This window comes from Bowmanella pacifica, assembly GCF_014645355.1.
Lineage (GTDB): Bacteria > Pseudomonadota > Gammaproteobacteria > Enterobacterales > Alteromonadaceae > Bowmanella > Bowmanella pacifica.
Genome location: NZ_BMLS01000006.1, coordinates 171,140 through 228,810, shown reverse-complemented (window position 1 = coordinate 228,810; position 57,671 = coordinate 171,140). Strand labels below are relative to the sequence as shown.

The following is a 57,671-nucleotide window of genomic DNA, read 5'->3' as shown; positions in this document are numbered from 1 at the left end:
AGGAGGGACACAGGGTATTAATAGTGATGTTCTGTTCGCCCAGCTCCAGCGCCATGGTTTTGGCAAAACCCAGCAAGCCGTGCTTAGCGGCCACATAGGCTGACTTATAAGGTGAAGCGACCAGCGAGTGAATGGAACCGACATTGATAATACGACCAAAGTTACGCTCTCGCATACCGGGTAAAAACGTTTGGGTAAGCAGTGCCGGGCCCACCAGCATCACGTTGATAAGCTGCTGCCATTTGGCTGGCGGGAAGTCTTCCAGGCGTGATACATGCTGAATACCGGCATTGTTAATCAGCACATCGACCTTAAGCGGTGCTAAGCGCTCGGGTAAGGTAGCTATTTGCTCTGCATCAGCCACATCCAGCGCAATCGCCCTGGCATTGATACCTTCTGCGTTTAGCTGCTGGCAGGCACGCTCAGCCGCTTCCAACTGAATGTCTGCGATAATTAATTGGTTTCCAAGTGCGCCGAGGTGGTGGGCAATACCCAGACCTATCCCACTGGCACCGCCGGTAATAAAAATTGTACGCTGCATTAGTTTACTCCTGCCAATGCGTTAATCATCTGTGCTACGGCCTGAATCTGCGGGCCTTGCTTAGTGGCATATTTTTCGTTGGTGTAGCCCCACCAATCCCAGCAAGCCTGAGGGTTGAGCGGCATTAAGGTGGACTGTTTGGTTTGCGGATAAAGCACGACGGTATTGTGCGTGTCAGCCCACTGGTTAATGCCGGTCAGGCGGGCATAATCGTTACCCACGGCTTCGATATTCTGGTTACAGCCATGAAAGCTCACATGCACCTGGCAGGACTGGCCGGCGGCACAACTAGCTGGTACATACAAAAACGCCTGGTCAGCCATACCTGAAGCCTGTTCGCCCCCCAGCTTTTGCTGATCGACGCTCAGTAGTTCACCGGCTTTATCCGCTGGCTGTGGGCTGGACTTAGGGCTGATAAAGCTCAGCATATCGCTGGCTGCATCAAAGCCACAGTTGCCGATAAAAGGAGGCGTTGAGGTACTGCATTCGCTGCCCTGGGATTCGGTGGGGAACAAATGTGAAAACGGCTGATCGCTAATATAGCGAACTTGCTCATCTCCCACCCAGCTTTGGTACTGTGCCGCTAGTGCGTCAGCCACCGGCTGAATAATTTTTTCATCTAAGGTGCCGCGTAGCAGCCACACTTTGTCGCCTTGTAGTCCCTCGGCCGGATCAACTAAGCCTTCTGTGCGCCAGCCATCCAGGGTGGCCTGAATTTCCTTAAGCGGAATGTCACCTTCCTGTTTATTCACGCATTGATTCAGCGCAGTCAGAATACTGTTGCGGGCACAGTAGTAGGGCCCCGCCGCAATGACCCCAATACCGCTTACCCAGTTGCTGTGGGCAAGATGGAATTGGCTGGCCATATAGCCGCCGCTAGATAAACCGGATAAGGTAATTTGCTCAATATCCAGATTGAGTTTGGGTACCTCGGCATAAACCATTGAGCTGGTCAGTGCGGATAACGCCAGCGCGTGGATCAGTGATTTCTTCATGGTTAATCCTGCATAAGAAAACGTTGGATTTGCTCGGCAACCTGATTGATGTTGGCGACACCATCCAAATGGCCCATAGGGCCGACAATGGGCACAAGCGTGGAATTTTTACCTGCCGCAAGCAGTGCTTTATGGGGCTGCTCGGCTAAGTAGGGCATCAGTAGCAAGTCATGACTGGCCGGAATAAACAGGGTTTTTGCTTTGACCTGTTGCATGGCCTCAGCCAGCGGCTTGTCCTGGCCGGCCAGGAATAGCTGGCTGGCGCGGATTAAGTACAACATATGATTGGCGTCGGTAACCTTGGCTCTGGCCTGTGCCATACCGCGTAGCCAGTTGACCACCTGATGGGATTGGTGAATGTCAGCCAGCGGCCCTTCTTCCAGGCTTTGGTGCTGTGGGTTGCTGCTGTTAATAAAATCCGGATATAAGGCCTGTTGGGTTAGTAGCATCAGCCCTGTGGTTAAGCCTGCAAGCGGTGGCTCGCTACTGTAGTAATCACCATTATTCCAATTGGGATCCAGCTTAATGGGCAATCCCCATTGCTCCAGTGCGGCCACGGTCCAGGCATCGGACTGCCCGGCACCAATCACAGAGATCATCCGTGGCACCCAGTCAGGGTAGGTGGTTGCCCATTCCAGTGCTTGCATGGAGCCCATAGACGGGCCCGCTACCGCATATAACTTAGTGATGCCTAAAGACTCCAGCAGGGCTTTTTGCACATTAACAAAGTCGCGAATGGTGACCACCGGAAAGGCCAGTCCCCAGGGTTTGCCCGTATCAGGATTAATGGTAGCGGGCCCTGTGGTGATCACATTAGGATCGTGGGCGTTAAAGTTCACCAGTGAGTCAACGCTCAGCACAAAGAACTTGTTAGTATCTATGGCCTTTCCGGGGCCGATAATGGCATCCCAATAGCCTGGGGCTTCATCCTCTGGCTGATATTTTCCTGCCGCGTGGGAGCTGCCGGAAAAGAAATGGGTGATCAGCACCACATTGGATTTGTCAGCATTGAGTGTGCCGTAGCTTTCGTAGCCCACTTGCAGCTGTTTGATGGTTTTGCCACCAAAGGTGGTAAATTCAGGTATGTCAAAGCGCTGTTTTTGGGTTAGCAGCTCTGAGGCAAAACACTGGGTATGAAGCAACAGCATAAGGGCAATCCACCATTTTCCTTGGGTTAAACGCATCGTTATTTTCACTCCTAGAACCAGTTGAACAGGGCAACCGCCATGGCTAATCCAATCAGCGGTACCACAACCGTTAGCGCGCCTACCGACCAGTATGCCCGTTGGTGGGTTTCATGACAGATAGCACGGATGGTGGTGACCACATAGCCGTTGTGTGGCAGGGAATCCAGCGCACCGGATGAAATAGACACAATGCGGTGTAATTGTTCAGGATCCACACCCTGATCGATATAGTGCGGGCCGATTAAGGGCAGGGCAATAGCTTGCCCGCCAGAGGCTGAACCGGTTAATCCGGCCACTACACTGACAGCCACCGCCGCACCGATCAACTCATTCCCAGGTAGGCTGGTCATCACTTCGACTGCCGATTGAAAGGCGACCGTTGATTTGGCAATAGTGCCAAAGCCAACCACAGCTGCGGTATTACCAATGGCCACCAAGGCACCTGTGGTGCCGACACCAATGGCGGCGTTAAGATTGTGGAAGTGCTTAAAGTTAATCACCATCAGGGTTAGTACCCCGCCGCCGAGTGCCACAATCAGTGCCATCTGTTGCAGACTTTCGTGCAAGGTAAAGGACAGGACCAGTACCACTAAAAGGGGGAACAGGCCCGTCAGTGGATGAGGGTAATCACGCTCGGCAATGACCGGGTCTTCGGGTTTGGCATCAAAGGCTTCGCCGTTAGCGACGGCCTTACCAATCATGCGTTTTAGCCACCAATAGCCAAAGCTCGCCATAAAAATGGCCACCACCAGGCTGACTTCCCAGGCCGCAAAAGGGGAGGTGCCCAAGTATTTAATTGGGATCCAGTTTTGAATTTCGGGGGAGCCGGCTGAGGTCATGGTAAAAGTGACCGAGCCGAACGCCAGGGCCGCGGGAATAAAGCGCCGGGGCAGGTTGGCGTCTTTAAACAGGCTCAGTGCCATGGGATAGACCGAAAAGGCCACCACAAACACACTGACACCGCCGTAGGTCAAAATAGCACAGGCCAATACCACGGCGGCAACGGCGTGTTGCATACCCAGTTTATCGACAATCCAGCGCGCCACAGCATCGGCCGCGCCGGTGTCTTCCATAAATTTGCCGAACAAAGAGCCAAGCAAAAACATGAAAAACCACGCCGCAATAAAGCCGGAGAAGCCATTCATGTAGGTAACCACAAAGTTACCCTCACCGATAAACACCGGTAAACCACTGGTTAGTGCCACAATCAGGGCACAAAGAGGGGCGGCAATAAACAGGTTCATTCCGCGAATGGTCAGAATAATCAGCAGTACCAGACCGCCGACAAGACCTATCAAACTCAACATAAGCTGTCCTTTATCCGTATACCTGTTTTCTGTCAGGTTCGTTAACTTTGGAGCAGCGGGAACACAATCCTTACTCCGGTGACCTTTGTTAACTAAATACAGGACATTACGGATTGTGAGCCAGGAGGCGGGCAGCGCCCATAGTACTATGGTACAGAATACCTTTTCGCCACTTTGTTCTAGAGTACCCCTGACCTTGTTAACAAATGCAACAAAAAACAAACAACCAGATTGCAAAGCATGGGAAGATGAAGCATATGAAACTCTCGAATAGAACATCCTGCGCCCTGGCCGTAGCGGCCTCATTAGCCTCTGTACCTGCTGTAGCCCAAGAGCCGGAAAAGGCGGCCAAAGGGTTGGAGCGTATCGAAGTCACCGCTCGTAAGACGGTGGAAAGCCTTCAGGAAGTACCGGTTGCCGTTACGTCAATTGGCGCGATGGAGTTAGCTGAAAAAGGTATTTCTGTGCTGACAGAGGTTCAGCAGTTTTCGCCTAACACCACGCTTCAGACCAGTCGGGGAACAAACTCGACACTGACGGCATTTATTCGTGGTGTTGGGCAACAAGACCCGCTTTGGGGTTATGAGCCTGGTGTGGGCATTTACATTGACGATGTCTATATGGCACGTCCTCAAGGGGCGGTGTTGGACTTGCTTGATGTACAGCGCATTGAAGTATTGCGCGGTCCTCAGGGGACCTTGTACGGCAAAAATACCGTCGGTGGTGCGGTTAAATACGTCACGAAGGAGATGTCAGGCGGAACCGAGTTTAATGCCGAAGCAACGGTGGGCAGTTTCAGTCAGCGTGATATTAAGCTGACCGGGCAGATCCCGTTGATTGAGGATAAATTGTTTCTCGGTTTTGGCTATGGTGACTTAAACCGTGACGGTTTTGGTACTTTCCTGGTTGCCCCCAATGGCGAAGATAAGGAAAACTACAACAAAGATATCAAAGCCGCCCGGGTTACCTTGGAGTTCCATCCCAGTGATGATTGGTTTATGCGCTTAAACTGGGATAAAACCACCGATGACTCCAATGCCAAAGGCGGTTATCGCTTAGTGCCCAGTTTGCTCACTGACGCGCCTATTCCAGATAACAAGTACGACTCCTACACCAGCCTGCCAACATGGAATAAGGTGGAGTTGGAGGGCATTAGCCTGATGGTGAATTGGGATGTCAATGATGACTTATCTCTTAAGTACATTGGCGCCTCTAGAAAGAGCGATTCACCCACCAATATCGACTTTGATAATACCGGCATTAATCTATTTGATGTACCGGCCGTGTATGACGATGAAAACACCAGCCATGAATTACAGGCCAATTATCAGGGCGAAGGCTTCAGTTTAGTCGGTGGCTTGTATGCCTATGATAGCGAGTCCTGTGGTGTATTTGATGCCATTTTAGGGGGGCTTGGTGTCACACTGGAAACAGCGGGTTGTAACAACAGTGAGGCCTATGCCGCTTATGCGCAAAGCAGCATTGATATATCAGAAAAACTCTCGCTGACGGTCGGGGCGCGTTACACCAAAGAAGAGAAAGAGGCCAGCGTATACTACGGTTTCCTGCCTGGAGTAGCTTATCCCAATAGCGACTGGGTTGAGGGGTATACAAGAGCGCCTGGAACTGGGGTGCCAATGAGTCTGGGTGTGGATAGCGATGGTGACGGCGTGCTGGATGCACCTAAAACGGCCAGTTGGAATCGCTTTACCCCCCGCATCGGTGTTGAGTATCAGATGGATCGTGACACCATGTTCTACGCCAGCTATTCGCAAGGCTTTAAATCCGGCACCTTCAACCCAAGAGCCAGTGCGAATGAGGAAGCTGCTGATCCTGAGGTGGCTGACTCTGTTGAGTTCGGTATGAAGAAAGATTGGAATCAACAGTGGCGTACCAATGTCACGTTGTTCTGGCTGAATCACAAAGACAGGCAATATATTGTGGTGGAACCGGATCCTAATGATCCCACCATATTGGGTCAGAACCTGGGTAATGCCGCCAAGTCAAAAGTGAAGGGGCTTGAAGCTGAAATGACTTATGTGGCGACCGATAACCTCAGCTTTGATTTGGCGCTGGGTTATATGGACGCCGAGCTGGAGCAGGATGAAAGCATAGGCACGCCGCTTGTGGGCCTGTCAAATACGCCTGACTACACAATATCTTTGGCAGCTAAATATGCCCTGGACACCGACTTTGGCCCTGTTGTGTTTAACGGTGGCTACTATTATCGCGATGATTACCTGTTGTTTGAAGATAACGCAATTCTCAAACAGGATGGCTATGGCATGGTGAATTTAAGCGTTAGTTGGGAGAGTGTGGAAGGCAACTGGTATGCCGGACTGCATGCTAAAAACCTGACCGATGAGGAGTATATGGTAGGTGGATATTCCTTCGTGGGTGGCATCAATCCAGATGGCAGTTACCTGCCAGGATTTGGTGGCGATACTACCCTGGCTGCTTACTACGGTGATCCAAGGACTATTAGCCTGACAGTAGGTTATCGTTTCTAACCGATAGGAAATGAACAGGGGCGGTTTTTCCGCCCCTTCTTGATCTGATTGCCAACCTGAAAGATAGTTAAGGTCCCGGAGCCAAGTATTACCATTATGACCAGTCAAGCCAGAGCCATTATTGCCGACGACCATCCTTTGTTTCGCAGTGCCATGAAGCAAGCCATTCAGGCCGCGTTGGGCGGTGAGATTCTGGAGGCGGCGAACCTGGAAGAAACCTTATCCACCCTGGCTGAACATGCCTCGGTAGAGCTGGTTTTTCTGGATTTGAATATGCCCGGAAATCAGGGCTTAACCGGCCTGACCAGCCTACGAAATGCCTATCCAGGCGTGCAGGTTCTGATTGTCTCGGCAGAGGAAGACCCGGATATTATCCGCCGCGCGCTGGACTTTGGTGCCAGTGGTTATTTGCCTAAATCCGCGCCGCTGGAGTGTATTGCCCAGGCGGTGGAAGCAGTGCTGGACGGTGAACAGTGGTTGCCAGACGGCATGCAGTTTGAACAAGGCTCTGGCCCGGCTACCGCCGAACGTGATTTTGCAGACAAGCTCAGTCAATTAACCCCACATCAATTTAAGGTGTTGAAGATGGTGGCAGATGGCTTGTTGAACAAACAAATTGCCTGGGAGTTGCAGGTTCAGGAAACCACCATTAAACAGCATGTGTCGGCTATTCTGCGTAAGCTCGAAGTGATTAACCGTACGCAGGCAGGCGTGTTGTTTAAGCAATTTATGCAGCCCGATGGGCGTTAAAGTATCTGTTTAATCAGACGTTTCAATGCCCCGGCTTTAACCGGTTTATGCAAAAAGCTGAAACCCGCCTCAATGGCTTGAGAACGGATTATTTCATCGTGGTTAGCGGAGTTTAAAATAGTGGCTACCTTACCTCGCCACTGATGGTAAAGCTGCTGGGCTAAGTCTGTGCCTATAGCACCATGATCCAGATGATAGTCCATCAGCAACAGATCGGGGGCATTCGGCATCAGCTGCAAGGCCTGCGTACCGTTGGACGCTGCGGTTACTTGTGCCCCCCATTGTTCAAATAACTGGCTCATGGCGGTGAGCACTTGTTTTTCATTATCCACCAGTAATACCGATTTGCCGCTTAGCCAGCGCAGGTCGGTGTTCATCTCGGGTGCTGGCGTTGGCTGATGATTGTGTGTCGCCGTGGCAAGCTCAATCTCTACCGCAAAACAGCTGCCTTTACCCGGCTCAGAATTGAGGGTTAAGCGGTGGCCCAGCAATTTACTGATCCGCTCCACTATGGTTAGGCCCAGACCTAAGCCCTGCTTATTGCTTTTTTGTAGCTGGTGGAACTCATTAAAAATTTCTTGTTGCTGCGCTTTGGCAATACCAGGCCCGGTATCCCATACCTGCAGCAGCACCTTGCCTTTACAACGTTTTACCCCAACCAGCACCTTGCCCTGCTCGGTATAGCGAACCGCATTGGATACCAGGTTCTGAATAATTCGTCGCAGCAGTTTTTTGTCAGAGCGCACTGATAAGCAGGTCTGCTGATAATGCAGGCTGAGTTGTTTCTGTCCGGCGATCAGGCTGAACTCAGCCATAAGCGGATCAAGAATTTCACTCAGGGCAAAGGACTGGCGGTTTACTTTTAAGATGCCGGAGTCCAGCCTGGTCATATCCAGCAACATCGACAATAGTTCTTCGGCATTATTTAACGACTGCTGTAATCCTCGGGCCAGTTCTTCCAGCGGCGTGGCGCGACTTTGCTGCGCGATCATGCCGGCAAACAGGGTGGCGGCATTAAAAGGCTGCATCAGATCGTGGCCGGCAGCGGCCAAAAATTTAGTTTTGCTGTCATTGGCACGGTCAGCGGCCAGCTTGGCTTGTTGTAACTGTTCGGTGCGCTCTGCCACCCGCAGTTCCAGACTTTGTTTGGCGTCTTCCAAAGCGCGCTGGGTTTGCACGTGTTCGGTAATATCTGCATAGGTGGTGACAAAGCCGCCGCCCGGCATGGGATTGCCCTGTAACTCAATCACCCGGCAATCAGGTTGGCTGCGCAGGTACTTATAACTGCTGCCCTGGCGAATATGGTTTAAGCGCTTGGCCACTTCGCTGTCGATATCCGACACGTCCCCGAGCATGCCGCGCCTGGCGTTAAAGCGTAGCAAATCTTCCAATGGCAGGCCCGCACGGATAAACCCTTCCGGGTAAGTAAACATGCTCACATAGCGACTGTTCCAGGCCAGTAGCTTCAGGTGGCGGTCTACTACGCTGATGCCTTGTTCAATATGTTCTACCGACGATTGCAGCAACTCGTGGTTGAATTGGTAGTTTTGGCTAGCCTCTTCCACCAGACCGACTAATTCATCCAATGGCACACTATGCTGCTCGGTTAACGCCGAGAGCAGAATACGGGCACCGGCATTCCCCACCTGGGCGGCCAGCTCCCGCTCCACACGGCGAATCAACTGGCCGCTGGCGTAGGCTTGCTGGTCACTGTCCAATATGCTGTTTTGCAGCCGGGTTTGTTGTTTGTCTGATAGGATCTTCTGGCTGACCGCCAGCAGGGTGCTGATGCGGATAGTGGGCACAGATTGCTGTGTGGTGCGCTCTGTACTCGATTTCGTAAAGCGTCCCCGTAACAGGTTTACCGCGACAAACGCCAACAGGTTAATACTCAGACTGTATATCACGCCCAAGCTCATGGCCTGATCACTGGGTACCGATTCAAAATAATAGCTGGCCTTGATACTGGGCCACAGCAGCCATACTACCCAACCGCTGCAGCCCGCCAGAATACCGGCCACTGCCGCCAGTCGACTGCTGCGCTGCCAATACAAGGCAAATAACATGGCAGGAGCCAGTTGTGCCAGCAGGGCCATGGCAATAATACCGCTGTTAACCAGAGGAGCGGCCTGGCTTAAATACTGGGAATACAGGTATGACAGGCCAATCACCAGAATCACGGTCAGGCGGCGAATACCCAGCAACAGGGAAGGGCGCAAAACCTGCTGTTGGTCGGCGCGAAAATGTAGCTTAAGCCATAGGGGAGTAATGATATTGTTGGCCATCATTACGCCCATCGCCAGCGTGGCGACAATGATCATGCTGGAGGCAGCGGACAGGCCACCAATAAATGCCACTAAGGCTGACCAACTACTGTCTGCCAGCATGGGTAACGCCAGGACATAGGTATCGGCATTGGTCGCAGGCAGTAATAGCTTACCGGCCAGGGCTATGGGCAACACAAACAGATTGATGGCCAGCAGGTACAACGGGAATAACCAGCGCGAGCGCTTGAGTTCCAGCTCGCCGTTATTTTCAATATAGTTGACATGGAATTGCCGAGGTAGGCAAAACATCGACAAAAAGCCCAGCAACATATGACACAGGTAAACCAGTGGTGCACCGTCCGAACCGGTCAGGATTTGGCGGGTGTCTGGGTTAAGCTGCACCTGGCCCAGCAAATCCAGTACTCCGTCAAACATCTGATAACAAACAAACAAGCCAACCAGCACCAGGGTCAGCATTTTAACCAGCGATTCAAAGGCAATGGTCAGCATTAACCCCGGGTGTTTCTCAGTCAGACTCAAGCTACGGGTACCAAACAAAATGGCAAAAATCGCCATTAACAAGGCCACATAAAAGCTGATGCCGCCGGGCCATTGGGTTTGATCGGTGGCCAGCAGGCTGACGCTGGTAGTCACCGCATCGAGCTGCAAGGCAGTGTAGGGCACCACACCAATAAAGCAGATAAGGGTGACAAAGGCGGCGACGAAGTGCGAATGCTTGTATTGGCTACCAATAAAATCTGCCAGCGAGCTGATATTGTGCTGCTGACACCAGCGAATAATGCGCACCAGCAAGGGATAGCCCAAGGCAAAGGCCACCACGCTACCGACATAGGTTGGGGTAAAGGCCCAGCCATAGGTAGCTGACTGTGCCGTAGTGCCAAAGAAGGCCCAGGATGTGCAGTGCACCCCCAGCGCCAAGCTGTAGATAATAGGTCGTTGCTTATGACTGGCGGCGCCGTGAAAGCGGTCACCCCAAAACCCTACGGCAAACAGCAAGGACAAATAGACAATCGCCAACAGGGTTAAAAGCCAGATGCTAAACATAGTGCAACAATATGAAAACTAAGGGCTTTGTTACTATACGTTGGGCCGTGTGTGATTGCTACCGGCGATTCAAGGCCGGTTGGCCTCCTAGACTGCAAGGCCGGTCACCAAGGTCATATAAAGGCGATATACCTTATTGGCGTAAAAATTGCGTAGTAAAGGCCATGGAGATTTGAGCCTGGGGCCGTGGCGAATATGAAGATAAAATTAAATACCCTGCTTGGCTGTGTGCTGATAAGCCTGTCTGGGCTGGTGGGCTGTGCTTCGCAGCCCATCACCGCTTCCGTGCAGGCGGCTAATCAAGTGGATAGCTTACATGCGCAGGTTGAGCGTTTAGCCAGACAATTATTTGACACTTCGGGCCGTATTAACCCTGATGCGCCCCTGGCGGTCGGCACAATACTGCCTTCGCACCTGCAAAGTGGCAAAAGTTTGCCAGAGCACCAGGCGCTGGGATTGCAAATGCAGGAAAGCCTGGTGACCTTTGCCGCTCAGGCTGGGTTGACGGTTGTTGAGTTTAAGACTTTGCCTGCGGTTCATATCAATGCAGGGCAGGATATTATGCTGTCGCGAGATGTGGAAGCGCTAAGCGGAGAAGTTGATCTACAGTATCTGCTTACCGGCACTTACTCAGTGCAGGAGCAAAGCCTGTTGGTTAACTTGCGCTTGATTGAACTGCCTTCCAAACGCTTGGTGGCGGCCGCGACAGATTACCTGCCAAAAGACGTTGCCTGGTCGCAGGGTAAGGTTATGAGCCGAAATCAGATGCTCTACCGAGGCGAGTATTAGTGGGGGATATTATGAAAAAGACAGCGCTATGCGGGCTCTTGGCGTTATTGGTCGCCGGGTGTTCCGTAAGTCCCGAACAATCACAGTCTGATGCCGCGACGTCGGCAGCCTACCAGGCCAGTCTCGGCTTTGGCGAACAATATAAACAGCAGTTTTCTACGCAGCAGGTGGGAGAGAAACCTCAGCACACTTCACCGCAGCAACAGAACATTAACCACTATGTGCGCGGCATTATGCAGGAGTTGGTAAATAACCTGCAGTATGTGACTTCCAGCACCCCGATGGCGGTAAGCAGCTTCGTGTTTGTAGATGGCTCCTTCGATCAGGCGAGTTTGTTGGGAAACCAGATTGCCGAGAGCTTTATGTATGAGATCCACCAGTTTGGTATTCCGGTCATTGATATTAAAACCAGTGATTTTATTCGTATTACCGAACAAGGGGACTTTGTACTTACCCGTGATTACCTGGAAGTGTCTGCCACGCAGCCTATTGAGTATGTGGTCACGGGTACCCTGGCTAAGCATCAGGGCGGTTACTTGGTGAATGCCCGCGTGGTGGGGATGAAGTCAAAAGCCGTGGTGGGCTCTGCGCAGGGCTTCTTACCTGCAGAAATTGCCAACGGCTTACTCAGCAGCGGTAAACCGGCTGAGGGCGTGAAGCTGATAAAAGGCTAGCTTCAAGTAATGTAAAATTTTTGACCGGGAGCATCAGGATGCAAATTCAGTCTGGTTTAAGTTTGATGGATTATCTTAATGATCCGGCTAAGTCTCAACAGGCGCTGGACAGAGCCGTGCAAGCGCAAAAACAGAATCTGGCGGGTGAGTTGACAGAGTTGGATACCGGCCTTGGTGGTATGAGTGACAATGAGATAGACGACACCCTGAAAAAAATGGAACAAGGGCAGTCTTCGGTCAGCCTGCAAAGCCTGGATAATATGATTGCCTTTCATTCTAAGCCGGTGGCTACACAGTTGCAGGATCTGGCTAAGCGATTTGGCATTGAAACTCCCACAGAGATAAAACTTGTGGAGGGAAAGTGGCAGGTTGCGGGCGCAGACGCTGAAGATGCTAGGCCTGAACTGCAGCGTTTACAGCAGTATCTGGATGCCGATCAGGGATTACAAAAACGCATGGATCAGCTTAATCGCTTGTCTGAGTTTTTTGAGTGGGGAAGCACCCGGGATTTTGCCGCGCAGCTAAAGGAAGCCAAAGTATCTGAAACCGATGTGGTGAGTTACCTTAAGCAAAGTCGCAGCCATTTGATGAGCATGGACAGTTTTACTCTGTCATCCTCAGAGGTGAAATTAAACAGCAGAGGCGAAGCGCAACATTTATTTGATGCGGCGAAAAAGCTGTTTGGTGTCAGCGAACCTAAGTCATAAGCCATGCAATAGCATGGCGTCAGCGTAATTCTTGACCTGAGAATTCACCCACTTCACACAGATACTGACGGGGTTTTAGCTGTTCGCATAAAGACTCTGCGTCAGGTGCACTGGAAAATGGCCCTACATTTAGGCTGTATAAGGTCTGGCGAGGGTGTTGTGTTTTCTGCAATCTGGCTGATAACCCTGTCAATATTTTGCCGTCCCGTTGCTGGATAAGATACCAGCCAAACTTTGCGCTTTGTGGTTTCAAAAATGCGGCAATACGTAAGCCATATACGGCTTCTGCTGTGTTTTGCCCATTATCGATGTCACCGGTTGGGGGCATATCATCTGCTGGCGCTGATGTTGGTGGCAGCCAGTTGTTTTCTTCACTCTTCGCGTTAATCAAAGGAGCCGCCGTTAAAAGCTCATCCTCTGAGGTGTCTCGGTAGGGTTGTGGCGTCTCTTCTAGCGCTGACGCCCGGTTGACTTCGGCGATCAAAAGAGCCAAGTCCGCTTCCAATTCGTTCAGGCGCTGAATGCCGGCTTTGGCGTCACGCCATTCTTGCACGTACTGGCGCACTTCATCACTGGTGATTGTCTCTTGAGGGAGGTCTGAGGACTCGTTGCTGCCATAGAAGCCATTTGTTGTACTGCAAGCAGAGAGCGTCAGAGCCATCATTGGCAGCAAAGGCACGGCCAGTGAAGAGATGAGTCTGGCAGTTTTATGGTGGCGCTGACACATGGTCGTGTTCTCGTCAGGATAGGTACTTACCTAAAAAGTTTGCATGTTTTATGCCAGTTGATAAAGCTTTACTTGATGTGCTTATGGGCTGGCGCGTAAATTGCATTTTATTCACTAGGACATTTTGCTGGTTTCACTGGGGCGCTGCTTTCCAAACCCTGAGTGAAATAGCTTGCTGTTGGTATCAGGCAGATCTTTGCCGCAAGCGAGAGCCAAGAGGCAATAACATGACATATCAAAATTCATTCTTGTCAGTGAAGGGGGCGATGGTGAAAGCTTATCTACTAAGTGGTGTGGTGCTGCTGGCAGGTTGTCAGATGACAGCCATGCAACAATCAGACACGGAGTCAACACCGGCTTTTCAACCAGGACGTTTTTCATCTGACAATTATCAGACTCATGCTGCGACAATTCAGGATCATATACGCCTGTTGATGAATCAGATGGCGCTGAATATGCAAGGGGTCGGAGAAGACAGTGCGGTGATGGTGGCGGACTTTGTTTATGTCGATGGTGCTTATGACAAGGCCGGTTTACTCGGACAGCAAGTGGCTCAGAGCTTTATGAATGAGTTACATCAGTTTGGCGTTAAAGTGCTTGACCATAAAACGACCGATTACATCAGGGTGACCGAACAGGGGGATCTGGTGTTAAGCCGAGACTACACCGAATTACGCCCCGATATGCAGGCCAATTTGGTTTTGACCGGCACCTTAACCAAACATCGACGCGGTGTGTTGGTGCAGGCCAGAATGGTCGACCTGGTATCAAAAGAACTGAAAGCGTCGGCACAAACCTTACTGCCGTCTGCGCAGGTAAGTGCCTTAATTGCCAGTGAGTCTCGCCTGGATATGCCGGCATCTGGGATCCAATAGGGGATAAACATGAAATTAATAGGTTTAATGGCCTCCACTTTGCTGCTTGCGCCCTACGCCTTTTCAGATACCACACAAGCGGTTTCTTCCGATGATTGGGGCGCCCAGGGGCAGCGTTTTGTACCCTTGCACCACCATAAACGTCTGGCTGATTACGTCGAACAGATGGTAATGGGGTTAAAGATCAACCAACAAGCTGTGGCTGATAAGAGTATCGCGGTGGCGTCTTTTGTGGAGTTTGATTCGACCCTGACTCAGACCAATATGCTGGGGAATCAGTTAGCTGAAAACTTTATGCAGCAACTGCGAAAGCAAGGGTTCAGTGTCACCGAAAGCAAAGCAACGGGAGAGGTAAAGATCACCCAAAACGGTGATTTTGCTTTTTCCCGAGAAGCGCATCAATTGCCTAAAGGGCAATCATGCTGCGTGCTAACAGGCACCATGATTTACAGCCCTTCAGGGGTAGAGGTTAACGCTCGTTTGTTTGAACTGGACAGTAATAAGGTATTAGCCAGTGCACAGGGGGTTATACCTTATTTTGTCGTCCGTCACCTGGGACAGGTAAACTGAGTCAGGGATTCAGTTGTTGCAATGGGGCTGCATGATAGTCACTGACAATGCAGCCAACACCGGCAGACTTCAGTGCATTGCAACGCTCTGTTGCCTGCGCTTCGGTGACGAAAGCACCGGCTTTCAAACGAAAGTAATCGGTGCTTTTAACCGTTATTTTTTGATAGTTTGCCGGTAAATCGGCCAGCAGAGCGGGGTGTTTGTTGCTTAACTCTCGCCACAGACTATGCAAACGTGCTGGTGAGGTAACGGCCGTTAGCTGCAATGCGTATCTAGGTGGCATCTCACTTTCATGCTGAAACTTGTCAGAGGGTGATTGTGTCTGCTTTATATGGTCAGTCGTACTGTCTTGCACGGGTTGACTGGTGGTTGTCTGGGCGCTCTGTTGTGTAGATTGTGACGGTGGTATGTCATTGGACATTTGATCCAACTGGCCAATCAACAAGCCCAATTCTTCTTCTACTATCAACAAACGTTGCAGCCCTTCACGCATAGATTGCCATTCTTCCACAACAGCGTCATATTTCTGTTGTTTTTCCTTGAGAATAGCCACCTGTGCGGCTAAGTTTGCCTGTTCCGCTTGGGTTATTTCGGTATCTGGGGCTGACTGACAGGCGAACAAGCCTGATAGGCCAGCCAGAATGATCAATGCTTGATAGTGTTGCCCGGTTTTCATCTTCCTGCTCCGGTTATTTAGTAGGCAAAGTGATGGTATTCCACTTTACATGGAATATTCAGTTGCTTTAGCTGTGTACAGAAGGCTTCGGTTTCATCTGCCGCCTTACGGTCCCCTTCAAAATAGGCCAAGCCCAGCACATACTGCTTGCTGTCTTTGGATTTAATATAGAAAGGCTGTCGCTCGTTTGTGTTGTATGCAAGACGTTTTTTCAACAACTGATAGTAAACTTTGAGCAGCGCAGGGGAGTGAAACTGCCCGGCACTGGCTACATAGCCACTGGCTGACTCCAATGGAGCCAATACAAAGTCAGCACCGCTAATCAGGTCGCCCCGGTTGGACAGATTCACCCGTTTGGCTTTACTGACCCGCATTTGTTGTCGCTGAGCGATATCAGCATCAATTTCTAAACGATATTTCCCAGGCAGCAGATCAGTGAACAGGTAATAGCCGTCATATTCACTGCGAGCTCTGGCGACAATATTATTGTTCAGATCCCGAAGATTCAAAAGTATTCTGGGGGCTGTTTCCTGACTACCGTCGGCTTTAGTGAAGTACACCGTGCCATCTAACTCTCCGGATTTGGCAACCGGAATATCCACTTGCTGAATGTAACCGGGCCGGGCTGGTATCGAGACGCCCTCTGTGCTGGTAATGTAGAAATCTTTAAAGGAACTTCCATCTACCACAATGTCGGTCTGACGGTTATTGGGTAAGGCGGTTAGCATGGCTACGCCTTGCTCATTGGTTCTCGCCGAACGAAAAGATTGCGCTGCTTTGACTTTCACCCCTTCGATGAGAGGCTCGGACTCATCATACTGATTGTCCATATCCAGATCCTCAAACACCCTGACAGACACCCCTGCCGTGCCGCCTAATGCTCTGTTGCTGGCAAATATACTTTCAGAGCTTGGGTCATAGCCAACGCTGAATCTGGCCGTCATGCCTAGCGACCAATTGTCATCGCTGTTGTAACTGGCATTGGCACTTAGCGTAAACTTGTCGTGTCGCCAGTTGAGACGAGCATAGAGCTGCTCTAAATCGTTGCTGATGTCGCGGGAGTATTGGAGTTCAGCATTCAGGTCATAGGTCCATCTATACAGCAAATTGGCACCATACGCGGTCAGTTCGGTGTGGGGCTGAACATGGTAGTTGGCATACATACGGGTGTAAAAACGCCCAAAATTATTGCGGTAAAACAGTGAGCCCCCAGCCGTTTTGTTCGGCAGGTCGCTGTCTGTCAGTAGCGCTGCATCCGAATGTTGCCAGAAGAAACTATGAGATACCGAGCCATACGCGCTGTTTATGCCCAATGCATTTTGAAACAGGCGGGTTTGGTGCCCCTGCTGATCTTCAGTGAACGTCAGGTTGTTCTGATAGCTAAGTGGCATGAAGGAACGGCTGAATAAGGTACCGGATTGTGTAAGGTTGTATCTGTGATCGATATGCTCGGTTTCATCGCCTGTGAGCGGATCTGTCACTAAGGCCTCATTTCTTATATAGCTCAGATCAAGGTTCGTGTTTTGCCAGCCAGTTCTGAAAAAGGCGGAAAGCCGTTTCGAGCCGTCATCATTTTGATGAACCAATGTATTTAACAACCCCAATTCCCAGAGCTGCAAGTTGGTTCTCAAGGTAAGGTCGGTTTGGTTGTCACCGGCCTTAGGGGAGAAATGACTGGTTCCAAGCCCTACTGACAGCCAGTCGGAGATACCGTAGTCAAAAACCGCACTGCTGAGTAAGCCTAACTGACTGTCTTCCAGCTCCGGATCATTGACGCCGAATAATGTCCGGTTCGCATCGACAACCGACACCTGGTAGCGCCCTTGGCCTGCAGCAACGCTGTTTGAGTCAACAACAATGGATTCGCTTTTGCGTTCAATCTGCCCTTGTGGACCGTAGAACACCAACTCAAAATTGTTGTTGCCGAAACTGAGTTCTACGTCATTAAAGGCATATCGACCATTTTCTATATTGAGCAGTGTATCCAGTAACACCCCATTTCGGTATAACTCCACATCCCAACCGGCTTGTACATCACCAGTTAGGTTAACACGCCGGTTATCGCCCAATTGGCCTTCATTCAAGTTATTCAAGGTAAAACCGCGACTTTGCGCTTGGGTGACCTGGCTTCCTGGGTTGACGGGGGTCACGTCACCAAATGCGAAATAAGAGGCCTGCAGCGGGCCGAGCAATGTTTGCTCGGAGGACGTCTTTGAAAGTGTCAGCCTGGCTTGTTGCAACAACTCACCTCGCAGTCCACTTAGATATAGCTGGCTGTTAAGATAAGCAAAATCCTGGCTGGAGAGGATTGAGTAACTGCCAGAGCTGTTGTGTTCGGTAGCGGTTGCGGATACTTGAGCATCCAGTAATGGGCTGGAGAAGAGTTGATAGCCCGAATCGCTCAGAGGTAGCACAGATTCGGTATCCGCTGCTAAGTTATTGTAGTTACGGGCTGATCTGGCGAGTCGCTGTTCTACCGGAAAGGGGGTACTGGAATGAATCACCAGTTTGAGCTGGCCTTCAAGCATTTCGTAGTCAAAGTTAAGTATCTGGGCAAGGGTGGCTAACTCGACATAAATGTCATCAGACTCGATGGAAAACAGCTCGCTATCCAGAATGAATGGGTGTTGTCCAACCACTATCTGCAGAGAATCAGATTGTGTTTGTTGCAGTGAAAAGGGGATGTCTTGTCGATATACCCAACCGCTGGCTTGCACATTGGCCAGATCGAACTCAACCGCGAAGTCAGCAAGTTTGAAAAAATCCGCAAGCCCCACCTTCACCCCTTGCTCAGAGACAAACGAAAAAATATCGGTAACAGGGGTATCTTCTAACCACAATGAGAGGATCAACTCCTCTCCTGGTTGAAACCGTCTGACAGGTTGAGCAGAGGCTTCGCTTTGATTGACAGAACGCTGCCCTTGAGGGGAAGCGCGCCGATACTTTTGCGCTATACGTTGCAGAATGTCCTGCACGGACGGATTTGTGCCTGTTGCAGCATAGCTCTGTATAGAAAAACTCGACGAGCTTATCAGCAACGCCGTGCCACATAAAAATCCCGACAACTTGTAGTATTTATCCAACCACACGATGCGTTTTTACCCTGATTCTATTGTTAATTATGGGGTAAGGGCTTGATAGCCGTCTTATTGATGCTAACACGCTTGTCGATAAAGACGTGACCGTCAAATTCCCGGACACCTTTATACTCGACCCTCAATTGTCCATTTGCCGGCATAAAACCTTCTGCCATCCATGTTGGCTGGATAACGAATTTATCGTTGTCTGGCCAGGCGTTGGCGTCATTGGACTTAGCAATGGGGATCTCGCTGCCACCATCAGGTTTCCAGAATACCGTCCAATTGCCTAATACAGAATTACGTCCGCTGCGGGCAATGTGTAAAACCACCGCGCCAGTCTGGCGCGAAGGGTCATAGTAAAGCTCGGTATTCTCCAGGTTAAGCTGGTAGTCCAGGGAACCCTGTCGCACAGTAATTGGAATAGCAAAGCTGACCAACATGTTGATCTGCATGCTGGTGGCATTATTCTGGCTGCTATCTTTGGGGGGAGGCAGTGCCTTAAAATTCAAATGCGAGCGATACTCCCCTTCAGCCAATTGGGCCGGCCGTCTCAGCATGAGTTTGATGATCTGACGTTCGCCCGGCTTTAAGGTTACCTGGCGGGGAGAAAATCTCAGCATGCTACTGGCGATAGGCAAGTCGGCTACATCATCATCCGCTACGTTAAAATAACCACCTTGAGGGTTGGCGATTTTCTCAGCCCATTCAAGCCGGTAGGTATTAACTGAATTACTGGTATTACTCAGGGTAATCTGTGCAGATCTGGCCGACTCATCAAAGCTCACCCGGGTTGGATAAATCAGTAGATTGGCTAACAGCGTTGATGACCAGCAGTAAGTTAATATCAGCGCCCCGAGTGTAAGGCCGTTAAATCTAGTCATTGTCATCCTCAAGAACATTGTTAGTAGGATATATCGATGTTCAACATAATTTGGTAGTCAGCGGGGCCTAAGTAGGGTTGACCGTTTCCCGATGTTGATAACGTACCACCAAGGGTGAATTGGGCATCACCGTTAATGTCTGCTTTTACCGTTGATGGATAATCTAACGCGGTAATCACAAACTGTGCAGAACCAGGAATAGTCAGGGCAGAGTATGCTGGCAGCGAAGGTGTTAGCGACAGGGTGGTAAAAGCTGGCAGTCCGGTCAGTGTATAAGCACCAGGCGTTCCTTTTTCTATCACTAGTATACGGCCCGTATAAGACTGATTACCGTTTCTGGTTAAGGTTGTGCTGCTCACCTGATTGTTATCTGAAATCGCCATCCGCCCAAAGGTTAGGGGGGTATCTATTAAAAGATCGGCGTTAACCCATGTGCATATTAAACAACTTGCCAGTCCTATCCATCTCATCACAAAAAACCGGCCCGTCACCATGGTTGATAACCCAATATGGTAGTCAGGCCGGTATGATGGATCAATAGGTTACAGCTACATCGAAGCTGCCGTTATAAGCGGCATTTTCATAGGTGGCTGTGGTCAGCGCGTAAGCGGTTGGATCCGTAATCAGGGTGGCACCTACGGTGAACGAGGCGTTCCCGGTACCGTCTACTGAAATGGTACCTGCACCTGCTGTTAATGGTATCGCTGCAGCAGTACCGGTAGTTTTATAAGCTGTAAAGTCAATCAGCTGAAAACCTGGAGAGCCGGCTGGCGCCGTGGTGGTCAGGTTAACGGCTGTGTTAGGTACAGTAACGTTAAGTGTTGCAAACGCCGCTACGCCACTGATATCAAATTGTGGACGAGTTGGCGTACCACCAACAGATTGTACTTCTGAAACTCCAGCACCGGTAACACAAGGAGCACCAGCGCCAGGGGCATAAGCAGAAAGTGCGGAGGCTGGATTAGCTGGCATCACGATACCTGAGCATTCATCGACGGTCTCATCAGGCGTGGCACGCACTGTGCCAAAATCCAGGGTGCCGGTCAGGGCGAGGCCGATGGTGTTATCAACAGTGACAGATGCCGGCACATTAACAGTCTCTGCTTGCACTGCACCAACGGCTGACAGCAGCATTGCCGCGCTGAGTCCTTTTGCAATTTTAGAAAGTTTACTCATATTACGATTCCTAAAGGTTATTGTTTGTTTTCTGCACTTTGCAAGAATGAAATCCTTTTGAGTGCATTGTTTCTATCGGCTCTAATTAGTTTTTTCTTAACAATTTTGTATAGAAAAACATAATGTTGAATAACGTTTTATGATCTCAATCACTATGTGTGCAAAATCAGCCACTATTAACCAGAATCATCCCTTTCCTTGAAAAAAAGTAAACGCAATCTCATTTTAAGGCAAGTGTTTTTCAGCAAGGGTTTTTATATTTATACCTAACATTCTTAATCTTGATAAAATCATTAAAAAACAAATAATTACAAAAGTTTCCTGGGTGTTTGGTATGTTTTTTTATAAGGGTTTTGAGGCGGGGTATTGGTTAGGAAATAGTGCTCAGGCGGTTATTTTTAGTAGCCTGAGATGTAAATGTGAGTTTGTATTGTTGTTATGCTGTACTTTTTGTTACAGGGCTGGAATCGCTAATTATGGTATGGTCTGCAATAAGTTTCAGGCGGTAAATTTACCCGCCCTGAGCTTGAGATAAAGAAAGCCCTCTGTGGTTGTTTTTTGGTCTTAAATTACTTAACTGAGGATAGCGACTACGCTATCAGACTAAGTGATTTTTATAGCTATTGGAGCGTATGTTCATGAGATTGATAATGGCAGGGGTATTATTGAGCGTGGGTTTGTTGGGTTGCGCGCAGACACCCGAACAAGCCGGTGAGGGGGATAAAGCACCCCAGAATACCTTATCTGGGCAGTGGCAACTGGTTGAACTGATGGGACATCCTATTAAAGCAGAGAAAGGCCCTAACCTGGAATTCAATGAAGAAGGCAGGGTAAGTGGTTTTGCCGGTTGTAACCGGTTTTTTGGTGATGTCGAGGTTAAGGGACTGAGCATCCACTTTGGACAACTTGGCGCAACCATGATGGCGTGCCCTGATATGCAAATTGAAAGCAAGTTTATGCAAGTGCTGGAAAAGGCTGACAATTACAGTCTGGGTAATGACAGCCTTAGCCTGAACAAAGCCAGAATGGCGCCTTTGGCCCGTTTTGAGCGGGTAAAAGCGGATTAACTACGCTTGGCCAGCATAGCCCGGGCGACTTTAGACTGATTTTCCCGTCCAAGTGCCTGTGTAATGGCAAAACCGGCATCAACCAATGCATCCAGGTTGATGCCGGTTTCAATACCCATTCCCTGTAGCATATACACCACATCCTCACTGGCTACATTGCCCGATGCGCCTTTAGCATAAGGGCAACCGCCAAGACCTGCGACCGAACTATCTACCACTGCAATCCCCTGTTGCAGGGCAGCTAGAATATTGGCCAGCGCCTGGCCATAGGTGTCGTGAAAGTGAACGGCTAGTTTTTCAGCCGGCAGGTGGCTTAGCAACAAAGCGAGCAAGGCTGAGGTTTTAGCCGGTGTTCCCACGCCAATGGTATCGCCTAAGGACACTTCGTAGCAGCCCATATTCAGCAGCTTTTGTGATACCGCCAGTACACTTTGTGGTGATATGTCACCTTCATAGGGACAGCCCAGTACACAGGATACATAGCCACGAACTCTGATCCCCTGTGACTTCGCTGCTGCCATTATAGGCGCAAAGCGGGTCAGGCTTTCTTCTATGCTGCAGTTGATATTCTTCTGGCTAAAGCTCTCGGACGCGGCGGCAAAGATAGCCACTTCATCGGCGCCAGCTGTAATCGCGGCTTCAAAGCCTTGCATATTGGGCGTCAGTGCTGAGTAGATAACACCAGGTTTACGGGAAATACCGCTGAAAACCGCAGCGCTGTCGGCCATCTGCGGCACCCATTTAGGGGAGACGAAACTGCCGGTCTCAACCATACTGACGCCGGCATTGGCGAGGTTTTCTACTAGGGCAATTTTATCTTTCAGGGCAATGTTGGCTGACTCGTTTTGCAGGCCGTCCCGTGGCCCGACATCGACAATTTTTACCTTGCTTGGATAGTTTATATTGTTCACTTGCTTTCTCATTTAAGGCGTCAGTCTTCCAATGTGAAGCTGACGCCTGACAGGCTTAACTCTCAGCCGCTTCAAAACTCAGTAGTTCAGCGCCACCGTCCACCAGTTCGCCACTTTGGTAGAAAAACTCCACGACTTTTCCTGCTGATGGCGCTTTGAGGCTGTGCTCCATTTTCATGGCTTCCATAATGACCAGTACTTGGCCTTTTTCTACGCTATCGCCGGGATTAACCATCAGGTTAACTATGGTACCGTTCATCGGTGCCGTCAGGCCGCCACCGTGCGCATCGGCATCCAATAAACCCAGATCGGGTAGTTTTTGCTTGAAGTGCAGGGCGCTGTGCTGAGTATATAGCGAACAACCTTGCTCACCGTCGGCTGGATGGCTGATGGTGATTTTTTGTCTGTGTCCGTCAATCACGGCGGTGAGCACATCACCTTTGACTTGCCCCTGGCACTGCACGTTAAAGCCTTGGCCGGTGATCTGGTAACTCGCTTGCGGGCCGCTGTTCAGGCGCGACACCTGCACGGCGTGTACCTGATCATGAATTTGAATCTCCAATCCTTGAATATGGGTGGCGTTGGCACGCCAGGCGGTTAGATTCTGCCACGGGCTGTAGAGATCCTGGCTATTTAACGACTGAGGTCCTTGTTCTTGATTGAGCACAATATACAGCGCTGCTAACGGCAGCAAGCTGGCAAGGTCGTCTTCATTTTGTAAGAAGATCTCGCTTTGATGCTTGTCAATAAAAGCGGTGTCTAGCTGCGCTTGCTTAAAGGCTTTGGTATTGGCCAGGTTATATAGAAAATCAATATTGGTGGTCACGCCTTTGACCCGATACTCGGACAAGGCCTTGACCAGACGTCGCAGTGCTTTGGGCCTGTCTTCGTCCCAGACAATAAGCTTGGCTATCATGGGGTCGTAGTAGACCGAGACTTTGTCACCCTGACGTACACCGGTATCTACCCGCACGTACTCTGATTCTTCCGGCGGTTGCAGGAAGTTCAATACGCCGGTAGCGGGCAGAAACTCATTATTAGGATCTTCGGCATAAATACGTGCTTCAAAAGCGTGGCCATTAATCTGCAGCTCGTCCTGGCTTAATGGCAACTCTTCGCCGCTGGCGACTCTTAACTGCCATTCCACCAGATCCTGGCCGCTGATCATCTCGGTGACCGGATGTTCTACCTGCAAACGGGTATTCATTTCCATAAAGTAGAAACTGCCGTCGGTATCCAGCAAAAACTCTACCGTGCCGGCGCCTACATAGCCGATGGCGGCCGCGGCTTTTAGTGCGGCTTCACCCATCTGGCTGCGCAGGGCTTCGGTCATGCCCGGGGCAGGGGCTTCTTCAATGACCTTTTGATGACGGCGCTGCACCGAGCAGTCACGTTCAAATAAGTACACGCCGTTACCATGCATATCGCAGAAAACCTGAATTTCTACGTGACGCGGCTGAGTCAGGTATTTTTCAACCAGCATAATATCGTCATTAAAGCTGGCCATCGCCTCGCGTTTGGCTGCCGCCAACGCGTGCTCAAACTCGCTGCTGCTGTGCACTTGACGCATGCCTTTACCGCCACCGCCAGCGGCGGCTTTAAGTAATACCGGATAGCCCATCTCATCGGCATGTTGTTTAAGTAGGGCAGCTGACTGATCTTCTCCGTGATATCCCGGCACTAACGGCACTCCGGCCGCTTCCATAATCTTTTTCGCTGCCGATTTTGAGCCCATGGCGTCAATGGCAGGCACGGGCGGGCCAACAAATACAATTTGGTTGTCTTCACATAGGCGCGCGAAGTGGGCGTTTTCTGATAAAAAACCATAGCCGGGGTGAATCATATCCGCGCCGACTTTTCGCGCTACCTCAATAATACGTTCGGCCTGCAGATAGCTGTCTTTTGACGGCGGCGGACCGATATGCACGGCTTCGTCGGCCATTTGTACATGCAGGGCATCAGCATCGGCATCGGAGTATAGCGCCACCGTGTGGATCCCCATGCGTTTGGCGGTTTTGATGATGCGACAGCTGATTTCGCCCCGGTTGGCAATGAGCAGTTTGATAAGCATAAATTACTCCTGGTACCAGTTGGGGCGACGTTTTTGCAAGAATGCCTGCAAGCCCTCCTGACCGTGTTCAGAAACACGCACGGTGGCAATACGAAGGCTGGTTTTTTCCATCAGTTCTTCATCATCACTGGGCTCGGTGACATCAAAGATCAGTTGCTTGGCGGCTGCTACGGCATCCGGACTGTTGTGCAGAATATGAGTAATAAGATTTTCCACCGTCTCGTCCAGTTCTTCTTCTGTCACCGCTTCACTCAGCAAGCCCAGGCGTCTGGCGCGGCGGGCAGAAAACACTTCAGCGGTGGTAAAGTAACGTCTGGCAATACGCTTACCCATAGCTTCAATCACGTAAGGGCTGATGGTGGCGGGGATCAGGCCGAGTTTGACTTCGCTCAGACAAAATTTACTCAGGCGACTGCCAATGGCCATATCACAACAGGCTATCAGGCCCACCGCACCACCAAACGCTGCCCCTTGCACTTTGGCGATACTGGGCTTTGGCATAAAATTTAAGGTGTGCAGCATCATGGCCAGCGCCTTGGCATCGGCAACGTTTTCTTCAAAGCTGTAGGACGCCATACGTTGCATCCAGTTAGCATCGGCGCCAGCACAAAAACTCTTTCCTTCGGCGGCTAATACCACCACCCTTACGTTTGGATCATCGCCGGCCTGTTTAAACAGATCTGTGAGTTGGCGAATGAGTTGGTCGTCAAAGGCATTGTGTTTTTCCGGACGATTCAGGGTGATGGTAGCCACACCTCTTGCATCCAAGTTGTAGAGTACATCAGACATACCAAGCCTCCTTACATACGGAACACCCCAAAACGGGTGTCCTCCAATGGTTTATTAAGTGCCGCTGACAGGCTCAGTCCCAGCACCTGTCGGGTGTCGGCAGGATCGATCACGCCGTCGTCCCACAATCTGGCCGAGGCATAATAAGGGTGACCCTGATGCTCATAGTCATCAATGATGGGCTGCTTGAAGGCTTTCTCGTCTTCCTGGCTCCAGGTTTCACCGGTACGCGCTTTCTGATCACGTTTAACCTGGGCTAGCACCCCGGCTGCTTGTTCACCACCCATTACCGAGATACGCGCGTTGGGCCACATAAACAAAAAGCGCGGGTCGTAGGCGCGGCCACACATACCGTAGTTGCCGGCACCGAAACTGCCGCCAATCAGTACAGTAAATTTAGGTACCTTAGCGCAGGCCACGGCGGTAACCATTTTTGCACCGTGTTTGGCAATGCCACCGGCTTCGTATTGCTTGCCCACCATAAAGCCTGTGATGTTTTGTAAAAATACCAGAGGGATCTTGCGCTGCGCGCAAAGCTCAATAAAGTGCGCGCCTTTTTGTGCAGATTCGCTGAAAAGAATCCCATTATTGGCCACAATCCCTACCGGATAGCCGAAGATGCGTGCAAAGCCGCACACCAATGTGCTGCCATACAATGCCTTGAACTCGTCAAACTCAGAGCCATCCACAATACGGGCAATAATTTCCCGTACGTCATATTGCTGACGACTGTCTTTGGGAATAATGCCGTAAACTTCGCTGGCCTCATAAAGGGGATCTTGAGGCTGAGTGAGGTTTAGACTTACCGTTTTAGTGCGATTCAGTCTAGCCACGGCGTCACGGGCCAGTTTCAGGGCGTGATGATCATTATTGGCCAAGTAGTCTGCTACCCCAGAGGTGCGACAATGCACATCACCGCCGCCTAATTCCTCGGCTGTTACCACTTCACCTGTGGCAGCGCGCACCAGGGGGGGGCCACCAAGGAAAATAGTGCCCTGTTCCTTCACTATAATGGACTCATCCGCCATGGCCGGTACATAGGCACCCCCAGCGGTACAGGAACCCATCACCACCGCGATTTGCGGGATATTGGCCGCCGACATATTGGCCTGGTTATAAAAGATACGGCCGAAGTGTTCACGGTCAGGAAATACGTCGTCCTGGCGGGGCAGGTTAGCGCCGCCACTGTCTACCAGATAGATACAGGGTAAATTGTTCTGCTCGGCAATAGTTTGCGCGCGCAGGTGCTTTTTAACGGTTAGCGGATAATAAGTGCCGCCTTTGACTGTGGCATCGTTGGCCACAATCATGCATTCCACGCCACTGACCCGGCCAATACCGGCAATCAACCCGGCTGCAGGAACATAGTCTTCATACACCTGCCAGGCGGCTAACTGCGAAAGCTCCAGAAAGGGCGCGCCTGGATCAAGCAAGGCATTTATCCTTTCTCTGGGCAGCAACTTGCCGCGATCCGTATGGCGTTTATTGGCGTGTTCGCCGCCACCCTGGCGGATTTGGGCAACCTTCTCGCGCAGATCATTAACCTGAGCCTGCATATGCTCGACGTTAGCGGCAAATTCCTGGCTCTTTGTGTTTATCTTCGATTCAATCCGGGGCATCTAGCCTCTCCTGCTAAATAGTGGGCAGTCATGCGTTGCTTGTTGGCAGCCTTGAGTCTGCCAACAGAATAGGGCATACAGATGACTGCTTAGGCGGATTCCTTAAAGAGTTCGCGACCAATCAGCATACGGCGAATTTCTGAGGTGCCGGCACCAATTTCATACAGCTTGGCGTCGCGCAACAAACGGCCAGCCGGGAACTCATTGATGTAGCCATTACCACCCAGTAACTGAATAGCATCCAGCGCCATTTTCGTGGCCAGCTCCGCCGCATAAAGAATAGCGCCGGCGGCGTCCTTACGCGTGGTTTCGCCACGGTCACAAGCCTTAGCCACGGTATAAACGTATGCGCGCGCGGCATTCATCTGGGTGTACATATCGGCTACTTTGCCTTGTACCAGTTGGAATTCACCAATACTCTGGCCAAATTGCTTGCGGTCGTGAATATAAGGCACTACCAGGTCCATACAGGCCTGCATAATGCCTAGTGGGCCGCCGGAGAGGACTAAGCGCTCGTAATCCAGGCCGCTCATCAGCACTTTGACGCCGCCGCCTTCCACACCCAGAATGTTCTGCTCCGGTACTTCGCAATCTTCAAACACCAGCTCACAGGTGTTTGATGAGCGCATGCCCAGTTTGTCGAGTTTTTGCGCCTGGCTGAAACCCGGTGTACCACGTTCTACGATAAAGGCCGTGATGCCTTTGGGCCCGGCACTGACATCGGTTTTAGCGTAAATCACATAGGTATTGGCATCCGGACCGTTGGTGATCCACATCTTATTGCCGTTTAAAATATAGCGGTCGCCTTTTTTCTCGGCGCGCAGCTTCATGCTCACTACATCTGAGCCCGCATTGGGTTCGCTCATGGCCAGCGCACCGATATGTTCACCACTGACCAGCTTAGGCAGATACTTTTCGCGCTGGGCGTCAGTACCGTTCTTATAGATTTGATTCACGCATAGATTGGAATGGGCACCGTAGCTCAGGGCAATACCGGCACTGGCGCGACTGATTTCTTCCATGGCTACCACGTGGGCCAGATAGCCCATATCCGCACCGCCATACTGTTCAGAGACCGTCACACCGAGTAACCCCATCTCGCCAAACTTGGGCCACAACTCATTGGGGAAGGCATTGTCTTCATCAGCTTTGGTGGCCAGTGGCGCAATTTCACCTTGGGCAAAGGCATATACATGCTCTCTGAGCATGTCGATGTCTTCACCGAGATCGAAATTCAATGTAGGGTAAGGGGCATTCATGCGAGTTTTCCTCTTAATTGTTGTTCCAGCTCGGCGCGGCAACGTTCTTCTAAATCATCTAACTCGTTCATCAGCATATGAATATCTTCTAATTGCTGAGTGAGCACCGCACGCTTGTCGGTAATCATTTCCAGTACCAGCTGATTCTGGGATTTAGAGTTTTGGTCGCTGTCGTAAAGGTTAAACAGAGTTTTGGTTTCTGCCAGGGAGAAGCCCAGGCGTTTACCGCGCAGAATAAGTTTTAGTCGCACCCGGTCTTTATTGTGATAGATGCGCACCTGGCCGTTACGTTCAGGCTCCAGCAGTCCTTGCTCCTCGTAAAAGCGGATAGAGCGGGGCGTAATGTCAAATTCTTTTGCCAGTTCGCCAATGCTGTATGTGGTGGTTGTTGTCATGCTACTTTACGTTTACGTAAGCTGTAAGTTAACCTAAAGGTAAAGTAACACTAACAAGGCGTCAACAACCCTGTGTTGAAGAAGCCGATTTGCTAACGCCAGATCTGAACAGATCTGTTCAATATGCTGTACGTTAGGTCTATGGTCGCCATGCCTTGGTCTGCAGTAAACTGAACAGCAAATGGTCTGTGCGGACCTTGTACCCTATATAAGAGGAACTGTTATGAGTCAGGATTCAATTGTTATTGTCGCGGCCCGGCGCACCCCGATGGGAGGCTTTGTGGGCAGCCTGTCGTCATTAAGTGCCACTGAGCTTGGTGCCAACGCCATTAGCGCTGCGGTGGGCGACGTGGGCAGTGAGCACATTGAAGAAGTGATTATGGGCTGTGTCTTACCGGCTGGGCTTGGGCAGTCGCCTGCGCGTCAGGCGGCCATTAAAGCCGGGTTACCTCTGTCTGCTGGCGTGACTACCATCAATAAAGTCTGCGGCTCAGGGATGAAAGCCGTGATGCTGGCCCATGACTTGATTAAAGCCGGTTCCATTAATGTCGCTGTAGCCGGTGGCATGGAAAGCATGAGCAATGCGCCTTACCTGCTGCCTAAAGCCAGAAGTGGCTACCGTATGGGGCATGGCCAGGTATTGGACCATATGATGTTAGATGGCCTGGAAAATGCCTACGATGGCAAGGCCATGGGATGTTTTGCTCAGGACACGGCAGATAAAGAAGATCTGACCCGCGAAAACATGGATGCTTTTGCGCTGTCATCCTTGTCCAAGGCCAAGCTGGCCATCGAGTCTGGTGCCTTTGCTAATGAAATTTGCGCCGTTACTATCAGTACCCGCAAAGGAGAGGTTGAGGTGAAGCAGGATGAAGGGCCAGGTAACGCCATGCCTGAAAAGATCCCCAACCTCAGGCCGGCCTTTAAAAAAGACGGTACCATCACGGCCGCTAATTCCAGTTCCATTTCTGATGGTGCGGCGGCGCTGGTAGTGATGCGTGAGTCAGATGCACTGGCGAAAGGCTTAACACCGCTGGCCCGAATCGTTGGCCATAGTACCCATTCAATCGAGCCTGAAAATTTTACTGTGGCCCCGGTTGGCGCCATGCAGAAGCTTTTGGATAAGTTGGGTTGGCAGGCAAGTGAGGTGGACTTGTTCGAGATTAACGAAGCCTTTGCCATGGTGACCATGTTGGCTATTCGCCAGCTTAATCTGGATGAAGCCAAGGTTAACGTGAATGGCGGTGCCTGTGCGCTGGGTCACCCCATTGGGGCATCCGGAGCCCGTATTTTGGTCACGCTTATCCATGCCCTGAAAAACCGTGGTCTTAAACGTGGAATGGCCTCTTTGTGCATTGGTGGCGGCGAAGCCACGGCCATGGCAGTGGAAATCTGCTAGATTTTTATATTCAGGCGGAGCCCAGTGCTCCGCTTTTTTATGCAAATATATTAAATACTTACCCAAGAGCTATCTGTAAAAATCACAGACAAGGCTATACTGGGCACCATCATTTATTGTCCTTGGGTGCCTCGATGAAGTTTCGTTTTCCTATTGTCATCATTGATGAAGACTTTCGTTCTGAAAATATCTCCGGCTCCGCTATTCGCGACCTGGCCACGGCTATTGATAAAGAAGGTATGGAGGTGGTGGGGTTTACCAGCTACGGTGATTTAACCTCCTTTGCTCAGCAATCCAGCCGGGCGTCCTGCTTTATTGTGTCTATTGATGATGAAGAATTTGAAGATGGCACCGATGAAACTGTGGCCAAGGCACTGATGGCAATTAAGCGCTTTATTCGCGAAGTTCGCCGCCATAATGCCCATATTCCCATCTTTTTATATGGCGAAACCAAAACCGCACGGCATTTCTCTAATGATATTTTGCGCGAGTTACACGGCTTTATTCATATGTTTGAAGATACGCCGGAGTTTGTTGCCAGGCATATTATTCGAGAGGCGAGAAAATACCTGAACGCCCTGGCACCACCGTTTTTCAATGCGCTGATGGAATACGCCAGTGACAGCTCCTATTCCTGGCACTGCCCAGGCCACTCAGGTGGGGTAGCCTTTTTGAAAAGCCCGGTTGGGCAGATGTTCCATCAGTTTTTTGGTGAGAATATGCTCCGCGCCGACGTTTGTAACTCGGTGGACGAACTAGGCCAACTGCTTGACCATACCGGCCCGGTCGCGGACAGTGAACAAAACGCCGCCAGAATCTTTGGCTGTGACCATTTGTTCTTTGTGACTAACGGTACCTCCACCTCCAACAAGATTGTTTGGCACAGCACCGTCGCGCCCGGGGATATCGTGGTGGTGGACAGAAACTGCCATAAGTCCATTTTGCACTCCATTATTATGACGGGTGCCATTCCAGTGTTTTTAATGCCGACACGCAACCATTACGGCATTATCGGGCCTATCCCCAAGTCAGAGTTTTTGCCTGAAACCATCGCTAAAAAGATTGCTGCCAATCCTTTTGCCCGTAATGCGGCTAATAAAAAGCCCAGAATTCTGACCATCACCCAAAGTACCTACGATGGCATTGTTTATAACGTGGAAGAGATAAAAGGCGTGCTGGGGGATAGTATTGATACGCTGCATTTTGACGAGGCCTGGCTGCCTCACGCGGCTTTCCATGAGCTGTATCATAATATGCATGCCATTGCCCAGGACCGTCCTCGTTCAAGCGATCCCTTAGTTTTCGCCACACAGTCTACCCATAAGTTGCTGGCTGGCCTTTCTCAGGCCTCACAAATTCTGGTGCAGGACAGTGATACCCGTAAGCTGGATAAACACCGCTTTAATGAATCCTATCTGATGCATTCCTCCACCAGTCCGCAATACGCCATTATCGCCTCTTGCGATGTGGCAGCGGCCATGATGGAGCCGCCCGGTGGCCGTACCCTGGTACAGGAGTCACTGACCGAAGCCATAGATTTTCGCCATGCCATGCGTCAGGTGGATGACGAGTTTGGTGAAGACTGGTGGTTTAAGGTGTGGGGGCCGGATGAATTGCCTGGCGACGGCGAGCCTAAGCAGGATGATTGGGTAATCAAAGAGTCGGATGAATGGCACGGCTTTGGCAATATTGCCACCGGCTTTAATATGCTTGACCCCATTAAAGCAACGATTATCACTCCCGGGCTGGATATGGACGGGCGCTTTGATGACCTTGGTATTCCGGCCGCTATTGTCACCCGCTACCTGGCCGAACATAACATTATTATCGAAAAGACCGGCCTGTATTCGTTCTTTATTATGTTTACCATCGGCATTACTAAGGGCCGTTGGAATTCCATGGTCACTGAATTACAGCAGTTTAAAGACGATCATGACCAAAACCTGCCACTTTGGCGCGTTATGCCGGAGTTTGCCGCTAAGCATCCTCGCTACGAGCGGGTAGGGCTGAAGGATCTATGCCAGCAAATCCATCAGGTTTACAAAGAGTTTGATGTGGCTCGCATCACCAAAGATATGTATTTATCTGACTTTATTCCGGCCATGACGCCGGCCGATGCCTGGTCACATATGGCCCATCGTAATGTGGAGCGGGTGTCTATTGACGAACTGGAAGGGCGGATTACTGCAATGCTGGTCACCCCTTATCCACCGGGGATCCCACTGCTTATCCCTGGCGAGCGGTACAACAAAACCATAGTGAACTATCTGAAGTTTGTGCGTGAATTTAATCGCCGCTTCCCCGGCTTTGAAACCGACGTGCATGGTTTAGTGCGCGAAACGGTGAATGGCGTTGAAGAATACTTTGTCGATGTGGTGAAAAACGCGTAAGGGGGCAGCGCCCCCGGTATTAGTCGTAGTGAATGGCAGGCAATCCGGCCCCGATAACAATGTTCCAGGGCCGCACCTGCCAGGATGTAACTAGCCCGGCCTGTACATAAGGATCCTGGCGGGCAAAGTCTTCAACCACGTCGATGTTGTCGGCCTTAAACAGCAGCATGGCCTAGTCGGTGGGGTCACTCAGAGCTCCTCCGGCCAGCAACGCACCTTGCATGGTCGCGGCATTGGCTTGCTGGATATGGGCATCTCGATACATAGGGCGGCGCGCAAGATAATCTTCTGACAGATGGTAGATCAGCACATAGTGCATATTGCTCTCCCTAATAAAAATGGCAGGCTGGCTAGTATTACAGCGCAACCTGCTGTTTTTGCACCCGCTGAATATAGGCAAGCCGCCAGCCCAGCAAAATGGCTGCAGCGGTCAGACCCACAATAAAGCCAATCCAGAATCCGGTGGCTGCCATTCTCGGTACTATCCAGTCGGTGAGCCCCAGAATACAGCCTGTGCTAAGGCCAATCACCCAGTAGGAAACAAAGCTGATATAGAACATGGCCTTGGCATCTTTATAGCCGCGCAGGGCGCAGCCTGAGATCACCTGAATCGCATCAGAGAATTGGAACAGGGCAGCCAGAAACATCAAATCCGCTGCCATCTGCACCACTTGCTGGTCGCCACTGTAGAGCCCGGCAATTTGATAGCGCAGTAAAAAGGATACCGAGGCAGTAAAGGTAGCTGAGCAAATGCCTACCAGCCAGGCACCTTGTACCGCGAGTTTGGCGTTATCCGGTTGATCTTCGCCGAGCAAGTGCCCCACGCGGATGGCCAGTGCCAGGCCGATGCTTAATGGCGCCATAAACATCAGCGAGGAGAAGTTAAGGGCGACCTGATGAGAAGCAACCACGGTTGCACCGTAAGGGGCCAGCAGCAAGGCCACCACAGCAAATAAAGACACCTCAAAGAGGATGGTCATGGCAATAGGCACGCCCAGCTTTAAAATATCTTTTATTTCGTCAAAGCGCGGTGCATACCACTGCTGGAACATATGGAAACGGCGCATTGAGGGCGCAAAATGATGGTACAGCCAAGTACTGAACATCATGGCAGCAAATACCAAGGACGTGGCAATACCACAGCCGGCACCGCCAAAGGCGGGTACGCCAAACTCGCCATAAATAAAAATATAGTTGGCGGGAATATTCACCAGCAGGCCAATACCCATAATCACCATGCTGGGGCGGGTAACCGACAAGCCTTCGCAATATTGGCGAAATACCTGATACACGGCAAAAAACGGTGCGCCGAACAACAGATACTGAATATATTCCAGCGTAATGCGCTGCAGTTCAGGCTCCATGCTGAGCTTGCCTTGCAGGCTGGGAATAAAGAATGCTGCAATGGCCAAAGGCAGGGATAGCATTAACGCCAGCCACAAGGTTTGCTGGCCTTTTTCCGGGATTTCGTCAAACTTTTTCGAGCCATTGAGTCGCGACACAATAGGCGGCAACGCCAGAATAATCCCTTGCAGGAAAAACAGCAGCGGCATCACCACACTGGCGGCTATGGCTACGGCAGCCATATCGGTGGCAGATACGCGCCCAGCCATAATAGTGTCTGAAACCCCCATCAGGGTTTGGGTAACCTGGGCTATCAGTAATGGCCAGGCCAGTTTGGTAAGTTGACGAATTTCGTGGCTAAGGTTCATCGCTTGGGAATACAAAACGTCGGGGCGCTTTTATACCACAGCCAGCGGGGCCTGAGGATGAAATTTCGTTTAAGCTGCCAAACCCTGCTTCAGGTGACGGAAGCGAAGGAATTCCTCACCGGCGAAAGCCATTAGGCGGTTTGGTTTAGCGGGTTGCACAAGCATGGGGCAAGCTTGCACCGTTGCGAGTAGCATAGATATTCATTTATCCGGCCCAAATTCTACAAGTTATTGATTTATAGTTAAAAGTAAAGTTGGCATTAAGTCTGCTAACTTCTAGGCGCAACAAGTGGAACGGTACGACGCTATCGCTGGATGCGAAGAACTGACCTGCCAGGAATAGGCCGGCTCGAAACAACAACACCGGCTCGAAACAACAACAATAATGGCAAGGCCAAGGTTAAAATAAGATACCGCCACTTTTCCTACGGCATTTGCCGACGGGGAATATAAAGCAGGCAATGCGCCAATGCTCTTGCAACAAGGCCCGGGGTTTGTGTGAACCCCCGGGCTTTTTTCTACCTCGCCGTTATATCACGCAAATACTTCCTCTCGGCTGTAAGGGTTTTATAGGTAATGTAAACCCCTTTGCGCTATGCTGAGCGAAAGAAGACCTCTAGAATGCAGGTCTGAAATACTACCGAGCCTCTGAGTCTACACCTTTTGGCATGATTCTTTGGCCGCAGGTCTAGTACCTGCCAGGGTTGTGCGAGAAATCAAGCAGCCTCCCATGTTTGGAAAGGTAACATGCAGAACGAAAATAAGCTCATCGACAAGTACGGGCGCAGGTTTCGTTACTTGCGGCTGTCTATTACGGATGTCTGTAACTTCAGGTGCAACTATTGCCTGCCTGAGGGGTATCAGTGTGACAGCGACCGGGATTTTCTGGCGGTAAATGAGATACAAACCCTGGTACGAGCTTTTGCAGGCTTAGGTACCCGCAAAATCCGCGTTACCGGCGGCGAACCCTCGCTGCGTAAAGATCTTACCGACATTATTGCTTTATGTGCCAATACACAGGGCATTGATGAAGTGGCGCTGACCACCAATGGTTTTAAGCTACAATCCAAAGTGCAAAGCTGGCAGCAAGCCGGGTTAACCTCACTAAATGTTAGTATTGATAGCCTGGATCCACGACAGTTCGCTGCCATTACCGGCCATGATAAATTGCGTGAGATTTTAGCCGGGCTGGAACAGGCTACGGCTTTAGGCTTGAAGGTGAAAGTAAACGCCGTTTTACTTAAACCTTATGGCGAAGGTCAGTTACATGGCTTTTTGCAGTGGCTGAAAACCACGCCGCTCACCCTGCGATTTATCGAATTGATGCAAACCGGCGACAATCAAACCTTTTTTAATGATAACCATGTATCCGGTCAGCCCATTAAACAGCAACTGCTGGCGCAAGGCTGGCAATCTGTGGTCAGGCCCAACACCGCAGGGCCGGCGGAAGAATTCTGGCACCCTGATTATGCAGGTCGGATTGGTCTTATTATGCCTTACAGTAAAGACTTTTGCGCCAGTTGTAACCGTTTACGGGTGTCCGCGTTAGGTAAGCTGCATTTATGTTTATTTGCCGAGCAAGGGCTGGATATTCGCCCCTTGATGCAAGCCGGTGATGTGGCGGCCCTGCAACAACGCCTGCGTGATTTATTAGGGCAAAAAGATGCCAGCCATTGGTTAGATAAAGGCTATACCGGGGCGACCCGCCATTTGGCTATGTTAGGTGGCTGATAGGTTGTGTGGGATGGTTAAACCCCAGTGCCTGTGGAATACGCCAGAAATGAAATTGGAAAGACGTTATCAATGAGTAAGCTAAGTCATATTAACAGTCGTGGTGAAGCCAGTATGGTGGATGTTACCGACAAAGCGGTTAGTCAACGCACCGCCTGGGCCGAAGGCTATATTCGCATGTCAGCGCATACCTTGCAGATGATAAGTGCCGGTGAACATGCCAAAGGCGATGTATTTGCCGTGGCCCGTATCGCCGGTATTCAGGCCGCCAAGCAAACTGCCAGTTTGATCCCCTTGTGCCACCCCTTGATGCTTTCCAAAGTGCAACTGGACTTTGAGTTAGAGCCCAAGCACAGCCGGGTTAGAGTCATTGCTATGTGTAAGCTTGCCGGTCAAACCGGGGTAGAAATGGAAGCCCTGACCGCCGTGAGTGTGGCGGCGTTGACCTTATTTGATATGTGCAAAGCGGTGGATCCAGCCATGGTCATTGAAGGAATACGGGTTTTAGAAAAACACGGCGGTAAAACCGGTCACTGGCAGGCAGGGGAGCTGGCATGATTAAGGTATTGTTTTTCGCTCAACTTCGCGAAGTATTAGGCTGCGCCAACCTGGAGTTGGAAGCAAATGTTCGCAATATTGCTGAACTTCGTGCGCAACTGGCGCAAAAAGGTCAGTCCTGGCAGGAATTTTTAGCCTCGGATAAAGCCCTGGTAGCGGTTAATCAAACCCTGGTCAATGAAGACTGCGCCCTGAACAGCGGCGACGAAGTGGCCTTTTTCCCGCCAGTGACCGGTGGCTGAGCTTGGGTTAATCAGTAAGTTGATATGAGCAAAAGACCAATGACTAACGCGCCACAGCAAAACCATATTTCGGTGCAACAGCAGGACTTTGATCTGGCCGCTGAATATCAGGCGCTAACTGCCAATAACCAAAGTGATGGGGCGGTGGTGCATTTTGTCGGTTTAGTGCGGGATAACAATCTGGGCCGACAGGTACAAGCCCTGGAACTTGAGCATTATCCGGCCATGACCAGCAAAGCCCTTAGTGAACTGGTGGATGAGGCGCGACAGCGCTGGGACTTGGGCCGAGTCCGGCTGATTCACCGGGTAGGTAAACTTGGCTTAGGCGAGCAAATTGTATTTGTGGGTGTCACCAGCAAACACCGTGGCAGCGCCTTTGCCGCCTGCGAATTCTTAATGGACCAACTGAAAACCCGCGCTCCATTTTGGAAAAAGGAACATACCCAGCAAGGCGAACACTGGATTGAAGCGAGGGAGTCTGATCGGGTTAAAGCAGGGGATTGGTAGTTATCGATTTCTAGCAGTTAGGCTAAAAGCGTATTTACCACGAAGGGCACAAAGAACACGAAGAGGGATAAGAAGAAATGGTCTTTGCGGCCTTATTTGTGGAACATAACCTCTCTTTTTTATAACGCTTTTTCTACTCAATTTGTTCCCAGCAAATTACTCAGCTTTTTGCAGTGCCCTGAACTGAATGGCAATTTTTAGCGGGGGTCAAAGCGGCTTGGGCCGCTTAAGGGCTGCATCAGTCTGTTTGATAAGCGTCAGGTCTTCCAGCAACCAGCCACATTTTGACTGGCTACATACTGTTGAATTTTATGACATTTATATCCAAAGGTTTGGACATACAGAGACCTATATAAATCCCAATTCTCGCTTTCCCCAATGTGGGGGGCGCTAAAAGAGCTAGCAAGCTTTGCTAAGCTGTTGTTAGTATGGGAAAAATCAATGGAAACTGTGACTTCTTGGCGTCTTTCACTGTGCAGTATAACGCGAATTCACAGTAATACACTGTTACGCCGAATTCAGATTGGGGAGTTCTATGAGTAATAAGCTTCAAAAAAGGTTTGATGAACTAGAGGCTGAGCATGTAGCAGTTATATCTACTAAGTATTCCACTTACTCCGAGATGTTCGGAAGTTCCGAGCAGGTAGATAACGAGAAATTTTTGCAATGGTGTATCAAAGCTAAGAATTTAATAAATAAGTCTTGTGGAACTGACTCAGAGCACTACAAGGCTTTTGAAAAGGCTGAAGGCGGTAGTGGATGGTCTGGGAGCTTTTCAAGATGCAAGGAAATGGGCGCTGTGTTCCTTGCAACAAAGAATGACTTTGAAGGTGGATACCTAAACTCATACAAGAATTTAATTCAGGCGGAAGTATTCGATAGCGAGTTAGAGCAGGCATCTGAGCTTCTAGGATCTGGATACTATGTGGCTTCTGCGGTTATTGCAGGCACAGTATTGGAGACAGCTTTAAGGGATTTGTGTGATAAAGAGAGTATTCCTCACGGAAAACTCGACAAAATGAATTCTGATTTGGCAAAAGCTGGAGTTTTCAACAAAATCGTTCAGAAGCAAATAACGTCCTATGCTGGGATTAGAAATAGTGCAGCACATGGAAAAAGCAGTGAATTCACCGCAGACGATGTAAAGCTTATGATTTCTGGTATCACGCAGTTTCTTGTCACATATTTAGCGTAATAGGGCTTAACAAGTTGGAGCAGTGGAACCAGTTACGCTCCGCAAATTTTATGGTATCGCTTCGCTCTTTTTACCATAAAATTCGCTCCACTACACTGGTCCACTGACCAAGGCGTTACATGGCATGAAAGCATCTATTCTGATTTTTGGAATTTTGGCGTTTGCCGCTGTCGAGTCCCGGGCTGAACAGTATGCATGTGAAGTTGCCCTCCATATGGCTGAAGAGCGTTCTTTTACTGCTAGGATTAACGTTCATAGTGAGACTGTTACTATTTCGGGCTTAACGCTTTCCCAAGATTGGCCCCTACCAGCAAAATGCGACTCACCTTTGGGATTGGAGAGGCTAGAACTGAAGCGGAACAAAAGTGTTAAAGAGATCAGTTTTGGCCCATATAGCGGAAAAGAATGTACATATTTTTTCATTTTAAACAATGAAGGTTCAGATATAGCTTTGTTGTTTCCGGTCAGAACCGGCAACTTTTATGGTGAGCGACCTTATGTGGCGAAGTGCAATGCTATATAACAAAGCAACTCAAATCGGACTGGACTTCCCCCGCGTTAACGGACACGCATCGATAACTCAATACAAGGAAAACGAAGTCAGTATTTAAAGCGGGCAGGACGCACAATCTACTCGCCCTGATTAACCGATTTTCCAGTTACTACCCAGCCATCATATTCCTCTGTATTAAACCTTCGTGGCGCTTGGCGTTCTTGGTGGTAAACCCCTGCGCCGTGTTAAAAAACTGGCCGCATTTACCCGTAAGCTGGCCGTGTCTGGCTAGGCGTCTAAGATGTTTGTGTGGCACAACAGTGCTTTGGCTATGACCTGCCAGCAAGGTCTGGCATGATGGATTTACAACAACATAAAAAGATAACGACAAGAGGCACTATGACAACAGGAAAACTTACCCCTATCGCTTTGGCCCTGATAATGGGACTGGGCAGCCCCGCTCTGATGGCTGAACAAGCCGATGGCAAAGACAAAGAGCCCAAGTGGGATGTGTTAAATCCGCCGCTGGAGATGACCAGCGTCAGCATCAGTACTAATCAAACCACCTGGTCGAGTTTGGATATCAGCCCCGATGGTAAGCAGTTTGTGTTTGATATGCTGGGCGACCTGTATATCAGCGATATCAAAGGCGGTAGCGCTAAGGCGCTGACTAATGATCTGGCCTTTAACGTGCATCCGGCCATTAGCCCGGATGGCCAGCGTATTGCCTTTATTTCCGACCGCGATGGCAATACCAATGTATGGACCATGAAGCTGGACGGCAGCGATCTTAAGCAAGTCACTAAAGTACAAAAAGATGTGGTGCATTCCCCTAAATGGAGCCCGGATGGCCAGTATATTGCGGCGACCATAGGTAAGGTTTCTACCCGCAGTATCCCGGCCGGAGAGATTTGGCTATTCCATCATAGCGGTGGCAGCGGCCTGCCCATTAAAGAGCGGGACAATGGCAAAACCGAGCAGCAAAACCAGGCTGACCCGGTCTTTTCCCCGGATGGCCGTTATATCTACTACACCAAGGATATGAGCGCAGGTGGCCTGTTTGAATATAACCGCGACCCGCTGAAAAGCATTTTCGCTATTCGCCGTTATGACCGACAAACCGGGGAGGAGATTACCCTGGTGAGCGGGGTTGGCGGTGCGGTAGTACCTACGCCATCACCGGATGGCAAACACCTGGCTTTTGTGCGCCGGGTAAGAGAAAACACCGGCTTGTTTGTAATGGACCTAACCTCTGGGCGTGAAACCCTGCTGACCGATAAGCTTGAGCGGGACATGCAGGAAGGCTTTGGTTCGGAAGGCTATTTTGCGTATTTTGACTGGACGCCAGATAGCCAAGAGATCCTGTACTGGACTGGCGGCACCTTTCATAAAATCAATATGAGCGGTAAGGAAGTGGCCCAAGTGCCGGTAGACGTTAAGGTTGAAAAGCAGATTGCCAAGGCGCTGCGCTTCCCGGTAGATGTGGCACCGGATGAATTTGATGTGAAAATGATCCGCTGGGCGCAAACCTCGCCTGACGGCAAAACCGCCTTGTTCCAGGCCCTGGGCAAGCTGTATATCAAAGACCTTAAAAGCGGCAAGCTCAAACGTTTGACCCGTCAGGACGAGCATGACGAGTTTTATCCACGCTTTAGTAATGACGGTAAATCCATTGTGTATACCACCTGGAATGACCAGGAACTGGGTGAGGTCAGGGTGATTTCTGCCAAAGGCGGGCGCAGCAAAGTGGTGAGCGCGCAGCCCGGCCATTATGCCGAGCCAAGCTTTAACCTAGACGCCAGCCAAGTGGTGTATCGTAAGTTCACGGGCGGTTATCTGCTAAGCCCTGAGTGGTCGCTGGAGCCTGGAATTTATCTGGCGAATATCAAAAGTGGTGAAAACCGCAAGCTGGTGAATAGTGGCTCTGCACCGCATTTTGCCGGTGATAACAGCCGGGTATATTTTACCGAGCCTTCCTCCACAAATACCAAGTTGGTAAGCGTTAATCTGGACGGTAAAGACAAGCGTGAACACCTCGATGGTGGCGACCAGGCGGTGGAGTTCCGTTTATCTCACGACCGTAAGTGGCTGGCCTTTACCTATCAGTACAATGCCTATATTGCACCCTATGCCGAGACCGGCAAGCTGTTAACGGTGGGACCAACCATGAGCTCACTGCCGGTTAAGCAGGTATCCAGCCGCGCCGGTGAGTTTCTGACCTGGCGGGCCGACAATCAGGCTTTAAGTTGGCACCATGGGCCGCTGTTGTTTGAACGTGAACTAAAAGAGGCCTTTAGTTTTGTCGACGGTGCTCCTGAGACCTTACCTGAGCCGGTTAGTGAAGGGATTGATCTGTCGTTTAAACATAAAGCGGATAAGCCGGGTGGCCTAAAAGCCCTGGTGGGCGGGCGTTTGGTAACCATGCGCGATGCCAACAACAGTCAGGAAGTGATTGAAAACGGTGTGGTGCTGATTGAGAACAACCGCATTAAGGCCATTGGTAAGCAGGGTGAAGTGGAGATCCCGCGTAGCGCCCAGGTACTGGATATCAGTGGCAAGACAGTGATCCCGGGGCTGATTGATGCCCATGCGCATGGCTCGCAAGGCAGTGATGAAATTATCCCGCGTCAGAACTGGCGTAACTTTGCCGATGTGGCCTTTGGGGTAACCACTATTCACGACCCATCTAACGACACCACCGAAATATTCTCGGCGTCCGAAATGCAAAAGGCTGGCGAGATCATCGCCCCGCGTATTTATTCCACCGGCACCATTTTATATGGCGCCAACTGGCCCTCCATCAAAGCCATTTTTGATGATGCCGGTGATGCCAAATTCCATTTGCAGCGCCTAAAAGACGTCGGTGCGATTTCGGTGAAAAGCTATAACCAGCCGCGCCGGGATGTGCGTCAGCAGATTATTGCCGCCGGTAAGGATCTGGGCATGATGGTGGTGCCGGAAGGGGCAGGGCGCTTCCTGTTGGATATGACCATGCTGGTGGACGGCCATACCGGTCTTGAACACTCCATCCCGTTGTCTAATGCCTATTCTGATGTAACTCAGCTTTGGGCTGCATCGGGCTATGGCTACACCCCCACCTTTGTGGTGACCATGGGCACTATTATGGGTGAAGAGTATTGGTACGATAAAACCGAGGTGTGGAAGAACGAGCGCCTGCTGCGTTATACCCCGCATTATATGCTGGATAGCCGCGCCATTCGCCGCCCCACCGCGCCGGATGAGCAATACCACCACTTTGATGTAGCCGCTTACGCGAAAAAGCTGCGTGACAACGGGGTCAGCGTGCATATCGGTGCCCATGGTCAGCGCCCGGGGCTGGGCGCCCATTGGGAGCTGTGGCATATGCAGCAGGGCGGCTTTACCCCTTGGGAGGCCATACGTGGCGGTACTATAGACGGTGCTAAACACCTGGGCATGGATAAAGACATAGGTAGCCTGGAGGTTGGTAAACTGGCCGATATGGTGGTGATAGACGGCAATGTGCTAAGCGACCTTAAACGCTCTGAATATGTGGATTACACCGTGCTTAACGGCCGCATTTATGATGTGAAAACCATGAACGAGGTGGGCAGTAAAGCCAAGCGCAAGGCGTTTTTCTTTGAAAACCGTAATCTTCAGAGTATGCCGGTGCAAACCCAGCAAAATCTGGAAGCCAAGGCCCGCTCACTGCACTGGGTGCATGAGCACTAAACACAGAGACTAATTGAGGCGGCCATCGGGCCGCCTTTTTTATGGCCGTTGGGCCGCTCTTAATACCAAAAAGGTCACCATGGCAGCGTGTGCAGACCATAGCTCTATTATCAATAGTGCATATAACACAATAACTTATTGTTTTGTTTGGATAGACCCTGTTAGGGTAAAAGAGGTTGCGGCACCGGTGAGTGCTTGGATAGGAGGAAAAATGGCAACAATTTACCAGGGAGGGTGTTTGTGCGGGAGCATTCGATTTACCGCTGTCGGCACACCGCAAAAGCCCCATAGCTGTTCATGTAAAATGTGTCAGCGTCATAGTGGCTCTGTTCGCCAGTTCTGGGTGGAATTTGCCAAAGAGCAGGTCACCTAGGATGGCCCAGGCGGTGAGCCGGCATTGTGGCGCTCTTCTGATTATTCCAGTCGCAGTTTTTGCCCTCAGTGTGGCAGCACCCTTGGCGCCATAGACGACGCGCCGGTGGTGGCGTTGGTGCTGGGCAGCTTTGATAGCAATAATCGTCAGGCGCTTAAGCCAACCAGCCATTCCTATAAATCCGCATTGCCCAAATGGGCTAAGTCTTCAGCTGGAGGCTGTATTGGTGAATAAGCTCAATGGCAAGCTTTATAGATACAAGGAAGCCAGATGAAAAGATATACCCTGATAGCGTTTATGCTGTTTGGTGCAAAGGTAACGGCCAATGCGCCACAGATATCGCCCACTAAGTCGGGGCTTTACGATATTGGTGGCTTTAGTCTGTATCTGGAATGCTATGAAAGTGACAAACCCATACTGATATTGGAACAAGGTTTTGGCCGCGCTGGTTCAGACGGAGTGTGGCTGGCGAATATTCAACGCCTGCAGAATGAATTTAGCATTTGTTTATATGACCGTGCCGGTCTGGGAAAAAGTGAAAAAGGGCCGGTGCCCTTTACCGTTAATGATATGGCTGAGCGTTTACAAAAACTCTTAGTCGCAGGGGCGGTGCAGCCACCTTATTATTTTGCCGGTGGTTCTTATGCATCCTACGTTATCAGCGCTTACCATCAGCGCTATCCCGACAATGTGTTGGGCGCGGTATGGATTGATCCGCCACCTTTTGGCTACTTCCACACTATGGGCACCCGTTGGCCGAAAGATTTTCACAGCGATAATCAGGACCTGATGCGCTTCTATCACTTTGAGCAAAGTGTGCATGACCCGCTATTTGCACGGGTGCCTGAAAATGTCGACCATATAAAAAGTTACCAGCAGCTATCTGCGTTCAGCGGATTTGGCCACAAGCCACTGATCATTCTGCGCGCAAAGCAGGACGACAAGCCTTATGACCCGGAATTTGTGCCAGCGGATATTGCCGCGAAAATGGCTCGGTTATATGAAAACGCCGAGGTGAATTTTCTGAAGCTCTCAACGGTGGCGCAAGTGGTCTATTCAGAATCAGACCAACACCACTTGCATATTGCTGATCCGGATTTGGTGGTGAACAGTATCAAAGCGCTGCTGGAAAAACAGCCGGGAAAAAGGCAATAAGCAATATATGCGACGGATAGCCTGGAAGTATGTGTATGGCATTATTGGGCTCATTCTGCTGATTGCTGTGGGTATTGGCTTTAAGCGCTATATTCAGGATTACACCTCAGATTTTATTGATGTAACCCTGTATTCCAACGTGCTGGACGAAGAGCGCAAGCTATTTATCCGCCTACCTAATAATTATGATAGTACCAAGCGATATCCATTGGTGATCAAAACTGATGGTAATTTCAACTTGGCTCGTTGGGATGAACTATTAAGCGAGTTTTCCGCGCAGCAAAAAGCCCAAGATAGTATTGTGGTGGCTGTTCCTAACCTGGTATGGAGCGACAGTCGCAATCGCGATCTGGTACCACCTTACGCACGACGTGAGGTGAATATTGAAGCCCGACCAGCTGAATTAAACAGCCCTGAGCTCTTTGGTCAGGCCGACCGTTTTTTGCGCTTTATTGAGACCGAACTGATACCTTATATCGAGCAACATTATGCGGTGAGTGACAACCGAGTGTTGAGTGGTTTTTCGGCTGGCGGCAGTTTTGTGCTCTATACCCTTTCTACTCGCCCGGCACTGTTTAGCGGTTATTTTGCCTTTAGCCCGGCGGCTTGGTACGACGACTCCGTGGTGGTCAAGGAGTTTGCCAGCCGATTGCCGCAAATCACAGGTGCGCCGGTATTTGTGTATCTGAGCCTGGGCGGTGAAGAAAACCCGATTATTACAGGCGCGTTTCGCGGACTGTTATCCGCATTAGACGCCCGTGCACCGGCTAATCTACACTGGGTGCATAGTTACAGCCAAGGGGCCGGGCATGTTGAAAATCCTTATCTTTCCCTACCTGAGGCTATCGCGCAGTACCATCAATTCCGAGACAATTTGTAACGCGTTTCCAAATTCTGCTGATGACTATGTTAGGGTTCAATCAATACACCAAACAGGAGCAGGAGAATGACGGTCAAGCGAATTGTAGCCAATATCTCAGTGCCGGATACGGATGAGGCTTGTGCATTTTACACCGCCGTTTTTGGCCTGCAACTGGTGATGGATCATGGCTGGATCAAAACTTTAAGTGCCGGCAATAGCATGACCACACAAATCAGCCTGGCTTCACAAGGCGGCGCTGATACTGAGGTGCCGGATTTATCTATTGAAGTGGATGATCTGGATGCGGTGCTGAGCCGCGTTAACGCCGCAGGCATTACCCTGGAGTACGGGCCGGTCTCTGAACCATGGGGTGTGCGCCGCTTCTATATTCGCGACCCACAAGGCACGCTAATCAATGTGTTGCAACATACTTAAACCCAATGACCACAACAGGAGCCTGAATATGCCGGATAAGGATGGACCAATTTTCTGGCGAGACCCACGAATGCCTTTTGTGGAGCTGCGGGTGGTCAGGGAAGGGCGCAAAGTTTGTTATGCCCCGCATAGCCACCTGCAGTGGTCGTTGGGAGCGATTACCGAAGGATGCAGCACCTTTGTTTATCAGAATAAAGAGGTACTGGTCACAGCCGGTACGCTAGTCATGATGAATCCTCATTGGGTACATGCTTGTAACCCGGTTGATGAACATCCCTGGGGGTATCTAATGCTGTATGTCGATGCCCAGTGGCTGACCAAGCTGCGCTTTGAAGCTGGCCTGCTGGACAGGTGCTACTGGCAGGATATCACGGCCTCGGTGCTTAACGAGCCCAAATGGTATGACGGCTACTGCCAACTGGCGAATTGTCTGCTCGACGACAGCAGAGCATTGCTGGACAAACAAGTTGCCGTGGTGGAATACCTCTGCGCCTTACTTTGTGAATTGGCTGGCAGTGGCGAGCCGCATTGCCCGGTCACACCAGTGAAACTGCAAAAGTTGGCGGATTATATCCAAGAGAATGCGACGGACGATGTGTCTTTGGATAGCTTATGTGATCAATCTGGCTACAGTGCCGGTCACCTGGTGCGCGCTTTTAAGCAATATTTTGGCCTAACGCCACATGCGTATCTGTTGAACTGCCGGGTACAGCTAGGCCAGCGAGCGTTAAAGCAGGGCCAGCCTATCGCGCAAACCGCTTTGGAGCTGGGTTTTGCTGACCAGGCGCATTTTCAGCGAACCTTTAAGCGCTTGCTGGCGGCAACGCCCAACCAGTACCGGCAGTCCTCACTCAAGCAGCAAGTACAAGGTACTGAATATGAGTAACAGAGCCAACACGCGATTAATGAGTATCAATGTTTGAGGCCGGTGGATATGGCGCTGTAAATACGCGCCAGCATAAACCCAACTACTCAGTGAAAGCCAGCAAATAGGCAGGTAGAGCCCGGCAAAAACCGCGATTTGCCAAAGATCTTCACCGCTGGTGTATGCGGCAATACCCGATGCGGAAGCCAACCAGGCTTTGGGATTCAGCCATTGCATCAGCGCACCGGTAAAAAAGCCGGGTGCCTTTTGCTTGTCGTCATCGGTTAAGTGCCCGTTATCCCTAATTAATTGCACACTGAGATAAAGTAGAAATGCCGCGCCCAGCCAGCGTAGCAGGTCATTGAGGCCGGGAATAACCTGCATGACAGAGTATAGGCCCAGACCAATAGCGAGAAAAAGCAGCAAAAATCCCAAAGTGGCGCCGGTGACAAACTGCAATCCCTGAATGAGTGGATACCGGGTGCCGCTACTTAAACACAGCAGATTAACCGGCCCAGGTGAAATAGAGGCAACCAGCGCAAAAGCGCTCATCGATAAGAGCATGGACAGGCTCATATTGTTCCTTAATCATTAGAATGGCGTTAGTCTGTCTGGATATGGGTATGAGATATTGAAGAAAATTGCGGTCTGATTGATGTCTATCTGTATCAGGTGGCATCGCTTAAGCACATCTTAGGTTGGGTATTTAAGTGAGGCTGTCGATGGGGTATGTTGATTGTACACCCCAGCCGAATACTAAGCTTGAGTTCGCAAAGGACTGGCCAATCGCAATGTGAAAATATGCTCCCATAGGGAATTCAGGAGGATTTATGACGCAAGAGACTAAATCACAATTTCACGCTGAATTGCTGCGCCCCAAAGTGGCGGGCGGTGAGGCGTGGGCATTTGTAGTGCTGCCGCTTGAGGTCAGTCAAAAGCTGCCCAGACGGGGGCGCACCAGTATAGACGGGCGCATCAATAGCCATAGCTTTACGGCGCAACTGGAGCCTGATGGCCAAAAGAGCCACTGGCTTAAGCTTGAACAGCCATTAATGCTGGCTGCCGCTGTGAATGTGGGGGATATTGTTGAATTTGAAATACAGGCGGTGGCCCAGGAACCTGAGCCAGAGGTGCCGGATGATTTTCAGCAAGCATTAGCCAGTGCACCTGAGGCGCTGGCTATCTGGCAGGCAACTACCACCCTAGCCAGAGTAGATTGGTTGCATTGGATCACCACCGCCAAACAAGCCAAAACCCGCATAAAACGCATTGATGATGCCTGCAATATGTTGGCATCGGGCAAAAAACGAGTGTGCTGTTTTGACCCTTCAGGTTTTTACAGTAAAGCCTTATCGGCGCCAGAGGTTGCCTAACCAGGTAGATTGCTACGCAGCGAGCCGCTCTAATTTGTCAGTTTAGGGTTTCAATTATGAATAGATGTTTTTCGGTATATCTGGATTTTATTCGATTTTTGGCTGCTGTTGCCGTCTTTGTTTCACATGTGCCGGCTTTTGCTGGAGGATGGTTGTGGCAAGTTGCGGGCTTTGGTCATGAGGCTGTTGTCGTCTTTTTTGTCTTATCAGGCTTTGTGATTTCGTACGTCGTATATGAAAAAAAAGAGACCCTTAGTCACTATGCTGTCAGCAGGTTATCAAGAATTTATTCTGTGGCCCTACCTGCCATCCTGATAACCTTGTTTCTCTATTACCTCGGGATGGAAATTAACGGTCAGGCATTTGAGCTAGTTAACGAGAAACAGCGGGATCCTGTATGGACTGTATTTTCTGCATTTTTGTTTATCAATCAAAGCTGGATTGCGACCCCCTTTTTTTCAAATCTACCTTACTGGTCAATTGGCTATGAAGTACTTTACTACCTCTTTTTTGGCGTAGCGGTATTTAGTAAAGGGCCAAAGAGAATCGGTCTTATGCTGATTGTCTTTATGTTGATGGGGCCCAGTATATTGTTGTACTTGCCTTTGTGGTGTTTGGGCGTGCTCTGTTTTAAGTTAATAAAGCGTGTTCAGCTATCATTTTCCGTCTCTGCTTGGTTGTATTTGATGTCGTTGTTAGGCCTGTTCTACTTCTTAAGAGGCGAGGTTCAGTCTGAAGTTAACACTTTCGTAGCGCTACATATTTATGATGGGGTATACAAGTTTTTACTTGAGCCTGCTGATCACTTTGCTTCTGACTATTTGCTTGGGATGGTGGTGTTTCTGAATATATTTAGCGCTTATCATTTAACTTGCAGCTCTAACTTTTTCAAACTGGGTCAAAAAGCGAATACATGGATTAAAGAAGCCTCTGCTCACACATTCTCACTCTATTTACTGCATATGCCGATGCTTTTCTTTATCTCTGCAGTATTCCCCTATGATGTTAATTCGTCCGTCAATTTGATGCTGTGTTGGGTTGCCGTACCTTTATCGATATTTTTCTTAAGTCGGTGGTTGGAATCACATCGAGGTTATTACCGGCGCTTTTTTGATGGCCTTTTTCTAAGGTATGCAACCTGAGTATTGTTACCCGTTAAGCTTTTTACGTCACTGGTAGAAAGAACGTAAGAAAACAAGCAGGGCATGTTTTCTTACGCTTTGGCAATAGTGACGGCTCGGACAGGGGCAGGGTAGCCTTCAATGGTTTTACTCAGATCATTGGGATCCAGAAAGTCTTTCAGCGAATGGGTGCGCATCCATTCGGTGCTGCGTTGTTCATCCACACTGGTCGTGGAGACATCCACGGTGCGGATATCACTAAAACCGACTCTGGTGAGCCAGTTTTCCAGCGCTGCCACACTGGGAATAAACCACACATTGCGCATCTGGGCGTAGCGTTCACCCGGTAGTAATACGGTGTGTTCATCGCCGTCTACAACCAGGGTTTCCAACACCAATTCGCCGTCTTTTCTGAGCAGACTCTTAAGCTGCTGCAAAAAATCCAGAGGGCTCTTGCGATGGTACAGTACCCCCATGGAAAACACCGTGTCGAAGCTTTTTAGTGCCGGCAGGGCTTCGATACCGACGGGAAGCTGAAATACGCTATCATCGCCAATAAAGTGGTTAAGAATCATAAACTGCATTAAAAACAGCGGGTAGGGGTCAACGCCAACCGCCAGCTTGGCTCCTTCGCCGCGCATACGCCACAGGTGATAGCCACTGCCGCAGCCAACATCCAGTACTGAACGTCCTGCTAATGGGCTTAAATGGGGAAGTACTCTGTCCCATTTCCAATCTGAGCGCCACTCGGTATCGATATGCACACCATGAATATGAAATGGACCTTTACGCCAGGGTTTAAATTGCTGCAACAACCCCACAATCTGTTTTTGCTCATAGGGGGTTGCGTCGCTGTCACTACCCACTCTAACCTGGCTTAGCAAGTCGACATCTGTTGGATGGATTGCGGGCAGTTTTTCGAGCAACCTTTGCCATTTATCCAGGTCAGTTTTATTCTGTTTATGCCATTCGGCCAACTGGGCGGGTAACACTTCCAACCAGGGAGACAAGTCGGTGCCGGCAATGCGGCGGTAAAAGTCCTGAAAATGTTGCATGGATTACCTACTTGATGGCCACGATAGAGGTGAAGTTAAAGCACTTAAACCATAAGATCACATCGCTGAACCCGGCTTGTTGCAGTCGTTTGGCATGTTCTTCAAAACTGTCGGTTTTCATCACATTCTCCAGTGCCGTGCGCTTTTGGCTGATTTCCAGTTCACTGTAGCCATTACGGCGTTTGAATTCGTGATGAAGTTCTATCAGCAGTTCATTGCCTTGTTCTGACGGATGGCGAATTTTCTCTGACAGTACAAGGATACCACCCGGTTTTAATCCGTCGAAAATGCCCTGAATAATCGCCTGGCGCTGACCGGGTTCAATAAACTGCAGAGTAAAGTTCATCACTACCATAGACGCATTCTGAATCGCGACATTCTGCAAATCGTCACAGATTACCTCGATAGGGACCGCGGATTTAAATGCCTGGATATGACGCTGACAACGCTCCACCATGGCCTTGGAGTTGTCTACGCCGATGATTTTACAATCCGGAACCTGAATATACCGGCTGGCCGCCAGACTTACCGCCCCTAATGAACAGCCCAAGTCGTATAGTTGCGTGCCGGCCTGAACATAACGACCTGCCATTTGGCCAATGGCATCCACTATGGTGTTGTAACCCGGCACTGAGCGCTGGATCATATCCGGAAACACCTCGGCAACATTTTCATCAAAGCGAAAATCAGAAACTTGTCCGAGTGGACTGGAATAAATGGCGTCTTTACCGGATGAAATCATGTTGCGTTGGCCAAAGAAAAAGGGCGGCTATTTTAGCGAATGCCTTGGGGGCTGTCACCCTGCCACTAGGGAAGGCATATTGGTGCATTTCTATGCATACGGGCCAGCTTTTGCGATTACGACTTATGCCTGTCAGGCACATTTTGCTAGGATGTAAATTCCATTGTTAGTGAGCCATGCAGTTTATGTCTTCAAACTCTTATCCAATCGGTACCCCCGGACAGCCCTGGGGAGCACATGAAAAAGCCGCCTGGTTAGCCAGGCAAAGGGTACAGCGTTCTTATGCCGATGAGGTAGAGCAGCATATTCTGGCGTTGCGGGATGTCTTTAAGGTGGAGCAGTATGGGCAGCTTACATATGCCGATGGCGACTATGGTTTGTACGGCCTACGTAGTGCCCAATGGCAGCCTAATTTGCCGACTGCATTGATTACCGGCGGTGTACACGGATACGAAACCAGCGGCGTGCAGGGGGCATTACGTTTTGCACAGACCCAGGCAGCGGATTATCAGGGGCGTTTAAATCTGCTGATCGTGCCCTGTATCAGCCCTTGGGGATATGAAACTATCAACAGATGGAATCCGGATGCCATTGATCCTAATCGTTCCTTCTATGTGGGTAGTCCAGCCGGGGAGTCGGCTGCTTTGATGCATTGGCTGACCAGGATGAATGTGCAGATCAACATGCATATCGACTTGCATGAAACCACGGATACAGATAATTCAGAGTTTCGCCCAGCACTGGCCGCCAGAGAGGGTAAAACCCACGATAACTGGAACATTCCTGATGGCTTCTATCTGGTGGGGGACACATTCAGCCCGGTGCCGCAATTTCAACGAGCGGTGCTGGATGCTGTGCAAGCGGTGACGCATATTGCCAAGGCCGATGAAAATAATCAGCTCATCGGCTCACCTGTGGTGCAGCCAGGTGTAGTGAACTACGACACCAAGAAGTTAGGGTTATGTGCGGGGGTGACGGATGCCTTGTATGTCACCACTACTGAGGTGTATCCAGACAGTGCCATGGCCACGCCCGAGCAGTGTATTCAGGCGCAGGCGGCGGCAGTGTGCGGTGCCTTGGGCTATGTGTTGAGGCTGAAATCTTAACGGGGCGCATTTTCGCGCCCTTTTTTATGCCGAGGTGTTTGCCTCAAAGTCTTCTGACCACTTGACTGCCTGACTGTATAAATCGGGTAGGGTCTCTTCGGTTATCTTTAATTCTTGGCTGTGCTTTTGTGTGCTAAGCCAGTCGCCACTTTCATAAGCTTTTACCAAGGCTTGTAGTGAGTGAAGCATGCCTGGCTTGTTCAGCAAGGCTTGTTTGACGTCTTCTTCTAATGGCAGTCTGGCCAATACCTGTTCCATTGGTTGGCCGAGCAAGGCATCAACCAGAGAAAACAAGCCAGTCAGAAAGGCCATATCTGTCAGGTTGGGGGCTACCTTGTTGCAAATCAGTTCGCAAAACCGTGCCCGCAGAATCGACATACGGATCAGTTCCAGAGGCTTATTGTTACCGCCCAGATGGGCGGTTGCGATGAGACAGATAAATTTTCTGGCTTGCTCTTCGCCCAGGTAGATCAAGGCTTGCTTGATTGAACTGATGGGCTCGCGGACTTCAAACAAGCCTGAATTGATAAATCGCAGTAGCTTGTAAGACAGTGACAAGTCTCGTTCAAAATACAAGGCCAGTTTGTTGTAACTAAAGTTGGGTTTCAGCACTTCCAGATAGATGGCCAGAATCATATGATGCTGCGCTTCGATATCGGCATGCTCCACCATTTCCGGTACGCAGAAAAAGTAGCCTTGGAAGAAGTCAAAGCCGAGCTCTTTTGCATGCTCAAACTCTTCGTGGGTCTCAATTTTCTCGGCCAGGAAACGCACACCCTTGCGATTACGCAAGGTGGGCAAAATACTGGCTACTTCGTCCAGACTGGTTCGGCGGATATCAATCTTGATTAACTTGGCAAAGTTTAAAAATCTTTCCCAGTCCGGATGGTAAACAAAATCATCTAACGCAAAGCGATAACCGGCGTGGAATAACTGTCGACAGGCCTGATAGATCTCGTCATTGGGTTCCACATCCTCCAACACTTCGATCACTATGTCCCTTGGTGGAAGCAGAGCGGGTAAATGATCGAGCAGGCTTTGCTGAGAGAAATTAATCAGCGCCATTTTATTTCGACAGAGGTGTTTAAAGCCAATATTCAAATGCTGGTTTAACACTAGCCGACTGGTTGCCACATCGGGTTTGACGTGGCGGGGGAACGCATTTTCAATGCCGTCCCTGAAGAACAACTCATAGGCGACCGTCTGCTGACGTCGATTCAGAATCGCCTGCCTTGCTGTATATACTTTCATAAAAACAGATCACTTCCTTCATTCCGGGGCAATACTGCAAGGACGGAAGGCCCCTTGCCGACAACAACAAACCCGGATTGCGCCTTACGGCAACTATACAAACTACGCAGAACTGGCATGCCAAACCCTGACTATAGGGTTATCGATTATATAATATAATTCAGTCCGGCAGGTCAGGCCATGTGACGAAATGCCTAAACCCTAAGTTGAACTTAGGTTTACGCTTAATTTACCCCTTACTAACAATATTTTTGCGTAGGCGACCGTCCGATTCAGTCGAACCTTTTAAGCCTCTTATTTTTAGCTCTTTTTTGTGCATTTACCTAGCAGGAAAAACGTACTTTCGTGTAGAATTGCGCGTTTATTCTTTGTGCGCGGCGTTTTTGAGGCCGCGCGTAGCCAGATGCATTGAAATTGAGGAAAACATGGATCTTGAAGCCATAAGCAAAGAGGCCGCAGAATTGGTGGCCAACGCCACCGATATGGTCGAGTTGGATAAGGTCAGGGTCGAATTCCTTGGCAAAAAAGGCAAGCTGACTGAGCTGCTAAAGGGGTTGGGGAAACTGTCCGCCGAGGAGCGTCCCGCCGCCGGTGAGCAGATCAACAAAGCCAAGCAAGGGATTCAGCAATTGATTCACGCTCGTTCTGAGTTGCTGCGTCGTCAGGAACTGGATGCCAAACTGGCACAGGAAAGTGTGGATGTCACGTTACCGGGACGTGGCAAAGCCACTGGTGGCTTGCACCCTGTCAGCCGCACTATCGAGCGGATTGAGAGTTTCTTTGCTGAACTGGGTTTTTCGGTGAAGCATGGTCCCGAAATCGAAGACGCATTTCATAACTTTGATGCCCTGAATATTCCGGCAGATCATCCTGCCAGGGCTAACCATGATACGTTTTATTTCAATCCTAATCTGATGTTGCGTACACAAACCTCCGGTGTGCAGATTCGCACCATGGAAGCGCAAAAGCCACCGATTCGGATTATTTCACCAGGGCGTGTTTATCGTAATGACTACGATCAGACTCATACCCCGATGTTCCACCAGGTGGAAGGCCTGATGGTGGACAAGAACGTCAGTTTTGCCGACCTCAAAGGCATTCTCAGTGACTTTGTGCGTAACTTCTTTGAAGAGGATCTGGAAGTTCGCTTCCGTCCGTCTTACTTCCCCTTCACTGAGCCATCTGCAGAAATGGATGTCAGAACCAGTAGTGGCAAATGGTTGGAAGTACTGGGTTGTGGCATGGTGCACCCTAATGTATTGCGGGCAGTGAACATTGACCCCGAGGTTTATACCGGTTTTGCCTTTGGTATGGGAATTGAGCGCCTGACGATGCGCCGCTACGAAGTTAATGACTTGCGTGCTTTCTTCGAAAACGACCTGCGTTTCTTGAAACAGTTTAACTAGGAATAAATAGCAGCATGAAATTCAGTGAAAAGTGGTTAAGAGAATGGGTTAACCCTGCTATTTCCACCGAACAATTGTCTGAGCAGCTGTCTATGGCTGGTCTGGAAGTCGATGGCGTGGAAGCAGTTGCCCCCGAATTCAGCGGTGTGGTAGTAGGCGAGGTGGTGGAATGTGGCCAGCACCCAGACGCCGACAAATTGCGGGTCACCAAAGTGAATGTGGGCGGCGAAGCGCTGCTGGACATCGTTTGTGGTGCGCCCAACTGCCGTTTGGGTCTGAAAGTCGCGGTGGCCGTAGTGGGTGCCGTACTGCCCGGCGATTTTAAAATCAAAAAAGCCAAGCTGCGTGGTCAGCCTTCTCATGGCATGTTGTGCTCCGCTTCAGAGCTTGGTTTATCTGAAGACCACGACGGTATTATTGAGTTGCCACTGGATGCGCCTATTGGCCAGGATATCCGAGAGTACCTGCAACTTGACGATGTCACCATTGAGGTAGATTTAACTCCTAACCGTGCAGACTGCCTTGGTATTAAGGGTTTGGCACGGGAAGTTGGGGTGCTAAATGAGTTGCCTGTTAGCAACGTGGTGATAGCGCCGGTTGCAGAGCAAATCGAGCAGCAACGCAGTATTGTGTTGCAGGCACCTAAAGCTTGTCCTCGTTATTTAGGTCGGGTTATTGAAAACGTCGATATGCAGGCCAAAACACCGACTTGGATGAAAGAGCGTCTGCGTCGCAGCGGTGTGCGCAGCATCGATCCTGTGGTGGATGTAACCAACTATGTATTGCTAGAGCTTGGTCATCCTATGCATGCCTTCGATAACGATGTGCTGCAAGGTGAGGTGCAGGTTCGTTTAGCTAAAGATAAAGAAAAGTTGGTATTGCTTGACGGTCAGGAAGTTGAACTGGCTGACAATACCTTGGTCATAGCCGATGAGCACAAAGCGCTTGCTATGGCAGGTATTTTTGGTGGTGAGCACTCTGGTGTAACGGCGCAAACCAAGCATATTTTCCTGGAAAGTGCTTTCTTTTCACCCGATGCCATTAAAGGTCGGGCACGTCAGTATGGGTTACACACCGATGCATCACACCGTTATGAGCGTGGCGTAGACCCCAAACTGCAGCGGGATGCTATGGAGCGCGCTACGGCGCTGTTGCTGGACATTGTGGGTGGCCAACCGGGCCCTGTTGTTGAGGCCGTGAGTGAAGCGGACTTGCCTGCTGAGCGCCAGGTAACACTTAAGCGCGCCAATCTGGACAGATTGATCGGCATTCAGATTGATACCGATAAAGTGACCGATATATTCCAGCGTCTGGGTTTAAATGTACAAACCGGACAGGATAGCTGGACAGTGGATGTACCCAGTTACCGCTTTGATATTGCCATTGCCGAAGATCTGATTGAAGAAGTCGCCAGGGTATACGGCTATCACAATATTCCGCCAGCGGCTCCCAGTGCCAGCTTGCAAATGTCTAAGCATCAGGAGCGTATCACGCCATTGATGTTGATGAAGCAACGTTTGGTGAGTTTGGGTTTCCAAGAGGCCATTACCTATTCCTTTGTTGATCCTAAGGTTCAGAAAAGCTTGTACCCAACTTTGGATGCACTGGAATTGCCACATCCGATTTCGGTGGACATGTCGTCCATGCGCTTAAGTTTATGGCCGGGTTTGTTACAAGCTGTGTCATACAACCAAAAGCGTCAGCAAAGCCAGGTGGCCTTGTTTGAGACCGGTCTGCGCTTTTTGCCCGACGCCAATGAAGCGGCTGGCGTTTCTCAGCAAGCGGTCATCGGTGGGGTCTTGGCGGGCGTTCGTCAGACCGAACATTGGGATATGACCACTGCCGCGGTGGATTTCTTTGATATTAAAGCGGCGGTTGAAGCCCTGATTGCCACTACGGCTGCGGTGGATGAATTCAGCTTTAAAGCGGTTGAACACAGTGCCTTGCACCCCGGACAAGCCGCGGCGTTGTACCGCAATGGTAAGCAAGTTGGCCTGCTGGGCGCTGTACATCCACAGTTTGAAAAAGAGCTGAAACTCAACGGCCGCACCTATGTGTTTGAGCTGGAATTGGATGCTCTCAGCGAACGGCGAATCCCCCAGGCTAAAGAGATTTCACGCTATCCGGCAAACCGCAGGGATATTGCATTGCTGGTCAAGGACAGCCATACTGTCGCTGACATACTTGCTTGCATAGAAAAATTTGGTGGAAATCAGCTAGTTGGCCTAAACTTGTTTGACCTTTACAGAGGAAAGGGCATTGCTGAGGGGCATAAGAGCCTGGCGATTTCCTTGACACTGCAGGACCCAGCGAGAACCCTTGAAGAGCATGAGATTCAAGCTGTGGTAGAGCGAATTCTGGCCGCGTTGTCAGAGCAATTTGAGGCATCTCTGAGGGATTGAGTTTATGGCGCTGACGAAAGCCGATATGGCTGAACATTTGTTCGAAAAGCTGGGCATGAATAAACGTGACGCTAAAGACCTGGTTGAATCCTTTTTTGAGGAAGTCAGGGAAGCTTTAGAATCTGGAGAACAGGTAAAACTGTCTGGATTCGGCAACTTTGACCTTCGCCAGAAAAATGAGCGTCCTGGGCGTAATCCCAAAACCGGTGAAGACATTCCCATCAAGGCACGAAGGGTAGTGACATTCAGGCCCGGTCAAAAGCTTAAGAGCCGGGTGGAAAACTCCGAACCTCAAGCTTAACCAGTACCGCAAGGCGCACAATATGTGCGCCTTGTTGTTTTTCTGTTCTGCAGCGTATTTTGCTTTATACCGGGCTGCGGGTTTTTATACACAGCAGTACTATCGTTTTTACCGTTTTCCACTAAAATTCCTGCCAATGCAGCCACTCCTTTTTGTTTGAGCATGTTCAGACAAATGCGAATTGCAATTTGACCTGATTAACCTATGGGCCGTTGTTTACCTCTGGCCTTGGTTTTGAATAGTGATTTTGTTTGAGGTTCGCATGCCTGTTGTTAAAGCTTATCCCGATTTTCCGTCTGCCCCCGCCAGTTTGTTGGGCCGTTGTGTCTACATCAAGCGTGGACCATATCAGGGACGGACTGCCAAAGTACTTAGAAAAATGACTGAAGATACCTATC

The 57,671-nt window shown here is 50.2% G+C and carries 54 protein-coding genes and 1 riboswitch (2 of these 55 running past the window's edge); of the genes, 30 read left to right on the top strand and 24 right to left on the bottom strand.

Features of this window, described 5'->3' with window-relative positions:
- The 4 genes in view from IEX02_RS16985 to IEX02_RS16970 are tightly spaced (at most 50 nt apart) and all read right to left on the bottom strand, a layout consistent with a single transcriptional unit that may run on beyond the window.
- A protein-coding gene (locus IEX02_RS16985; RefSeq protein ID WP_188697919.1) for a 3-hydroxybutyrate dehydrogenase crosses the window boundary here: on the bottom strand, positions 1–541 show its 5' portion. It extends 224 nt beyond the left edge of the window; the window shows 541 of its 765 coding nt (coding positions 1–541); it begins with the start codon at positions 539–541; its stop codon lies off the left edge, out of view.
- A complete protein-coding gene (locus IEX02_RS16980) occupies positions 541–1,536 on the bottom strand; it encodes an extracellular catalytic domain type 2 short-chain-length polyhydroxyalkanoate depolymerase (protein WP_188697917.1) in 996 nt (331 codons plus the stop codon). Before IEX02_RS16980 ends, IEX02_RS16985 begins: the two co-directional genes overlap by 1 nt.
- 2 nt (positions 1,537–1,538) lie before the next feature.
- Positions 1,539–2,684, bottom strand: coding sequence for an E22 family MetX-like putative esterase (locus IEX02_RS16975; protein ID WP_229702274.1), 1,146 nt, complete (start codon positions 2,682–2,684; stop codon positions 1,539–1,541).
- Between the two features lie 50 nt (positions 2,685–2,734).
- On the bottom strand, positions 2,735–4,030 hold the full coding sequence (locus IEX02_RS16970) for a GntP family permease (protein WP_188697913.1): 1,296 nt from the start codon (positions 4,028–4,030) through the stop codon (positions 2,735–2,737).
- A gap of 257 nt (positions 4,031–4,287) precedes the next feature.
- Here IEX02_RS16970 and IEX02_RS16965 point away from each other — a divergent pair, with 257 nt between their 5' ends.
- Positions 4,288–6,540, top strand: a complete 2,253-nt coding sequence (locus tag IEX02_RS16965) for a TonB-dependent receptor (protein WP_229702269.1) — start codon at positions 4,288–4,290, stop codon at positions 6,538–6,540.
- Between the two features lie 96 nt (positions 6,541–6,636).
- Positions 6,637–7,290 (top strand): response regulator transcription factor, encoded by a 654-nt coding sequence (locus tag IEX02_RS16960; protein WP_188697909.1) that lies wholly within the window; start codon positions 6,637–6,639, stop codon positions 7,288–7,290.
- Here the strand turns inward: IEX02_RS16960 and IEX02_RS16955 are convergent.
- On the bottom strand, positions 7,287–10,622 hold the full coding sequence (locus tag IEX02_RS16955; protein ID WP_188697908.1) for a PAS domain-containing hybrid sensor histidine kinase/response regulator: 3,336 nt from the start codon (positions 10,620–10,622) through the stop codon (positions 7,287–7,289). The genes IEX02_RS16960 and IEX02_RS16955 overlap by 4 nt on opposite strands.
- Before the next feature lie 195 nt (positions 10,623–10,817).
- Between IEX02_RS16955 and IEX02_RS16950 the strand changes: the two genes are divergently transcribed.
- From IEX02_RS16950 to IEX02_RS16940, 3 genes are read left to right on the top strand one after another with little or no spacing between them, the layout of a single operon-like run.
- Positions 10,818–11,411, top strand: a complete 594-nt coding sequence (locus IEX02_RS16950; protein WP_188697906.1) for a FlgO family outer membrane protein — start codon at positions 10,818–10,820, stop codon at positions 11,409–11,411.
- A gap of 11 nt (positions 11,412–11,422) precedes the next feature.
- Positions 11,423–12,085: a FlgO family outer membrane protein gene (locus tag IEX02_RS16945; protein ID WP_188697904.1), complete on the top strand. Its 663-nt coding sequence runs from the start codon at positions 11,423–11,425 to the stop codon at positions 12,083–12,085.
- Positions 12,086–12,123: 38 nt separating this feature from the next.
- Positions 12,124–12,792 (top strand): hypothetical protein, encoded by a 669-nt coding sequence (locus IEX02_RS16940; protein WP_188697901.1) that lies wholly within the window; start codon positions 12,124–12,126, stop codon positions 12,790–12,792.
- A 19-nt stretch (positions 12,793–12,811) separates the two neighbouring features.
- Here IEX02_RS16940 and IEX02_RS16935 read toward each other — a convergent pair whose 3' ends face one another.
- On the bottom strand, positions 12,812–13,519 hold the full coding sequence (locus IEX02_RS16935) for an SPOR domain-containing protein (protein WP_188697898.1): 708 nt from the start codon (positions 13,517–13,519) through the stop codon (positions 12,812–12,814).
- Between the two features lie 227 nt (positions 13,520–13,746).
- Here IEX02_RS16935 and IEX02_RS16930 point away from each other — a divergent pair, with 227 nt between their 5' ends.
- Both IEX02_RS16930 and IEX02_RS16925 read left to right on the top strand, forming a co-directional pair.
- Positions 13,747–14,394, top strand: coding sequence for a FlgO family outer membrane protein (locus IEX02_RS16930; RefSeq protein ID WP_188697896.1), 648 nt, complete (start codon positions 13,747–13,749; stop codon positions 14,392–14,394).
- 9 nt (positions 14,395–14,403) lie between these two features.
- A complete protein-coding gene (locus tag IEX02_RS16925) occupies positions 14,404–14,964 on the top strand; it encodes a FlgO family outer membrane protein (protein WP_188697894.1) in 561 nt (186 codons plus the stop codon).
- A gap of 1 nt (position 14,965) precedes the next feature.
- Here IEX02_RS16925 and IEX02_RS16920 read toward each other — a convergent pair whose 3' ends face one another.
- From IEX02_RS16920 to IEX02_RS16900, 5 genes are all read right to left on the bottom strand, one after another.
- Positions 14,966–15,640 carry an SPOR domain-containing protein gene (locus IEX02_RS16920; RefSeq protein WP_188697892.1) on the bottom strand — a complete coding sequence of 225 codons (675 nt, stop codon included), beginning with the start codon at positions 15,638–15,640 and terminating at the stop codon, positions 14,966–14,968.
- A gap of 17 nt (positions 15,641–15,657) precedes the next feature.
- Positions 15,658–18,729, bottom strand: coding sequence for a fimbria/pilus outer membrane usher protein (locus tag IEX02_RS16915; protein WP_188697891.1), 3,072 nt, complete (start codon positions 18,727–18,729; stop codon positions 15,658–15,660).
- Positions 18,730–18,755: 26 nt separating this feature from the next.
- Entirely contained in the window at positions 18,756–19,601 is an 846-nt protein-coding gene (locus tag IEX02_RS16910) for a fimbrial biogenesis chaperone (RefSeq protein WP_188697890.1), read from the bottom strand.
- A 20-nt stretch (positions 19,602–19,621) separates the two neighbouring features.
- A complete protein-coding gene (locus IEX02_RS16905) occupies positions 19,622–20,071 on the bottom strand; it encodes a DUF4402 domain-containing protein (protein ID WP_268237438.1) in 450 nt (149 codons plus the stop codon).
- 64 nt (positions 20,072–20,135) lie between these two features.
- On the bottom strand, positions 20,136–20,777 hold the full coding sequence (locus tag IEX02_RS16900) for a hypothetical protein (RefSeq protein WP_188697887.1): 642 nt from the start codon (positions 20,775–20,777) through the stop codon (positions 20,136–20,138).
- A 638-nt stretch (positions 20,778–21,415) separates the two neighbouring features.
- Between IEX02_RS16900 and IEX02_RS16895 the strand changes: the two genes are divergently transcribed.
- Entirely contained in the window at positions 21,416–21,844 is a 429-nt protein-coding gene (locus IEX02_RS16895) for an META domain-containing protein (RefSeq protein ID WP_188697886.1), read from the top strand.
- Here IEX02_RS16895 and IEX02_RS16890 read toward each other — a convergent pair.
- The 6 genes from IEX02_RS16890 to IEX02_RS16865 form a co-directional block, all read right to left on the bottom strand.
- Positions 21,841–22,755 carry a hydroxymethylglutaryl-CoA lyase gene (locus IEX02_RS16890; RefSeq protein WP_373285035.1) on the bottom strand — a complete coding sequence of 305 codons (915 nt, stop codon included), beginning with the start codon at positions 22,753–22,755 and terminating at the stop codon, positions 21,841–21,843. The genes IEX02_RS16895 and IEX02_RS16890 overlap by 4 nt on opposite strands.
- Before the next feature lie 55 nt (positions 22,756–22,810).
- A complete protein-coding gene (locus tag IEX02_RS16885) occupies positions 22,811–24,826 on the bottom strand; it encodes an acetyl/propionyl/methylcrotonyl-CoA carboxylase subunit alpha (protein ID WP_188697881.1) in 2,016 nt (671 codons plus the stop codon).
- Between the two features lie 3 nt (positions 24,827–24,829).
- A complete protein-coding gene (locus tag IEX02_RS16880) occupies positions 24,830–25,615 on the bottom strand; it encodes an enoyl-CoA hydratase/isomerase family protein (protein WP_188697878.1) in 786 nt (261 codons plus the stop codon).
- An 11-nt stretch (positions 25,616–25,626) separates the two neighbouring features.
- The gene (locus IEX02_RS16875) at positions 25,627–27,234 is read right to left on the bottom strand and encodes a carboxyl transferase domain-containing protein (RefSeq protein WP_188697874.1); all 1,608 of its coding nucleotides are present in this window, start codon (positions 27,232–27,234) and stop codon (positions 25,627–25,629) included.
- Positions 27,235–27,323: 89 nt separating this feature from the next.
- The gene (locus IEX02_RS16870; RefSeq protein ID WP_188697871.1) at positions 27,324–28,493 is read right to left on the bottom strand and encodes an isovaleryl-CoA dehydrogenase; all 1,170 of its coding nucleotides are present in this window, start codon (positions 28,491–28,493) and stop codon (positions 27,324–27,326) included.
- Positions 28,490–28,888 carry a MerR family transcriptional regulator gene (locus tag IEX02_RS16865; RefSeq protein ID WP_188697868.1) on the bottom strand — a complete coding sequence of 133 codons (399 nt, stop codon included), beginning with the start codon at positions 28,886–28,888 and terminating at the stop codon, positions 28,490–28,492. Before IEX02_RS16865 ends, IEX02_RS16870 begins: the two co-directional genes overlap by 4 nt.
- A 223-nt stretch (positions 28,889–29,111) precedes the next feature.
- On the opposite strand from IEX02_RS16865, the gene IEX02_RS16860 reads away from it, so the two are divergent.
- Complete coding sequence (locus IEX02_RS16860) at positions 29,112–30,287, top strand: acetyl-CoA C-acyltransferase (RefSeq protein WP_188697865.1); 1,176 nt, start codon at positions 29,112–29,114, stop codon at positions 30,285–30,287.
- A 134-nt stretch (positions 30,288–30,421) separates the two neighbouring features.
- Entirely contained in the window at positions 30,422–32,677 is a 2,256-nt protein-coding gene (locus IEX02_RS16855) for an arginine/lysine/ornithine decarboxylase (RefSeq protein ID WP_188697862.1), read from the top strand.
- Positions 32,678–32,696: 19 nt separating this feature from the next.
- Here the strand turns inward: IEX02_RS16855 and IEX02_RS20425 are convergent, their stop codons facing one another.
- From IEX02_RS20425 to IEX02_RS16845, 3 genes are read right to left on the bottom strand one after another with little or no spacing between them, the layout of a single operon-like run.
- Positions 32,697–32,846: a YciI family protein gene (locus IEX02_RS20425; protein ID WP_229702268.1), complete on the bottom strand. Its 150-nt coding sequence runs from the start codon at positions 32,844–32,846 to the stop codon at positions 32,697–32,699.
- A 3-nt stretch (positions 32,847–32,849) separates the two neighbouring features.
- Positions 32,850–32,996, bottom strand: a complete 147-nt coding sequence (locus IEX02_RS20420; protein ID WP_229702267.1) for a YciI family protein — start codon at positions 32,994–32,996, stop codon at positions 32,850–32,852.
- Positions 32,997–33,033: 37 nt separating this feature from the next.
- A complete protein-coding gene (locus IEX02_RS16845; protein WP_188697859.1) occupies positions 33,034–34,389 on the bottom strand; it encodes an MATE family efflux transporter in 1,356 nt (451 codons plus the stop codon).
- 626 nt (positions 34,390–35,015) lie between these two features.
- A riboswitch (molybdenum cofactor riboswitch) is annotated at positions 35,016–35,149 on the top strand.
- Between IEX02_RS16845 and moaA the strand changes: the two genes are divergently transcribed.
- From moaA to IEX02_RS16785, 13 genes are all read left to right on the top strand, one after another.
- Positions 35,137–36,120: a GTP 3',8-cyclase MoaA gene (gene moaA / locus IEX02_RS16840; protein WP_188697855.1), complete on the top strand. Its 984-nt coding sequence runs from the start codon at positions 35,137–35,139 to the stop codon at positions 36,118–36,120. Its footprint overlaps the riboswitch before it by 13 nt.
- A gap of 72 nt (positions 36,121–36,192) precedes the next feature.
- Entirely contained in the window at positions 36,193–36,678 is a 486-nt protein-coding gene (moaC, locus tag IEX02_RS16835) for a cyclic pyranopterin monophosphate synthase MoaC (RefSeq protein WP_188697853.1), read from the top strand.
- On the top strand, positions 36,675–36,920 hold the full coding sequence (gene moaD / locus IEX02_RS16830; RefSeq protein WP_188697851.1) for a molybdopterin synthase sulfur carrier subunit: 246 nt from the start codon (positions 36,675–36,677) through the stop codon (positions 36,918–36,920). Before moaC ends, moaD begins: the two co-directional genes overlap by 4 nt.
- A gap of 24 nt (positions 36,921–36,944) precedes the next feature.
- Positions 36,945–37,427: a molybdopterin synthase catalytic subunit MoaE gene (moaE, locus tag IEX02_RS16825; protein WP_229702266.1), complete on the top strand. Its 483-nt coding sequence runs from the start codon at positions 36,945–36,947 to the stop codon at positions 37,425–37,427.
- 535 nt (positions 37,428–37,962) lie between these two features.
- Positions 37,963–38,622 (top strand): DUF4145 domain-containing protein, encoded by a 660-nt coding sequence (locus IEX02_RS16820; RefSeq protein ID WP_188697848.1) that lies wholly within the window; start codon positions 37,963–37,965, stop codon positions 38,620–38,622.
- Between the two features lie 124 nt (positions 38,623–38,746).
- On the top strand, positions 38,747–39,145 hold the full coding sequence (locus IEX02_RS16815) for a hypothetical protein (protein WP_188697845.1): 399 nt from the start codon (positions 38,747–38,749) through the stop codon (positions 39,143–39,145).
- A 369-nt stretch (positions 39,146–39,514) separates the two neighbouring features.
- The gene (locus IEX02_RS16810; protein ID WP_188697842.1) at positions 39,515–42,826 is read left to right on the top strand and encodes an amidohydrolase family protein; all 3,312 of its coding nucleotides are present in this window, start codon (positions 39,515–39,517) and stop codon (positions 42,824–42,826) included.
- Positions 42,827–43,037: 211 nt separating this feature from the next.
- The gene (locus tag IEX02_RS20415; RefSeq protein WP_229702265.1) at positions 43,038–43,199 is read left to right on the top strand and encodes a GFA family protein; all 162 of its coding nucleotides are present in this window, start codon (positions 43,038–43,040) and stop codon (positions 43,197–43,199) included.
- A 24-nt stretch (positions 43,200–43,223) separates the two neighbouring features.
- Entirely contained in the window at positions 43,224–43,433 is a 210-nt protein-coding gene (locus IEX02_RS20410; RefSeq protein WP_229702264.1) for a GFA family protein, read from the top strand.
- 36 nt (positions 43,434–43,469) lie between these two features.
- The gene (locus tag IEX02_RS16800) at positions 43,470–44,354 is read left to right on the top strand and encodes an alpha/beta fold hydrolase (protein ID WP_188697839.1); all 885 of its coding nucleotides are present in this window, start codon (positions 43,470–43,472) and stop codon (positions 44,352–44,354) included.
- 7 nt (positions 44,355–44,361) lie between these two features.
- A complete protein-coding gene (locus tag IEX02_RS16795; RefSeq protein ID WP_188697836.1) occupies positions 44,362–45,234 on the top strand; it encodes an alpha/beta hydrolase in 873 nt (290 codons plus the stop codon).
- A 66-nt stretch (positions 45,235–45,300) separates the two neighbouring features.
- Positions 45,301–45,651, top strand: a complete 351-nt coding sequence (locus IEX02_RS16790; protein ID WP_188697833.1) for a VOC family protein — start codon at positions 45,301–45,303, stop codon at positions 45,649–45,651.
- Positions 45,652–45,679: 28 nt separating this feature from the next.
- On the top strand, positions 45,680–46,537 hold the full coding sequence (locus IEX02_RS16785) for an AraC family transcriptional regulator (protein WP_188697830.1): 858 nt from the start codon (positions 45,680–45,682) through the stop codon (positions 46,535–46,537).
- On the opposite strand, the gene IEX02_RS16780 is transcribed toward IEX02_RS16785, so the two are convergent.
- Positions 46,499–47,092, bottom strand: a complete 594-nt coding sequence (locus IEX02_RS16780) for a LysE family translocator (RefSeq protein ID WP_188697827.1) — start codon at positions 47,090–47,092, stop codon at positions 46,499–46,501. The two genes, IEX02_RS16785 and IEX02_RS16780, sit on opposite strands and share 39 nt — an antisense overlap.
- A gap of 254 nt (positions 47,093–47,346) precedes the next feature.
- Here IEX02_RS16780 and IEX02_RS16775 point away from each other — a divergent pair, with 254 nt between their 5' ends.
- Together IEX02_RS16775 and IEX02_RS16770 are read left to right on the top strand one after the other, a co-directional pair.
- On the top strand, positions 47,347–47,889 hold the full coding sequence (locus IEX02_RS16775) for a YdeI/OmpD-associated family protein (RefSeq protein WP_188697824.1): 543 nt from the start codon (positions 47,347–47,349) through the stop codon (positions 47,887–47,889).
- 56 nt (positions 47,890–47,945) lie between these two features.
- The gene (locus IEX02_RS16770) at positions 47,946–49,031 is read left to right on the top strand and encodes an acyltransferase family protein (protein ID WP_188697821.1); all 1,086 of its coding nucleotides are present in this window, start codon (positions 47,946–47,948) and stop codon (positions 49,029–49,031) included.
- Between the two features lie 71 nt (positions 49,032–49,102).
- Here the strand turns inward: IEX02_RS16770 and cmoB are convergent, their stop codons facing one another.
- Both cmoB and cmoA read right to left on the bottom strand, forming a co-directional pair.
- Positions 49,103–50,065, bottom strand: a complete 963-nt coding sequence (cmoB, locus tag IEX02_RS16765; protein WP_188697817.1) for a tRNA 5-methoxyuridine(34)/uridine 5-oxyacetic acid(34) synthase CmoB — start codon at positions 50,063–50,065, stop codon at positions 49,103–49,105.
- Positions 50,066–50,072: 7 nt separating this feature from the next.
- Positions 50,073–50,804 (bottom strand): carboxy-S-adenosyl-L-methionine synthase CmoA, encoded by a 732-nt coding sequence (cmoA, locus tag IEX02_RS16760; protein ID WP_188697962.1) that lies wholly within the window; start codon positions 50,802–50,804, stop codon positions 50,073–50,075.
- A 188-nt stretch (positions 50,805–50,992) separates the two neighbouring features.
- Here cmoA and IEX02_RS16755 point away from each other — a divergent pair, with 188 nt between their 5' ends.
- Positions 50,993–51,913 carry a M14 family metallopeptidase gene (locus tag IEX02_RS16755; RefSeq protein ID WP_188697814.1) on the top strand — a complete coding sequence of 307 codons (921 nt, stop codon included), beginning with the start codon at positions 50,993–50,995 and terminating at the stop codon, positions 51,911–51,913.
- Between the two features lie 24 nt (positions 51,914–51,937).
- Here the strand turns inward: IEX02_RS16755 and IEX02_RS16750 are convergent, their stop codons facing one another.
- Positions 51,938–53,164 (bottom strand): EAL and HDOD domain-containing protein, encoded by a 1,227-nt coding sequence (locus IEX02_RS16750; RefSeq protein WP_188697811.1) that lies wholly within the window; start codon positions 53,162–53,164, stop codon positions 51,938–51,940.
- A 425-nt stretch (positions 53,165–53,589) separates the two neighbouring features.
- Between IEX02_RS16750 and pheS the strand changes: the two genes are divergently transcribed.
- The 4 genes from pheS to IEX02_RS16730 all read left to right on the top strand — a co-directional run.
- A complete protein-coding gene (pheS, locus tag IEX02_RS16745; RefSeq protein WP_188697808.1) occupies positions 53,590–54,570 on the top strand; it encodes a phenylalanine--tRNA ligase subunit alpha in 981 nt (326 codons plus the stop codon).
- A 14-nt stretch (positions 54,571–54,584) separates the two neighbouring features.
- A complete protein-coding gene (gene pheT / locus IEX02_RS16740; RefSeq protein WP_188697807.1) occupies positions 54,585–56,972 on the top strand; it encodes a phenylalanine--tRNA ligase subunit beta in 2,388 nt (795 codons plus the stop codon).
- A gap of 4 nt (positions 56,973–56,976) precedes the next feature.
- The gene (locus tag IEX02_RS16735; RefSeq protein WP_188697804.1) at positions 56,977–57,273 is read left to right on the top strand and encodes an integration host factor subunit alpha; all 297 of its coding nucleotides are present in this window, start codon (positions 56,977–56,979) and stop codon (positions 57,271–57,273) included.
- 262 nt (positions 57,274–57,535) lie between these two features.
- Positions 57,536–57,671: the 5' portion of a DUF3912 family protein gene (locus IEX02_RS16730; RefSeq protein WP_188697801.1), read on the top strand. The gene runs 98 nt beyond the window's last position; 136 of the gene's 234 nt are visible here — the first part of the coding sequence; it begins with the start codon at positions 57,536–57,538; its stop codon lies beyond the right edge, outside the window.

Bases quoted from the DNA above. Each gene is read 5' to 3' on its own strand.
- IEX02_RS16980 (WP_188697917.1), bottom strand. From the start codon at position 1,536: ATGAAGAAATCACTGATCCACGCGCTGGCGTTATCCGCACTGACCAGC.
- IEX02_RS16975 (WP_229702274.1), bottom strand. From the start codon at position 2,684: ATGCTGTTGCTTCATACCCAGTGTTTTGCCTCAGAGCTGCTAACCCAA.
- IEX02_RS16970 (WP_188697913.1), bottom strand. From the start codon at position 4,030: ATGTTGAGTTTGATAGGTCTTGTCGGCGGTCTGGTACTGCTGATTATT.
- IEX02_RS16965 (WP_229702269.1), top strand. From the start codon at position 4,288: ATGAAACTCTCGAATAGAACATCCTGCGCCCTGGCCGTAGCGGCCTCA.
- IEX02_RS16960 (WP_188697909.1), top strand. From the start codon at position 6,637: ATGACCAGTCAAGCCAGAGCCATTATTGCCGACGACCATCCTTTGTTT.
- IEX02_RS16955 (WP_188697908.1), bottom strand. From the start codon at position 10,622: ATGTTTAGCATCTGGCTTTTAACCCTGTTGGCGATTGTCTATTTGTCC.
- IEX02_RS16950 (WP_188697906.1), top strand. From the start codon at position 10,818: ATGAAGATAAAATTAAATACCCTGCTTGGCTGTGTGCTGATAAGCCTG.
- IEX02_RS16945 (WP_188697904.1), top strand. From the start codon at position 11,423: ATGAAAAAGACAGCGCTATGCGGGCTCTTGGCGTTATTGGTCGCCGGG.
- IEX02_RS16940 (WP_188697901.1), top strand. From the start codon at position 12,124: ATGCAAATTCAGTCTGGTTTAAGTTTGATGGATTATCTTAATGATCCG.
- IEX02_RS16935 (WP_188697898.1), bottom strand. From the start codon at position 13,519: ATGTGTCAGCGCCACCATAAAACTGCCAGACTCATCTCTTCACTGGCC.
- IEX02_RS16930 (WP_188697896.1), top strand. From the start codon at position 13,747: ATGACATATCAAAATTCATTCTTGTCAGTGAAGGGGGCGATGGTGAAA.
- IEX02_RS16925 (WP_188697894.1), top strand. From the start codon at position 14,404: ATGAAATTAATAGGTTTAATGGCCTCCACTTTGCTGCTTGCGCCCTAC.
- IEX02_RS16920 (WP_188697892.1), bottom strand. From the start codon at position 15,640: ATGAAAACCGGGCAACACTATCAAGCATTGATCATTCTGGCTGGCCTA.
- IEX02_RS16910 (WP_188697890.1), bottom strand. From the start codon at position 19,601: ATGACTAGATTTAACGGCCTTACACTCGGGGCGCTGATATTAACTTAC.
- IEX02_RS16905 (WP_268237438.1), bottom strand. From the start codon at position 20,071: ATGAGATGGATAGGACTGGCAAGTTGTTTAATATGCACATGGGTTAAC.
- IEX02_RS16900 (WP_188697887.1), bottom strand. From the start codon at position 20,777: ATGAGTAAACTTTCTAAAATTGCAAAAGGACTCAGCGCGGCAATGCTG.
- IEX02_RS16895 (WP_188697886.1), top strand. From the start codon at position 21,416: ATGAGATTGATAATGGCAGGGGTATTATTGAGCGTGGGTTTGTTGGGT.
- IEX02_RS16885 (WP_188697881.1), bottom strand. From the start codon at position 24,826: ATGCTTATCAAACTGCTCATTGCCAACCGGGGCGAAATCAGCTGTCGC.
- IEX02_RS16880 (WP_188697878.1), bottom strand. From the start codon at position 25,615: ATGTCTGATGTACTCTACAACTTGGATGCAAGAGGTGTGGCTACCATC.
- IEX02_RS16875 (WP_188697874.1), bottom strand. From the start codon at position 27,234: ATGCCCCGGATTGAATCGAAGATAAACACAAAGAGCCAGGAATTTGCC.
- IEX02_RS16870 (WP_188697871.1), bottom strand. From the start codon at position 28,493: ATGAATGCCCCTTACCCTACATTGAATTTCGATCTCGGTGAAGACATC.
- IEX02_RS16865 (WP_188697868.1), bottom strand. From the start codon at position 28,888: ATGACAACAACCACCACATACAGCATTGGCGAACTGGCAAAAGAATTT.
- IEX02_RS16860 (WP_188697865.1), top strand. From the start codon at position 29,112: ATGAGTCAGGATTCAATTGTTATTGTCGCGGCCCGGCGCACCCCGATG.
- IEX02_RS16855 (WP_188697862.1), top strand. From the start codon at position 30,422: ATGAAGTTTCGTTTTCCTATTGTCATCATTGATGAAGACTTTCGTTCT.
- IEX02_RS20425 (WP_229702268.1), bottom strand. From the start codon at position 32,846: ATGCTGCTGTTTAAGGCCGACAACATCGACGTGGTTGAAGACTTTGCC.
- IEX02_RS20420 (WP_229702267.1), bottom strand. From the start codon at position 32,996: ATGCACTATGTGCTGATCTACCATCTGTCAGAAGATTATCTTGCGCGC.
- IEX02_RS16845 (WP_188697859.1), bottom strand. From the start codon at position 34,389: ATGAACCTTAGCCACGAAATTCGTCAACTTACCAAACTGGCCTGGCCA.
- moaA (WP_188697855.1), top strand. From the start codon at position 35,137: ATGCAGAACGAAAATAAGCTCATCGACAAGTACGGGCGCAGGTTTCGT.
- moaC (WP_188697853.1), top strand. From the start codon at position 36,193: ATGAGTAAGCTAAGTCATATTAACAGTCGTGGTGAAGCCAGTATGGTG.
- moaD (WP_188697851.1), top strand. From the start codon at position 36,675: ATGATTAAGGTATTGTTTTTCGCTCAACTTCGCGAAGTATTAGGCTGC.
- moaE (WP_229702266.1), top strand. From the start codon at position 36,945: ATGAGCAAAAGACCAATGACTAACGCGCCACAGCAAAACCATATTTCG.
- IEX02_RS16820 (WP_188697848.1), top strand. From the start codon at position 37,963: ATGAGTAATAAGCTTCAAAAAAGGTTTGATGAACTAGAGGCTGAGCAT.
- IEX02_RS16815 (WP_188697845.1), top strand. From the start codon at position 38,747: ATGAAAGCATCTATTCTGATTTTTGGAATTTTGGCGTTTGCCGCTGTC.
- IEX02_RS16810 (WP_188697842.1), top strand. From the start codon at position 39,515: ATGACAACAGGAAAACTTACCCCTATCGCTTTGGCCCTGATAATGGGA.
- IEX02_RS20415 (WP_229702265.1), top strand. From the start codon at position 43,038: ATGGCAACAATTTACCAGGGAGGGTGTTTGTGCGGGAGCATTCGATTT.
- IEX02_RS16800 (WP_188697839.1), top strand. From the start codon at position 43,470: ATGAAAAGATATACCCTGATAGCGTTTATGCTGTTTGGTGCAAAGGTA.
- IEX02_RS16795 (WP_188697836.1), top strand. From the start codon at position 44,362: ATGCGACGGATAGCCTGGAAGTATGTGTATGGCATTATTGGGCTCATT.
- IEX02_RS16790 (WP_188697833.1), top strand. From the start codon at position 45,301: ATGACGGTCAAGCGAATTGTAGCCAATATCTCAGTGCCGGATACGGAT.
- IEX02_RS16785 (WP_188697830.1), top strand. From the start codon at position 45,680: ATGCCGGATAAGGATGGACCAATTTTCTGGCGAGACCCACGAATGCCT.
- IEX02_RS16780 (WP_188697827.1), bottom strand. From the start codon at position 47,092: ATGAGCCTGTCCATGCTCTTATCGATGAGCGCTTTTGCGCTGGTTGCC.
- IEX02_RS16775 (WP_188697824.1), top strand. From the start codon at position 47,347: ATGACGCAAGAGACTAAATCACAATTTCACGCTGAATTGCTGCGCCCC.
- IEX02_RS16770 (WP_188697821.1), top strand. From the start codon at position 47,946: ATGAATAGATGTTTTTCGGTATATCTGGATTTTATTCGATTTTTGGCT.
- cmoB (WP_188697817.1), bottom strand. From the start codon at position 50,065: ATGCAACATTTTCAGGACTTTTACCGCCGCATTGCCGGCACCGACTTG.
- IEX02_RS16755 (WP_188697814.1), top strand. From the start codon at position 50,993: ATGTCTTCAAACTCTTATCCAATCGGTACCCCCGGACAGCCCTGGGGA.
- IEX02_RS16750 (WP_188697811.1), bottom strand. From the start codon at position 53,164: ATGAAAGTATATACAGCAAGGCAGGCGATTCTGAATCGACGTCAGCAG.
- pheS (WP_188697808.1), top strand. From the start codon at position 53,590: ATGGATCTTGAAGCCATAAGCAAAGAGGCCGCAGAATTGGTGGCCAAC.
- pheT (WP_188697807.1), top strand. From the start codon at position 54,585: ATGAAATTCAGTGAAAAGTGGTTAAGAGAATGGGTTAACCCTGCTATT.
- IEX02_RS16735 (WP_188697804.1), top strand. From the start codon at position 56,977: ATGGCGCTGACGAAAGCCGATATGGCTGAACATTTGTTCGAAAAGCTG.